This window comes from Streptomyces sp. ISL-96, assembly GCF_018614035.1.
In the GTDB taxonomy this organism is placed as follows: Bacteria; Actinomycetota; Actinomycetes; order Streptomycetales; family Streptomycetaceae; genus Streptomyces.
In genome coordinates this window covers 1-57671 of the sequence record NZ_JAGGPA010000019.1, presented here as the reverse complement: position 1 = coordinate 57671, position 57671 = coordinate 1, and the positions used below count along the sequence as shown (strand labels likewise).

43 protein-coding genes and 1 pseudogene (1 of these 44 running past the window's edge) are annotated in these 57671 nt (G+C 70.8%); 21 read left to right on the top strand and 23 right to left on the bottom strand.

The genetic code is table 11. From position 1 onward, the window contains the following. Positions 1-2071 carry the 5' portion of a PIG-L family deacetylase gene (locus tag J7E96_RS38150; RefSeq protein ID WP_215130731.1) on the bottom strand. It extends 251 nt beyond the left edge of the window, so 2071 of the gene's 2322 nt are visible here — the first part of the coding sequence; its start codon is at positions 2069-2071; its stop codon lies off the left edge, out of view. 338 nt (positions 2072-2409) lie between these two features. Here J7E96_RS38150 and J7E96_RS13015 point away from each other — a divergent pair, with 338 nt between their 5' ends. Continuing rightward, positions 2410-5409, top strand: coding sequence for a bifunctional [glutamine synthetase] adenylyltransferase/[glutamine synthetase]-adenylyl-L-tyrosine phosphorylase (locus tag J7E96_RS13015; RefSeq protein ID WP_215130729.1), 3000 nt, complete (start codon positions 2410-2412; stop codon positions 5407-5409). Positions 5410-5545: 136 nt separating this feature from the next. Here the strand turns inward: J7E96_RS13015 and J7E96_RS13010 are convergent, their stop codons facing one another. Continuing rightward, a complete protein-coding gene (locus J7E96_RS13010) occupies positions 5546-6163 on the bottom strand; it encodes a TetR/AcrR family transcriptional regulator (RefSeq protein ID WP_215130727.1) in 618 nt (205 codons plus the stop codon). 156 nt (positions 6164-6319) lie between these two features. On the opposite strand from J7E96_RS13010, the gene J7E96_RS13005 reads away from it, so the two are divergent. Together J7E96_RS13005 and J7E96_RS13000 are read left to right on the top strand one after the other, a co-directional pair. Beyond that, positions 6320-7786: an APC family permease gene (locus J7E96_RS13005; RefSeq protein ID WP_215130725.1), complete on the top strand. Its 1467-nt coding sequence runs from the start codon at positions 6320-6322 to the stop codon at positions 7784-7786. 15 nt (positions 7787-7801) lie between these two features. Beyond that, the gene (locus tag J7E96_RS13000) at positions 7802-9379 is read left to right on the top strand and encodes an amidohydrolase (RefSeq protein WP_215130723.1); all 1578 of its coding nucleotides are present in this window, start codon (positions 7802-7804) and stop codon (positions 9377-9379) included. 34 nt (positions 9380-9413) lie between these two features. On the opposite strand, the gene J7E96_RS12995 is transcribed toward J7E96_RS13000, so the two are convergent. The 3 genes from J7E96_RS12995 to J7E96_RS12985 all read right to left on the bottom strand — a co-directional run bounded on the left by J7E96_RS12995 (position 9414) and on the right by J7E96_RS12985 (position 13086). After that, the gene (locus J7E96_RS12995; protein ID WP_215130721.1) at positions 9414-10310 is read right to left on the bottom strand and encodes a phosphatase PAP2 family protein; all 897 of its coding nucleotides are present in this window, start codon (positions 10308-10310) and stop codon (positions 9414-9416) included. Between the two features lie 105 nt (positions 10311-10415). Then, positions 10416-11435: a LacI family DNA-binding transcriptional regulator gene (locus tag J7E96_RS12990; protein ID WP_215130719.1), complete on the bottom strand. Its 1020-nt coding sequence runs from the start codon at positions 11433-11435 to the stop codon at positions 10416-10418. Positions 11436-11460: 25 nt separating this feature from the next. Next, positions 11461-13086 carry a glycoside hydrolase family 13 protein gene (locus J7E96_RS12985; RefSeq protein ID WP_215130717.1) on the bottom strand — a complete coding sequence of 542 codons (1626 nt, stop codon included), beginning with the start codon at positions 13084-13086 and terminating at the stop codon, positions 11461-11463. 309 nt (positions 13087-13395) lie between these two features. Between J7E96_RS12985 and J7E96_RS12980 the strand changes: the two genes are divergently transcribed. The 8 genes and pseudogenes from J7E96_RS12980 (at position 13396) to J7E96_RS12945 (ending at position 27643) form a co-directional block, all read left to right on the top strand. Continuing rightward, the gene (locus J7E96_RS12980) at positions 13396-14670 is read left to right on the top strand and encodes an extracellular solute-binding protein (RefSeq protein WP_215130715.1); all 1275 of its coding nucleotides are present in this window, start codon (positions 13396-13398) and stop codon (positions 14668-14670) included. A 19-nt stretch (positions 14671-14689) separates the two neighbouring features. Next, a complete protein-coding gene (locus tag J7E96_RS12975) occupies positions 14690-15700 on the top strand; it encodes a carbohydrate ABC transporter permease (RefSeq protein ID WP_215130713.1) in 1011 nt (336 codons plus the stop codon). Then, on the top strand, positions 15694-16566 hold the full coding sequence (locus J7E96_RS12970; protein ID WP_251069837.1) for a carbohydrate ABC transporter permease: 873 nt from the start codon (positions 15694-15696) through the stop codon (positions 16564-16566). Before J7E96_RS12975 ends, J7E96_RS12970 begins: the two co-directional genes overlap by 7 nt. 90 nt (positions 16567-16656) lie before the next feature. After that, positions 16657-18336: a glycoside hydrolase family 13 protein gene (locus J7E96_RS12965; protein WP_215130756.1), complete on the top strand. Its 1680-nt coding sequence runs from the start codon at positions 16657-16659 to the stop codon at positions 18334-18336. Then, on the top strand, positions 18321-19358 hold the full coding sequence (locus J7E96_RS12960) for a LacI family DNA-binding transcriptional regulator (protein ID WP_215130709.1): 1038 nt from the start codon (positions 18321-18323) through the stop codon (positions 19356-19358). The genes J7E96_RS12965 and J7E96_RS12960 overlap by 16 nt, the downstream gene beginning before the upstream one ends. Positions 19359-19753: 395 nt before the next feature. Beyond that, positions 19754-21142 (top strand): annotated as a pseudogene (locus J7E96_RS12955) (alpha-amylase family protein); the annotation flags it as partial. A 362-nt stretch (positions 21143-21504) separates the two neighbouring features. Continuing rightward, complete coding sequence (pulA, locus tag J7E96_RS12950; protein ID WP_215130707.1) at positions 21505-26829, top strand: pullulanase-type alpha-1,6-glucosidase; 5325 nt, start codon at positions 21505-21507, stop codon at positions 26827-26829. Positions 26830-26980: 151 nt separating this feature from the next. Further along, entirely contained in the window at positions 26981-27643 is a 663-nt protein-coding gene (locus tag J7E96_RS12945; RefSeq protein WP_215130705.1) for a class I SAM-dependent methyltransferase, read from the top strand. A 96-nt stretch (positions 27644-27739) separates the two neighbouring features. Here J7E96_RS12945 and J7E96_RS12940 read toward each other — a convergent pair whose 3' ends face one another. After that, positions 27740-28165, bottom strand: coding sequence for a hypothetical protein (locus J7E96_RS12940; RefSeq protein ID WP_215130703.1), 426 nt, complete (start codon positions 28163-28165; stop codon positions 27740-27742). A 13-nt stretch (positions 28166-28178) separates the two neighbouring features. Further along, positions 28179-29333: an amidase domain-containing protein gene (locus J7E96_RS12935; protein ID WP_251069827.1), complete on the bottom strand. Its 1155-nt coding sequence runs from the start codon at positions 29331-29333 to the stop codon at positions 28179-28181. 195 nt (positions 29334-29528) lie between these two features. Between J7E96_RS12935 and J7E96_RS12930 the strand changes: the two genes are divergently transcribed. After that, on the top strand, positions 29529-30215 hold the full coding sequence (locus tag J7E96_RS12930) for a DUF4230 domain-containing protein (protein ID WP_215130698.1): 687 nt from the start codon (positions 29529-29531) through the stop codon (positions 30213-30215). Here the strand turns inward: J7E96_RS12930 and J7E96_RS12925 are convergent. The 5 genes from J7E96_RS12925 to J7E96_RS12905 all read right to left on the bottom strand — a co-directional run bounded on the left by J7E96_RS12925 (position 30194) and on the right by J7E96_RS12905 (position 38382). Then, on the bottom strand, positions 30194-30922 hold the full coding sequence (locus tag J7E96_RS12925) for a TetR/AcrR family transcriptional regulator (RefSeq protein ID WP_215130696.1): 729 nt from the start codon (positions 30920-30922) through the stop codon (positions 30194-30196). The two genes, J7E96_RS12930 and J7E96_RS12925, sit on opposite strands and share 22 nt — an antisense overlap. A gap of 26 nt (positions 30923-30948) precedes the next feature. Beyond that, positions 30949-32028, bottom strand: a complete 1080-nt coding sequence (locus J7E96_RS12920; RefSeq protein ID WP_215130694.1) for a PDR/VanB family oxidoreductase — start codon at positions 32026-32028, stop codon at positions 30949-30951. Position 32029: 1 nt separating this feature from the next. Beyond that, positions 32030-32953, bottom strand: a complete 924-nt coding sequence (locus J7E96_RS12915; protein WP_215130692.1) for a metal-dependent hydrolase — start codon at positions 32951-32953, stop codon at positions 32030-32032. 241 nt (positions 32954-33194) lie between these two features. Then, the gene (locus J7E96_RS12910; RefSeq protein ID WP_374196663.1) at positions 33195-35174 is read right to left on the bottom strand and encodes a hypothetical protein; all 1980 of its coding nucleotides are present in this window, start codon (positions 35172-35174) and stop codon (positions 33195-33197) included. Between the two features lie 94 nt (positions 35175-35268). Further along, positions 35269-38382 (bottom strand): alpha-N-acetylglucosaminidase, encoded by a 3114-nt coding sequence (locus J7E96_RS12905; RefSeq protein WP_215130690.1) that lies wholly within the window; start codon positions 38380-38382, stop codon positions 35269-35271. A gap of 141 nt (positions 38383-38523) precedes the next feature. On the opposite strand from J7E96_RS12905, the gene J7E96_RS12900 reads away from it, so the two are divergent. After that, complete coding sequence (locus J7E96_RS12900) at positions 38524-38979, top strand: hypothetical protein (protein ID WP_215130688.1); 456 nt, start codon at positions 38524-38526, stop codon at positions 38977-38979. 51 nt (positions 38980-39030) lie between these two features. Here J7E96_RS12900 and J7E96_RS12895 read toward each other — a convergent pair whose 3' ends face one another. From J7E96_RS12895 to J7E96_RS12885, 3 genes are all read right to left on the bottom strand, one after another. Beyond that, on the bottom strand, positions 39031-40587 hold the full coding sequence (locus J7E96_RS12895) for a DUF1996 domain-containing protein (RefSeq protein ID WP_215130686.1): 1557 nt from the start codon (positions 40585-40587) through the stop codon (positions 39031-39033). A 93-nt stretch (positions 40588-40680) separates the two neighbouring features. Next, positions 40681-41097 carry a glyoxalase superfamily protein gene (locus tag J7E96_RS12890; RefSeq protein ID WP_251069834.1) on the bottom strand — a complete coding sequence of 139 codons (417 nt, stop codon included), beginning with the start codon at positions 41095-41097 and terminating at the stop codon, positions 40681-40683. 29 nt (positions 41098-41126) lie between these two features. Further along, positions 41127-41621 (bottom strand): carboxymuconolactone decarboxylase family protein, encoded by a 495-nt coding sequence (locus J7E96_RS12885; protein WP_215130753.1) that lies wholly within the window; start codon positions 41619-41621, stop codon positions 41127-41129. Positions 41622-41757: 136 nt separating this feature from the next. Here J7E96_RS12885 and J7E96_RS12880 point away from each other — a divergent pair, with 136 nt between their 5' ends. Beyond that, positions 41758-42216 carry a MarR family winged helix-turn-helix transcriptional regulator gene (locus J7E96_RS12880; RefSeq protein WP_215130684.1) on the top strand — a complete coding sequence of 153 codons (459 nt, stop codon included), beginning with the start codon at positions 41758-41760 and terminating at the stop codon, positions 42214-42216. Positions 42217-42371: 155 nt separating this feature from the next. Here J7E96_RS12880 and J7E96_RS12875 read toward each other — a convergent pair whose 3' ends face one another. Next, the gene (locus J7E96_RS12875) at positions 42372-43031 is read right to left on the bottom strand and encodes a response regulator transcription factor (RefSeq protein ID WP_215130682.1); all 660 of its coding nucleotides are present in this window, start codon (positions 43029-43031) and stop codon (positions 42372-42374) included. Continuing rightward, a complete protein-coding gene (locus J7E96_RS12870; protein WP_215130752.1) occupies positions 43016-44284 on the bottom strand; it encodes a sensor domain-containing protein in 1269 nt (422 codons plus the stop codon). Before J7E96_RS12870 ends, J7E96_RS12875 begins: the two co-directional genes overlap by 16 nt. Before the next feature lie 181 nt (positions 44285-44465). On the opposite strand from J7E96_RS12870, the gene J7E96_RS12865 reads away from it, so the two are divergent. The 3 genes from J7E96_RS12865 to J7E96_RS12855 all read left to right on the top strand — a co-directional run bounded on the left by J7E96_RS12865 (position 44466) and on the right by J7E96_RS12855 (position 48035). After that, positions 44466-45092, top strand: a complete 627-nt coding sequence (locus J7E96_RS12865; RefSeq protein ID WP_215130680.1) for a hypothetical protein — start codon at positions 44466-44468, stop codon at positions 45090-45092. 111 nt (positions 45093-45203) lie between these two features. Next, the gene (locus tag J7E96_RS12860) at positions 45204-46658 is read left to right on the top strand and encodes a PepSY domain-containing protein (protein WP_215130678.1); all 1455 of its coding nucleotides are present in this window, start codon (positions 45204-45206) and stop codon (positions 46656-46658) included. 288 nt (positions 46659-46946) lie between these two features. Next, positions 46947-48035 (top strand): mechanosensitive ion channel family protein, encoded by a 1089-nt coding sequence (locus J7E96_RS12855; protein ID WP_215130676.1) that lies wholly within the window; start codon positions 46947-46949, stop codon positions 48033-48035. A gap of 30 nt (positions 48036-48065) precedes the next feature. On the opposite strand, the gene J7E96_RS12850 is transcribed toward J7E96_RS12855, so the two are convergent. The 3 genes from J7E96_RS12850 to J7E96_RS12840 form a co-directional block, all read right to left on the bottom strand. Beyond that, a complete protein-coding gene (locus J7E96_RS12850) occupies positions 48066-48644 on the bottom strand; it encodes a winged helix-turn-helix domain-containing protein (RefSeq protein ID WP_215130674.1) in 579 nt (192 codons plus the stop codon). A gap of 324 nt (positions 48645-48968) precedes the next feature. Next, the gene (glnII, locus tag J7E96_RS12845) at positions 48969-50000 is read right to left on the bottom strand and encodes a glutamine synthetase (RefSeq protein WP_215130672.1); all 1032 of its coding nucleotides are present in this window, start codon (positions 49998-50000) and stop codon (positions 48969-48971) included. A gap of 137 nt (positions 50001-50137) precedes the next feature. Continuing rightward, positions 50138-51142 carry a PHB depolymerase family esterase gene (locus J7E96_RS12840; RefSeq protein WP_215130670.1) on the bottom strand — a complete coding sequence of 335 codons (1005 nt, stop codon included), beginning with the start codon at positions 51140-51142 and terminating at the stop codon, positions 50138-50140. Positions 51143-51229: 87 nt separating this feature from the next. On the opposite strand from J7E96_RS12840, the gene J7E96_RS12835 reads away from it, so the two are divergent. From J7E96_RS12835 to J7E96_RS12825, 3 genes are read left to right on the top strand one after another with little or no spacing between them, the layout of a single operon-like run. Beyond that, the gene (locus J7E96_RS12835) at positions 51230-52219 is read left to right on the top strand and encodes a LysR family transcriptional regulator (protein ID WP_215130668.1); all 990 of its coding nucleotides are present in this window, start codon (positions 51230-51232) and stop codon (positions 52217-52219) included. Continuing rightward, complete coding sequence (locus J7E96_RS12830; protein ID WP_308295924.1) at positions 52216-53112, top strand: serine hydrolase; 897 nt, start codon at positions 52216-52218, stop codon at positions 53110-53112. Before J7E96_RS12835 ends, J7E96_RS12830 begins: the two co-directional genes overlap by 4 nt. A 22-nt stretch (positions 53113-53134) precedes the next feature. After that, a complete protein-coding gene (locus J7E96_RS12825) occupies positions 53135-54055 on the top strand; it encodes a Gfo/Idh/MocA family protein (protein ID WP_215130666.1) in 921 nt (306 codons plus the stop codon). Between the two features lie 74 nt (positions 54056-54129). Here J7E96_RS12825 and J7E96_RS12820 read toward each other — a convergent pair whose 3' ends face one another. Beyond that, positions 54130-54774 carry a septal ring lytic transglycosylase RlpA family protein gene (locus tag J7E96_RS12820; protein WP_215130664.1) on the bottom strand — a complete coding sequence of 215 codons (645 nt, stop codon included), beginning with the start codon at positions 54772-54774 and terminating at the stop codon, positions 54130-54132. Between the two features lie 118 nt (positions 54775-54892). Beyond that, entirely contained in the window at positions 54893-56308 is a 1416-nt protein-coding gene (locus J7E96_RS12815; protein WP_215130662.1) for a PLP-dependent aminotransferase family protein, read from the bottom strand. Between the two features lie 47 nt (positions 56309-56355). Between J7E96_RS12815 and J7E96_RS12810 the strand changes: the two genes are divergently transcribed. Continuing rightward, positions 56356-56874 (top strand): carboxymuconolactone decarboxylase family protein, encoded by a 519-nt coding sequence (locus J7E96_RS12810; protein ID WP_215130660.1) that lies wholly within the window; start codon positions 56356-56358, stop codon positions 56872-56874. A 4-nt stretch (positions 56875-56878) separates the two neighbouring features. Here J7E96_RS12810 and J7E96_RS12805 read toward each other — a convergent pair. Next, positions 56879-57671 (bottom strand): hypothetical protein (locus J7E96_RS12805; protein WP_215130658.1); only part of this gene is annotated, 793 nt, incomplete at its 5' end.

Below are 57671 nucleotides of genomic sequence, written 5' to 3'. Positions count from 1 at the left end.
GGGCGGCCAGCAGCGTCTCCGTGGCGCTCACCGGGCCGAAGCCGGCCCGGCCGCCCAGGTCGGTGACTTCGGCAGCGGGAGCCGCGGCGGTCACCGCGCCGCCGGGTGGCCCGGCGGCGAACCGGGCGGAGAGGACGGCGCCGGAGCCCGGCTTGCGGAAGTACAGGCGTACGCCGTCGCCGTCCGGGTGGGCGGTCGGCGGCACCGGGGTCGCGGGCAGCGCGGTGGGAACCGGGCCGCGCATCGGGGCGCTGGGCGCGTCCTGGGTCCAGACGACGGTCGAGGTGAGGGTCTGCGCGAAGACGTAGGCGCGGCCCGCGCTGTCGAGGGCCGCTGTCGGGTCGCCGAACAGCTGTCGGCCGCCCAGCGCCCGCCACGGGGTCCAGCTTCCGCCGGGGAGCTGCGTACGCGAGCTGAGTGCGTGGCCGCCGTCGCGGAGGTAGACCGTCGCCAGGCCCTCGCGGTCGACCGTCACGGCCGGGGCGCTGATGTCCAGGGAATCGGGCGCCTGGGCGGACTGCGGCATACCGAGTGACTGCCAGAGGCCGAAAGGACCGCCCACGGTGCGCTGCACGGCGGTGACGACATCGCGGCGGTAGCCGACCGGGCCCTCAAAGGAGGTGCGGGTGCCGAAGAGGGCTATTCGGCCGTCGGGCAGCTTCTCGGATGTGATGCCGCTGTCCAGGCCGGTTCCGCCGAGCAGCGTCGGACCGGTCCATGCGGGCTGGGAGGCGCCATTGGACGCCGGCCGGGACGCGCGATCGGACGCGGGGTGGGCTGCGGGCTGGGCTGCGGCCCCGGCGCTGGTGCCGGCCCCGGCCCCGGTGCCGGTGCTGGTCCCGGATCCCGAACCGGTCCCGGCCTGCTTGCCCGGCTCGCGGTGCCAGACCGCGAGGCGCGTGTCCAGTACCGAGAACGCCCACAGCTCGCCCTCGCGCGCGCCGCTCTGGAGCCACGAGGTGCTGTTGTTGCGCGAGTGGCGGATGCCGTACACCCAGCCGGGGCCCGTCGGCCGCCCCGCCACCTTGCGGTCGCCGCAGCCGGCCTCCGCGTCGCAGTAGTTGTCCGGGTACTCGGTCCAGGCGTACGTCTTCAGCGTGTCCAGCTTCTCCCGCACCGCCTCCGGGCCCAGGACGTGCGGCAGGCTGCCGTTGAGGTAGCCCAGGTAGTTCTGGACGGTGAAGTGCGGGCGGTCGCCGCTCTTGCCGTACTCGGTGAGCGCCAGCTGGGCGAACCTGGCGCCGTACATGTGGTCCTGGTGGTCGGGCAGCATGCGCGGCGTGGACTCACGGCCGTTCGTCGGGTCGAGCATCCGTACGAACGTCGGCTGGAAGCGCTTCAGCAGCCCGGAGATGGTCTGGACGACCTGCTCCTTGGTGTACGAGAAGTTCTCCGTCACCGGGGTGTCCGACGACAGCTCCGACTCCAGCGCGGCCACCTGGCCGTCCCACAGCCCGTGCAGGCTGTGCGGCCGGTTCGCGGCGCTGGCGCCCGCCTCGTGCAGCTGGAGCCAGACCAGGCTCACCTCGGGGCGCGCCTTCAGCGTGTCGAGCTCGGCCCAGCCGCCGCCGTCGGTACGGATCGCGGAGCGCTGCCAGGGGCTGGTGCGGTCGCCGGTGGCCATCTCGGCGTACGCGGCACGTATGCCGTTCTGCCGGGCCTCGGCGTACCGCTCCTTGTCGGGCGCGGGGAGCGGGACGCCTTCGTTCGCGCCGCCGCGGAAGGAGTTGACGCCGTCCGCCTCGCCCGCCGTCAGGTAGACGGAGGTCAGGCGCTTGCCGGTGCGTATGGACTGGCTGAGGTCGGGGTTCATGAAGAACAGGTCGTCGTCCGGGTGGGAGACGATCTGCACCACGGACTCCGCGCCTGCGCGGACCGGCACGGCCGCCACCGCCGCGTCCGGCTTTTCGGCCGTCACCGTCGTGGCCGCCGCCCCGGAACCGGAGTCCGCGAGCGGACCAGCGGGACCGGCGAGCTGGATGCCCGTCACCGTCAGCAGCAGGGTCGCGAGGACGACGCTGGGCAGGCTGCGGCGCGGCAGGCGGAACGTACTACGGGCCCTGGGCGGCATAGGAACGGTGCTTTCGGTGTGCGGCGGTGTGTGGTGGTGCTGCGTACGAGATGTGGTGCGCCCAGGACGGCGCTGATCATCGCGCTGACTGTGGAGCAGAAGTGAAGAGGGTTTCACGTGGGATCCGGTTCATCGGCTCCCGGAACCCGTGATGTTGCGGATCTCACTGGGCTTCTCCGTCACATCCGTCACATCCGTCGTATTCGTCACAGCTCTCCCGGCAGCCGGGCCGCGGGCCGTCCCGCTGCTCCTGCGGATAGGCTCGGGAGCCGGACCTTGACCGGACGGTTGTACGGACAGGTGTACGGACCGTGGGATCGGCCGGAGCGGGAGGCAGAATGTCGGCGCCGGGGCGCAGGAGCAGCACCTTCACTCGGCTGCTGAGGCACGGTTTCACCGATCCGTCCGCCGCCGAGCGGCTGCTCGGCGCGCCTGAGCTGGCCGCCGTACGCAACGACCCGGTGCTCCTCGACGCGCTCGGCGCGACCGCCGATCCCGATCTGGCGCTCCTCGGGCTCGTACGGCTCGCAGAGGCCCAGGGCGAAGACGAGCGGCGCGTCTTCCTCGACACCCTCGTCACCGCCAAGCCGCTGCGCGACCGGCTGCTCGGTGTGCTCGGCGCGTCCGAGGCGCTCGGTGATCATCTGGCGCGGCATCCGCGCGACTGGCACGCGCTCGTCACGTACGAGGCGGCGGATCTTCATCCCGGAGTCGCGGAGTTCGAGCGGGGTCTCGCCGAGGCCACCGACCCGGTGTCGCTGCGGGTCGCGTACCGGCGGTGCCTGCTGTCGATCGCGGCGCGCGATGTGTGCGGTACGACGGATGTCGCGCAGGCGGCCGCCGAGCTGGCCGACCTGGCGACGGCGACCCTGCGCGCCGCGCTCACCATCGCCCGCAAGGCCGCTCCGGAGGACGCCGCGGTGTGCCGGCTCGCGGTCGTCGCGATGGGCAAGTGCGGCGGGCACGAGCTGAACTACGTCTCCGACGTGGACGTGATCTTCGTGGCGGAGCCGGTGGAGGGGGCGGCGCAGGGAGCCGAGGAGGACCACGCGCTGCGCGCCGCGACCCGGCTCGCCTCCCACCTCATGCGGATCTGCTCCGAGACGAACATCGAGGGCACGATCTGGCCGGTCGACGCGAACCTGAGGCCCGAGGGGCGCAATGGGCCGCTGGTACGGACGCTGTCCAGCCACCTCGCGTACTACCAGCGGTGGGCCAAGACGTGGGAGTTCCAGGCGCTGCTCAAGGCGCGGGCGGTGGCCGGTGACCTGGCGCTGGGCGAGGCGTACGTCAAGGCCGTGTCGCCGCTCGTGTGGCAGGCCGCCGAGCGGGACAACTTCGTGTCCGACGTACAGAAGATGCGCCGCCGCGTCGTCGACAACATCCCGGCCGCGCAGATCGACCGCGAGCTGAAGCTGGGGCCGGGCGGGCTGCGCGACGTCGAGTTCGCGGTGCAGCTGTTGCAGCTGGTGCATGGGAGGAGTGACGCGACCCTGCACCAGGGCTCGACGCTCGGCGCGCTGAAGGCGCTGTCGGCCGGCGGGTACGTGGGGCGGGCGGACGCCGTGCAGCTCGACGAGGCGTACCGCTTCCTGCGCGCCATGGAGCACCGCATCCAGCTGTACCGGCTGCGCCGCACGCACCTCGTGCCGCAGGACGAGGCCGATCTGCGGCGGCTCGGGCGCTCGCTCGGGCTGCGCACGGAACCCGTCCGGCAGCTCGACCGGGCATGGAAGCGGCACGCCGCGGTGGTGCGCCGGCTGCACGAGAAGATCTTCTACCGGCCACTGCTCGACGCGGTCGCGCAGCTCGCGCCCGGCGAGATCCGGCTCAGCCCGAAGGCGGCCGGACAGCGCCTGGAGGCCCTGGGGTACGCCGATCCGGCCGCCGCGCTGCGGCATCTGGAGGCGCTGTCGTCCGGCGTGACGCGCAAGGCGGCCATCCAGCGGACGCTGCTGCCGGTGCTGCTGGGGTGGTTCGCGGACTCCGCCGACCCGGATGCCGGCCTGCTCGGGTTCCGGAAGGTGTCCGACGCGCTGGGCAAGACGCCGTGGTACCTGCGGCTGCTGCGGGACGAGGGGGCGGCGGCGGAGAATCTGGCGCGGGTCCTGTCGGCCGGGCGGCTCGCCCCCGATCTGCTGCTGCGGGCTCCGGAGGCGGTGGCGCTGCTCGGCGACCCCGAAGGGCTGAAGCCGCGCGGGCGGGCGCATCTGGAGCAGGAGGTGCTGGCCGCTGTCGGGCGTGCGGACGGCGCGGAGGCGGCGGTGGCGGCGGCGCGCGGGGTGCGGCGGCGGGAGCTGTTCCGTACCGCCGCGGGCGACATCATCGGATCGTACGGAACCGAGGAGAGCCCGGCGGAACCGGACCCGGGCGCACTCGTCGACCGCGTCGGCAACGCCCTGACCGACCTGAACGCCGCCACACTGGCGGGCGCCCTGCGGGCCGTGGTGCGGGAGCGGTGGGGGGACAGGCTGCCGACGCGGTTCGCGGTGATCGGGATGGGGCGCTTCGGCGGCCACGAGCTGGGCTACGGCTCCGACGCGGACGTGCTTTTCGTGCACGAGCCGTGGGACGGCGTGGGCGAGCAGGAGGCGGCGCAGGCGGCGAACACGGTCGTCGCGGAGATGCGGCGCCTGCTCCAACTCCCTACTTCTGACCCGCCGTTGCTGATCGACGCGGACCTGCGGCCGGAGGGCAAGAGCGGCCCGATGGTGCGTACGCTCGCCTCCTACGCGGCGTACTACCGGCGGTGGTCGCTGGTCTGGGAGAGCCAGGCGCTGCTGCGCGCGGAGCCGATGGCGGGGGACGCGGAGCTCGGCCGGCGGTTCGTCGAGCTGGTCGATCCGCTGCGGTATCCGCGGGCAGGGCTCGGCGAGGACGCGGTGCGCGACATCCGGCGGCTCAAGGCGCGCATGGAGTCCGAGCGGATGCCGCGCGGGGCGGATCCGACGCTGCACGCGAAGCTGGGGCGCGGCGGGCTGAGCGACGTCGAGTGGACGGTCCAGCTGCTGCAGATGCGGCACGGCGCGGCGGAGCCGGGCCTGCGGACCCCCCGCACGCGCGAGGCGCTGGCCGCCGCCCGGACGGCGGACCTCATCGCGGCGGACGACGCGGCGGTGCTCGACGAGGCGTGGGTACTGGCGACGCGGGTGCGCAACGCGGTGATGCTGGTGCGGGGGAGGGCGGGCGACACGTTTCCGTCGGACGGGCGTGAACTGGGGGCGGTGGCGCGGTACTTGGGGTACGAGGCGGGCCATGTCGGCGACATGCTCGACGACTACCGGCGCACGACGCGACGGGCGCGGGCGGTCGCCGAGGAGCTGTTCTACGGGGCCTGAGGGCTAACTCGCCCAGTGCGTACGGATGTGCGCGCGTCCAGGGCGGCGGTCCACTTCGGGCCCGCATCACAACCAATGCCCGCAAGATCTCCCACTTCCCAAGTAGTCGCACGGAAGTGGTGCGTAGCAGTTGCCTCTAGGCAGAGGCGCCGCCGCCCAACAGGCGACGGCAGTGCGCGATGAAGCCCTCCAGGGCCAAGTCGAACGCCGCGTGCGTGCGGTTCGGGCCCGCCGCCGCCAGGGCGAGGGCCAGGTCCGGTGTCGCCGTCTCGTCCGGGAGTTCCCACATCGTCTCCGGCGCCGCCATGTCCAGCGCGGAGCCCAGCACCAGGTTCTCCAGCGCGCTGATCACGGCCATCACGTCCGCCGTCCCGAAGCCCGCGTCCAGCAGCAGCCGTACCGCGCGCTCGTACTGGTCGAGAACCTTCGGCGCGCGCACCGGCGAGGTCATGAGCAGCGGGATCGCCCGCGGGTGGGCGGCGAACGCCGCGCGGTACGAGCGGGCCCAGGCGGCCAGCGCCGCGTCCCAAGGCTCCAGCTCCAGGGTCGAGGCGTCGATGGCGGAGGCGACCCGTATGCGCAGCAGCTCGACGATCCCGTCGCGGCCCTCCACATGGTGGTAGACCGACCCCGTCTGTACCCCCAGCCGCCGCGCGATCTGCGGGACGCTGAACTCGCCCTGCTCGTCGACGAGCTCCAGCGCCGTCGTGGCGATGCGCTCCCGGTCCAGGAGCGGTGTGCGCGGCCGGCCCATGTCGGTCCCCTCAATCTCAGGTCAATGTCAGGTCTTCCCGGATCCCCGTCGGGAGGCTACATTGCCCGAAACCGAAAACCGAAAGCCTTTAGGTTTTCGGTGTGACGGTCGTGTCGCCCCTGCCTCCCCGCCTGCCGCAGAAGGGCCTGTCCCCGCATGTCTGTGACCCCCAAGACCTCCCCGGAGAGAACCGGGCCAGCCGCCGAGCCGACGCCCACCCTCCGCCGCGCCACCCTCGGCCCCTCGGACATCGTCTTCTTCGTCGTCTCGGCCGCCGCCCCGCTCACCGTCATGGCCGGCGTCGCCCCCCTCGCCATCATGCTCGGCGGCGTCGGCGCCCTGGCCGGCTACCTGATGGCCGGCATCACGCTCGCCGTCTTCGCCGTCGGGTTCACCGCCATGACGCGGTACGTCCGGCACGGCGGCGGTTTCTACGCGTACATCACCCGGGGCCTCGGCCGCCCCGTCGGCATGGGCGCCGCGCTGCTCGCCATGATCGGCTACAACGGCATGGAGATCGGCGTCTACGGCCTGCTCGGCAGCGCCACCCAGGACACCGCCAAGTCCCTCTGGGGCATCGACATACCGTGGCTCCCCGTGTCCCTCGCCGGGCTCCTGCTGGTCTGGTACCTCGGCTACCGGTCCATCGACTTCGGCGCCAAGGTCCTCGGCGTACTGCTCCTCGCCGAGACCGGGATTCTGGTGCTGCTGGCGGGAGGCGTTCTCCTTGAGGGCGGCGCGCACGGGCTCTCCGCCGACTCCTTCACCCCCGGCAACATGGCCGGGCCCGGCATGGTCGCCGTACTCGCCATGGCCTTCGCCGCGTTCACCGGCTTCGAATCCACGGCCATCTACCGCCGCGAGGCCCGCGATCCCGGCCGTACGGTCCCGCGCGCCACCTACATCGCCGTCGGCTTCCTCGGCCTCTTCTACGCCTTCGTCGTCTGGACGGTCATCCAGGCGTACGGCTCCGCCAAGGTCGTCCAGGCCGCCACCGACGACGCCGGCGGGCTCTTCTTCACCGCCATCACCACGTACGTCGGCGGCTGGGCCGCGGATCTGATGCACATCCTCATCGTCTCCAGCGTCATCGCGTCCCTCCTCGCCTTCCACAACGCCATCAACCGGTACGGGCTCTCCCTCGCCGAGGAAGGCGTCCTGCCCGCCGCGATGGGCAAGGTCCACCACCGCCACCGCTCGCCCTACCTCGCCGGAGCCGCGCAGACCGCGCTGGGCCTGGTCGTCGTCCTCGGCTTCGCGCTGGCCGGGGCTGACCCGTACACGGAGCTGCTGCTGTGGGTGAACACCCCCGGCATGATCGGCCTGATGGCGCTGCAACTGCTCGCCGCGATCGCCGTGCCGTTCTTCTTCCGGCACATCAGCCACACCGAGAACATCTGGCGCACCACCATCGCCCCGGCCGTGGCCACCGTGCTGCTCACCGTCGCCCTCTACCTGGTGGCAACGAACGTCGAGCTCTTCACGGGCGCCACCCCGGCCATCAACATCACTCTCGTCGCGGTCGTGCCCGCCGTCTTCCTCATGGGCATCGCCATCGCCCTGCGCCTGCGCCGCAGCAGGCCCGAGGTGTACGCGGACTTCGCCGCCGAACCCACCGAGTAAAGGAAGCGCAAGAACGTGCCTGAAGCCGATCTCATCCTCACCGGGGCCCGCGTCCGCACCCTCGACCCCACCCGCCCCGAAGCGACCGCCGTCGCCGTACGGAACGGACTGATCGCCGCCGTCGGCGACGCGTCGGACGTACGGGACTGGCGCGGGCCCGGCACCGAAACCGTCGACCTCACCGGGGCGACCCTCACCCCCGGCCTCGTCGACAGCCACAGCCACCCCGTGTGGGGCCTGGAGATGTCCACCGGGCTCGATCTCTCCGCCGTACGCGACCTCGACGCGCTCCGCGCCGCCCTCGCGGGCGCCGAACGCGACGAGGGCGGCTGGATCGTCGCCTTCGGCCTCGACCACAATGCCTTCGGCGGCCGGCCCGTCGACCGCGCCCTCATCGAGGACGCGCTCGCCGGCGCCCCCACCTTCATCCGGCTGTACGACGGACACTCGGCCCTCGTCAACGGCGCCGCACTCCAGGCCGCCGGAATCACCGGGCCGCGTACTTTCGCGCAGCGTTCCGAGATCGTCTGCGACACCGACGGCCGTCCCACCGGGCACCTCATCGAGCACGCTGCCATGGACCTCGTGTACGCCGTGGCGCCCAGGCCGTCGTACACCGAGCGCCGCGCCCGCCTGGGGGAGCTGCTCTCCGCGATGGCCGCCACCGGCCTGACCGGAGCCCATGTCATGGACCTCGGCGGCGACTCCCTGGAGCTGCTCGCCGCGGTCGAGGAGACGGGCGACCTTCCCGTACGGCTCCTCCTCGCCCCGTGGTGCATGCCGGGCGCGGACGCCGCCGACCTCGACGGACTTGTCGCCCTGCAGAAGGAGTCAGGCCGCCTGTGGCGCGTCGGCGGCGTCAAGTTCTTCATGGACGGCACGGTCGAGGGCGGCACCGCGTGGCTGGAGCACGCGGACTGCCACGGCCAGGGGACGGAGGCGTTCTGGCCGGACCCGGCGGCGTACAGCGAGGCGGTGCGCCACCTCCACGCGGCGGGCGTACGCACGGCCACCCACGCCATCGGTGACGCGGCTGTGCGTCATGTCCTGGACACCGTGGAAGCGCTGGGTGCGAGCGGTCGTCTGCGCCACCGCATCGAGCACATCGAAACCCTCCCCGAGGACCAGATCGCCCGCTTCGCGGCGCTCGGTGTGATCGCCTCGATGCAGCCGCCGCACACCGCGTACACCCGCGCCGACCACACCGACGAATGGTCGAAGCGGCTCGGTGACGAGCGGGCGGTGCGTGCGTGGCGCTGCCGCGATCTGCGGGACGCGGGCGCGGTTCTGGCCCTTGGCTCGGACTGGCCCATCGCTCACTACGACGCCCGTCAGGTGCTGGCGACCGCCCGTGCGCCGCGCGGCGCGGCGGAGGCGGGGCGCTCGCTGAGCGGCCTGATGGCTCTGGAGGGCTGTACGACGCATGCGGCGGTGGCGGGCGGTGAACAGGGGGCATCGGGGCGTATCGCCGTTGGCCTCCGGGCCGATCTCACGGCCCTGGGCCTGGACCCCGTCGAGGCTCCGGCCGATGAGGTGGCGCAGGCGCCGGTACGTCTGACCGTAACCGGCGGCAGGATCACGCACCGGGGCTGAGGTTCCCCTACCCGCCCCTTCCCGAAGTCCTCGCCTACTGTGCCCGCACCGGCCACAGCCGGCGGCGGCCCGTCCGGGGGCGGGAGACGTCCTCCGCCACCACCTTCGGCAGGTGGTGCGGGAGCCGGCCGTACCAGGTGCGGCTGAGGGCGTAGCCGAAGCCCAGGCAGAGCATGCCGCCGACCGCGTCCAGCCAGAAGTGGTTGGCGGTGGCGACGATCACGACCAGCGTTGCCGTCGGGTAGAGGAGGCCGAGGACCTTCACCCACGGGATGGAGGCCAGGGCGAAGATCGTCACGCCGCACCACAGGGACCAGCCGATGTGCATGGAAGGCATCGCGGCGTACTGGTTCGACATGTTCTTGAAGTTGCCGGAAGCCATCGAGCCCCAGGTCTGGTGCACCAGGACCGTGTCGATGAAGTTGCGCCCGTTCATCAGGCGCGGCGGCGCCAGCGGGTACAGGTAGTAGCCGAGCAGGGCGATGCCCGTAGTCGCGAAGAGGACGAGGCGGGTCGCGGCGTAACGCCCGGGATGGCGGCGGAAAAGCCAGACCAGCACACCGACGGTGACGATGAAGTGCAGGGTCGCGTAGTAGTAGTTCATGGACACGATCAGCCATGTCACCGAGTTGACGGCCCGGTTGACCGTCTCCTCGACCGCGATTCCCAGACTCTGCTCCGCCCGCCAGATCCAGTCCGCGTTGCGCAGGGCCGCGCCCTTCTGCTCCGGCACGGCGTTGCGGATCAGCGAGTACGTCCAGTAACTGACCGCGATCAGCAGGATTTCGAACCAGATGCGCGGGTGGCGCGGCGCGCGCAACCTCTTGAGAGCAGCGGACCGTGCGGACGGCTGCTGCTCCTCGTCCTCCGCAATGGGTGAGGGATCGGTGGCCGTCCGGCCTTCCAGCGTCTTCACGGTCGCGTCACCCATGTGGAGAGAGTCTGCCAGATGCGCACCACCCTTCCGATCATCCTCCGATCGGGTGACGCATGCACGTGCTGCGTGCTATGGATTGCCGAGGATTGCTCGGGACTGCTAAGGACGCGGTCCCGAAGCGGTTGAACCGCGTACTACCAGTTCGGGCATGAAGACGAACTCGCTGTGCGGCGCCGGTGTGCCGCCGACCTCTTCGAGGAGCGTACGGACCGCGGCCTGGCCCATCGCCGTCACCGGCTGTCTGATGGTGGTCAACGGAGGGTCGGTGAACGCTATGAGCGGCGAATCGTCGAAACCGACCACCGACACCTCACGCGGTACGTCCAGACCGAGCCGGCGGGCGGCCCGGATCGCGCCCAGCGCCATCATGTCGCTGGCGCAGACGATCGCCGTGCATCCGCGCTCGATCAGGGCGGAGGCGGCGGCCTGGCCGCCCTCCAGGGTGTAGAGGGAGTGCTGGATCAGCTCCTCCGTCTCCTCGGGGGTGAGGCCCAGCCGCTCCTGCATGGCGGCGCGGAATCCCTCGATCTTGCGGAGTACGGGAACGAACCGCTTCGGGCCGACGGCCAGGCCGATCGCGGTGTGGCCCAGCGACGCCAGGTGCGTCACGGCCAGCCGCATCGCCGCCCGGTCGTCGGGGGAGATGAAGGGCGCCTGCACCTTCGGCGAGAAGCCGTTGACCAGGACGAAGGGAACACCCTGGGCGCGCAGCTGCTCGTAACGCTGCATGTCGGCCGTGGTGTCCGCGTGGAGCCCGGAGACGAAGATGATGCCGGAGACGCCCCGGTCCACCAGCATCTCGGTGAGCTCGTCCTCGGTGGAGCCGCCAGGGGTCTGGGTGGCGAGGACCGGGGTGTAGCCCTGACGCGTCAGGCCCTGGCCGATGACCTGGGCCAGGGCCGGGAAGATCGGGTTTTCGAGCTCGGGGGTTATGAGGCCGACCAGTCCCGCGCTGCGCCTGCGCAGGCGGACAGGACGCTCGTATCCGAGGACGTCGAGCGCGGCAAGTACGGATTCGCGGGTGGCCGCGGCAACCCCCGGTTTGCCGTTGAGCACGCGGCTGACCGTCGCTTCACTGACCCCCGCCTGGGCTGCGATGTCGGCAAGCCGTGCGGTCATGGGAGTGGACTGTACCGGGCGCATGTCAGATTGCCCACCAAGCGCAGGAATCGGGCGGGAGAGTGACCGTATCGCCGTCGATCGACGGGGTTGCGGATGCGATCAGCAGGCGGCCCGGGGTGGGGAGTTCGGCGGGGCGGCGTGTGGTGTTGAGGGTGCAGACGAAGCCGGGGCGGCTGAAGATCAGCAGGCCGTCGGGGTAGCCGCCGGGGGCCTGCTCCCAGTCCATCGGGCCGTCGCCCAGGCCCGGGAGTTCGCGGCGCAGCGCGAGGGCCGAGCGGTAGAGCTCCAGGGTGGACTGCGGGTCCCCGGTCTGGGCCTCTGCGGTCAGGATCTTCCAGGTGTCGGGCTGCGGCAGCCAGGACGGGGCGGCGCCCTCGGGGGAGAAGCCGTACGGCGGTGCGTCGCCCGACCACGGCATCGGCACCCTCGATCCGTCGCGCAGGCCGTCCTGGCCGTCGCTGCGGAAGAAGGACGGATCCTGGCGGACCTGGTCGGGCAGGTCGGTGACCTCGGGCAGACCCAGCTCCTCGCCCTGGTAGAGGTACGCCGAACCGGGCAGCGCCAGCATGAGCAGCGCGGCGGCGCGGGCCCGGCGAAGGCCCAGGGCGTCGTCCCCGCCGCCGTACCGGGTGAGGTGGCGGACCACGTCGTGGTTGGACAGGACCCAGGTGGTGGGGGCGCCGACGAGGGTGGTCGCGGCCAGCGACGTCTCGATCACCGCGCGCATCGCCTGGGCGTCCCACGGACAGTTCAGGAACTGGAAGTTGAACGCCTGGTGCAGCTCGTCGGGGCGTACGTACAGGGCGAGGCGCTCGGGGGTGGGGGCCCACGCCTCGGCGACGCCGATGCGCTCGCCGTCGTACGAGTCGAGCAGTCTGCGCCAGGAGCGGTGGATGTCGTGGACGCCGTCCTGGTCGAAGAACGGCAGGACCTGGGTGCCGATCATCTTGGCCTGCTCGCGGGCGCCGATGTCGGGCAGGCCCTCGGCCTTGACCATGCCGTGGGCGACATCGACGCGGAAGCCGTCCACGCCCAGGCCAAGCCAGAAGCGCAGGATCGAGTCGAATTCCTCGTGGACCTCGGGGCTGTGCCAGTTGAGGTCGGGCTGCTCGGGCGCGAAGAGGTGCAGGTACCAGTCGCCGTCGGGGGTGCGGGTCCAGGCCGGGCCGCCGAAGACCGACTCCCAGTCGTTGGGCGGGAGCTCGCCGTTCGCGCCCCGGCCGGGATGGAAGTGGTAGCGCTCGCGGGCCGGGCCGCCCTGCTGGTCGGCCAGTGCGGCGCGGAACCACGCGTGCCGGTCGGAGGTGTGGTTCGGGACGACGTCGACGATCACGCGCAGGTTCAAGTCGTGCGCCGTGTTGATCAGTTCGGCGGCGTCGTCGAGGGTGCCGAAGATCGGGTCCACGGTGCGGTAGTCGGCCACGTCGTAACCGCCGTCGGCCTGGGGCGAGGCGTAGAAGGGCGTCAGCCAGACCGCGTCGGCGCCCAGCGCGGCCACATGCGGCAGGCGTTCGCGGATGCCGCGCAGATCGCCGATGCCGTCGCCGTCGCTGTCGGCGAAGGAGCGCACGTACACCTGATAGATGACGGCGTCGCGCCACCAGCCGCGCTCCGGGGCCGTCCGGGTGGGTGCGAGCTCCTGCGTCATGAAGATCCCTCTCGTATACGGGGGCGGGCCGGTCCTGGGTCGGTCTACGGGATCAACGCTGGTGCACCTCGAAAGTAACAGGGCTGCAAGTCCTTGCGGTAGTGCTTGCAGATCGGGCAGCAAGGCCGTTAACCCCTGCGCGCACTGGCTGACAAGGGCTTCGACGGCAACTGTGAGGACACGCCGATGTAACGATCGGCTGCTCTTGCGGAAAATCATCGCAAGCTCTTTCGGTCTTCTTTCATCCTTGTTACGTTCCTCGACGACCCGGCGCCGCGACGGAGCGGTTCGGCAGTTGAAGGAGTTCAGATGCGACGTGGCATAACGGCCACCGCCCTGGTCGCGACCCTGGCGCTCGCGGCGACCGCATGCGGCACAGACGACGGTGGCACCGGTGACAAGAAGGCTTCGGGCAAGCTGTCCGGCACCGTCACCTGGTGGGACACCTCCACCGTCGGCAGTGAGGACAAGGTCTTCAAGAAGCTGGCGGAAGGCTTCGAGAAGAAGCACCCGGACGTCGACGTGAAGTACGTCAACGTGCCGTTCGGTGAGGCGCAGAACAAGTTCAAGAACGCCGCCCAGTCCGGCTCCGGCGCCCCCGACGTGATCCGCTCCGAGGTGGCCTGGACCCCCGAGTTCGCGGACCTCGGTTACCTGGCCCCGCTGGACGGCACGGCCGCGCTGAAGAACGACAAGGACTTCCTGGCGCAGGCCGCGGCCAGCACGAAGTACAACGGCAAGACGTACGCGGTGCCGCAGGTCATCGACTCGATGGGCCTCTTCTACAACGAGAAGATCTTCAAGGACGCCGGCGTCGAGGTGCCCAAGAGCATCGACGAGCTGAAGACCGTCTCGAAGAAGATCAAGGACAAGACCGGCAAGACCGGCCTCTACCTGCGCGGCGACGACGCGTACTGGTTCCTGTCCTTCCTCTACGGCGAGGGCGGCGACCTGGTCGACGCCAAGAGCAAGAGCGTCACGGTCGACAAGGAGCCCGGCGTCAAGGCGCTGAAGGTCGTCAAGGAGCTCGTCGACTCCGGCGCCGCGAAGACGGACGCCACCGACGGCTGGGAGAACATGCAGTCGGCGTTCAAGGACGGCAAGGTCGCCATGATGATCAACGGCCCGTGGGCCGTCGCCGACACGTACGCCGGCAAGGAGTTCAAGGACAAGGCCAACCTGGGCATCACCACGGTCCCGGCCGGCAGCAAGGGCCAGGGCGCCCCGCAGGGCGGCCACAACCTCGCCGTCTACGCGGGCTCCAAGAACCTGGAAGCCTCGTACGCCTTCAGCGAGTACATGACCTCCGCCGAGAGCCAGGGCCTGGTCGCCAAGGAGCTGAGCCTGCTCCCGACCCGTACCTCGGTCTACTCCCAGCCGGACGTCTCCGGCAACCAGATCGTCGGCTTCTTCAAGCCCGTCGTCGACAAGGCCGTCGAGCGCCCGTGGATCCCGGAGACCGGCAGCCTCTTCGCGCCGCTGGTGACCGAGTACACCAAGGTCCTCACCGGCCAGACCACCCCGGAGAAGGGCGCCAAGACCACCGGCGACCAGTACCGCAAGCTCCTCAAGGGCTGGAAGTAACAGGAAGGCAGGCCGACTGATGGCTGTCCACACCAGCCAGTCGGTGGCGAAGGCCGCGGGCGACGACGTCGCCCGCGGCCCCAGCCGCGGTGCTGGTAACACGCCGGGCAAGCTCCGGCGGTCGCTCTCGACCCACTGGTACGCCTGGACCATGGTCGCCCCCGTGGTGATCGTGATCGGCGTGATCATCGGGTACCCGCTGTTCCGCGGGATCTACCTGTCGATGACCGACGCCAACGAGCGCAACGTCGAGCGCAGCATCGGCGTCAACCACATGCCCGCGACCTACGAGTTCGTGGGCCTGGACAACTACGCCGACGCGCTCACCGGCGACCAGTTCCTCGGCACCCTCGGCTGGACACTGGTGTGGACGGTCTCCTGCGTCAGCGTCACGTTCCTGCTGGGCCTGGGCCTCGCGAACATCCTCAACCGCAGGATCGCGGGCCGGTCCTTCTACCGGATGATGCTGATCCTGCCGTGGGCCATCCCCGGCTTCGTCTCCGTCTTCGCCTGGCGCTTCCTCTACAACGAGGACCGCGGCTTCCTGAACCGCATCCTGGCCGGCGGCGGCATCGACGCGGTGCCGTGGCTGAACGACCCGACGATGGCGAAGATCTCGGTCATCGCCGTCAACGTGTGGCTCGGCGTGCCGTTCATGATGGTCGCCCTCCTCGGCGGCCTCCAGTCCATCGACAGCGCGCAGTACGAAGCCGCCGAGATGGACGGCGCCAACGCCTGGCAGCGCTTTCTCCACATCACCCTGCCGGGACTGCGCCCGGTCAGCTCCACCGTGATCCTGCTGAGCACGATCTGGACCTTCAACATGTTCCCGGTGATCTTCCTGCTGACGCGCGGCGGACCCGGCGAAGCCACCCAGATCCTGGTCACCCAGGCGTTCAAGTTCTCCTTCGAGATCAGCCCCCGCGACTTCGCGCAGTCCTCCACCTGGGGCGTACTGATCCTGATCCTCCTGATGTTCTTCGCCGCGGTCTACCGGCGAGTGCTCCGCAAGCAGGGAGATGTCTGGTGACCACTGCCCCCCTTACCTCCGCCACGCCGAACGCCCCGCTGCGGGGCCGGCGCTCCCCGCTGGCCTCGGTCGCCCTGCACGTCACGCTCGTCGTGGCGTCGGTGATCGCCGTGTTCCCCGTGCTGTGGGTGCTGCTGACCTCGCTCAAGCCCGCGGCGTACGCGACCAGCACCGACTTCATCAAAGACACGACGCTCGCCAACTACACGAACCTGCTGAACGACACCCCGTTCCTCACCTGGTTCGCCAACTCGCTGCTCGTCGCCGGCCTGACCACGGTCGTCGGTGTCTTCGTCGCCGCCACCACCGGCTACGCCGTCAGCCGCTTCCGCTTCCCCGGCAAGCGCGGCCTGATGTGGACCCTGCTCATCACCCAGATGTTCCCGGTCGCGGTCCTGATCGTGCCGATCTACAACATCATGTCGAGCATGGGCCTGCTCAACCAGCCGGTCGGCCTGGTGATCACCTACCTCACGATCGCCGTGCCGTTCTGCGCCTGGATGATGAAGGGCTTCTTCGACACCATCCCGCGCGAGATCGACGAATCGGGGCAGGTCGACGGCCTCACCCCGTTCGGCACCTTCTGGCGGCTCATCCTGCCGCTCGCCAAGCCCGGCATCGCGGTGACCGCCTTCTACTCCTTCGTCACCGCCTGGGGCGAAGTGGCGTACGCCTCCGCCTTCATGGTCGGCGACGAGAACCTGACCCTCGCGGGCGGCCTCCAGAAGTTCGTCAACCAGTACGGCGCCCAGTGGGGCCCGATGGCCGCCGCCTCCGTGCTCATCGCCATCCCGGCCGCGCTGGTGTTCCTTTTCGCCCAGCGCCACCTGGTGACGGGTGTGTCCGCCGGGGCCGTAAAGGGCTGACCGCCTTCTCCTTCTCCGTATACGTCGGCGGCGCCGGGGCCCGCACACCGGACCCGGCGCCGCTCCCACCCCATGACTTCCAGGGACGACATGACCCAGCACCTCGCTGCTCCCACCGCCCCCACCAGTGGCCCCAGCACTGAAGACCGGCACACCGGCTGGTGGCGTGACGCGGTGATCTACCAGGTCTATCCGCGCAGTTTCGCCGACGGCAACGGCGACGGCATGGGCGACCTCGAAGGAGTACGCCGCCGCCTCCCGTACCTCCGGGACCTCGGCGTCGACGCCGTCTGGCTCAGCCCCTTCTACGCGTCGCCGCAGGCCGACGCCGGCTACGACGTCGCCGACTACCGGGCCATCGACCCCATGTTCGGCACCCTCCTCGACGCCGACGCCCTGATACGCGACGCCCACGACCTGGGCCTGCGCATCATCGTCGACCTGGTGCCCAACCACTCCTCCGACCAGCACGAGTGGTTCAAGCGCGCACTCAAGGAGGGCCCGGGCTCCGCCCTGCGCGACCGCTACCACTTCAGGCCGGGCAAGGGGGAAGCCGGTGAACTCCCCCCGAACGACTGGGAGTCCATCTTCGGCGGCCCCGCCTGGACGCGCACCGCCAACCCCGACGGCACGCCCGGAGACTGGTACCTGCACCTCTTCGCGCCCGAGCAACCCGACTTCAACTGGGAACACCCGGCCGTCGCCGACGAGTTCCGCTCCATCCTCCGCTTCTGGCTCGACATGGGCGTGGACGGATTCCGTATCGACGTGGCGCACGGCCTGGTCAAGGCGGAAGGCCTTCCCGACCTCGGCAGCCACGACCAGCTGAAGCTGCTCGGCAATGACGTGATGCCCTTCTTCGACCAGGACGGCGTCCACGAGATCTACCGCTCCTGGCGGCAGATCCTCGACGAGTACCCCGGCGAGCGCATCGGCGTGGCCGAGGCGTGGACGCCGACGGTGGAGCGTACGGCCAACTACGTGCGCCCCGACGAGCTGCACCAGGCCTTCAACTTCCAGTACCTGGGCACCGACTGGGACGCCGCCGCGCTGCGCGAGGTCATCGACGTATCACTCGCCGCGATGCGCCCGGTCGACGCGCCCGCGACCTGGGTCCTGTCCAACCACGACGTGACCCGCCACGCGACCCGGTTCGCCAACCCGCCGGGCCTCGGCACCCAGATCCGTACCCCCGGCGACCGCGAGCTCGGCCTGCGCCGGGCCCGCGCGGCGACGCTGCTGATGCTGGCGCTGCCCGGATCGGCGTACATTTACCAGGGCGAGGAGCTCGGCCTGCCCGACGTCACCGACCTGCCCGACGCGGCCCGCCAGGACCCGTCGTTCTTCCGCGCGGAGGGCCAGGACGGCTTCCGCGACGGGTGCAGGGTGCCGATCCCATGGACGGCCGGGGGGCCGTCCCACGGCTTCGGTACGGGCGGCAGCTGGCTGCCGCAGCCGGCCGGCTGGGGCGAGCTGAGCGTCGAGACGCAGAGCGGGGACCCGGCGTCGACCCTGGAGCTGTACCGCTCGGCACTGGCCGTACGCCGCGAACACCCCGGCCTTGGCGCGGGCACGGAGGTGGCCTGGCTGGACGCGCCCGAGGGCGTGGTGGCCCTCGCCCGCGAGGGCTTCGTCTGCACGGTCAACACCACGGGCACGGCGGTACGCATCCCCGCGCCCGGCCGCATCCTGCTCGCCAGCGGCGAAGTCACCTACACGGAAGGCGACTTCGACCTGCCGGCCGACACCACGGTGTGGTGGACGGTGTGACCGTTCCCGCGCCGCGGCTGGCGCACATCGCGGAGCACGCCTCCGTCAGTGAGGCCACCGTGAGCCGGGTACTCAACGGCAAGCCGGGCGTCGCCGACACCACGCGTCAGCGGGTGCTCGCGGCGCTCGACGTGCTCGGGTACGAACGCCCGGTGCGGCTGCGGCGGCGCAGCGCGGGTCTGATCGGGCTGGTCACGCCGGAGCTGACCAACCCGATCTTCCCGGCGTTCGCCCAGGTCGTCGAGCAGGTCCTGGCAGGGCACGGCTACACGCCGGTGCTCTGCACCCAACTGCCGGGCGGGGTCACCGAGGACGAGCTGGTCGAGCAGCTGGTGGAGCGGGACGTCGGCGGCATCGTCTTCCTGTCCGGGCTGCACGCCGACCTGTCGTCCGACCCCGCGCGCTACGAGCGGCTGGCGGCGCGCGGGGTCCCGTACGTCCTCATCAACGGCTACAACGAGGCGATCAGCGCGCCCTTCGTGTCACCGGACGACCATGCGGCGATGCGGATGGCGGTCACGCACCTCGCCGAACTCGGACACGAGCGGATCGGCCTCGCGGTCGGCCCGCAGCGGTACGTCCCCTCCCGCCGCAAACGGGAGGGTTTCGTCGACGCGCTCGGCAGCGCGCTGCGGACATCGCGGGCCGACGCGGAACTCCTCGTCCAGCACACGCTGTTCAGCGTCGAGGGCGGCCAGGCCGCGGCCGGCGCGCTGCTCGACGCGGGGTGCACGGGCATCGTCTGCGGCAGCGACATGATGGCGCTGGGCGTGGTGCGGGCGGTGCGCGAGCGCGGCCTGGACGTCCCGGACGACATCTCGGTGGTCGGCTTCGACGACTCGCAGCTGATCGCCTTCACCGACCCGCCGCTGACCACGGTGCGCCAGCCGGTGCAGGCGATGGCGACGGCGGCGGTCGGCGCGCTGCTGGAGGAGCTGGGCGGAAGCCCGGTGCAGCGTACGGAGTACGTGTTCCAGCCGGAGCTGGTGGTTCGGGGCTCCACGGCGCAGAGGCGCGCGTAGCGGAGCGGGCGGCAGGGGGAGTCCCCCGGCCTGCCCAGGTCGGGCCGCGGGGATTCAACGGTCCGGGGAAAGCCCCCTGTCGTACCCGACCCGGCCGGACGGGCGCGTGGGGCCCGGACGTGCCGGGACCCCCGGCCGGCCGAGCCGGAGTCGAGAAGAACGTAACAGCTGCGCAAGACCTTGCGAAAGAGATTGCAAGAAGAAATCTGGCAGATTTCCCGCAGGTTATCGGACTGTGTCGCAAGGGTTGACCGCGCTGATGAGGGCTCGTACGGTCTGCCGCGCAGCAACTTTTCAACTATTGCTGCAAGAACATTCAGGCCTTGAGGGCAAGGCGCGTTGCCGCGCGAGGCTGCACCGTCGCACCCGCACCTCCCCCCATGCAGGAGGAAACAATGGCTCGCAGACCTTTCTCTGCCGCACTCGCCCTCGCCCTCACCGCCGGAGCGGGGCTGCTCGTGGGTCCCACGGGCACCGCTCAGGCGGCCCCGCCCGGCGACAAGGACGTCACCGCCGTCCTCTTCGAGTGGAAGTTCGACTCGGTCGCCAAGGAGTGCACGCGGACCCTCGGACCGGCCGGCTACGGCTTCGTCCAGGTATCCCCGCCGCAGGAGCACATCCAGGGCAGCCAGTGGTGGACGTCGTACCAGCCCGTGAGCTACAAGATCGCGGGACGGCTCGGTGACCGCACCGCGTTCGCGAACATGGTCAGCGCCTGCCACGCGGCGGGCGTGAAGGTCGTGGCCGACAGCGTCATCAACCACCTGGCGGCCGGCAACGGGACCGGCACCGGCGGCTCGTCGTACGAGAAGTACAACTACCCCGGCACCTACTCGGGCGCGGACCTGGACGACTGCCGCTCCCAGATCACGAACTACGGCGACCGGGGCAACGTACAGAACTGCGAGCTCGTCGGGCTCGCCGATCTGGACACGGGCGAGGACTACGTGCGCGGCCGGATCGCGACGTACCTCAACGACCTGCTGTCGCTGGGCGTCGACGGCTTCCGGATCGACGCGGCCAAACACATGCCGGCGGCGGACCTCGCCGACATCAAGTCCCGGCTGAGCGATCCGGGCGTGTACTGGAAGCACGAAGCCATCCACGGCGCGGGCGAGGCGGTCTCGCCGAGCGAGTATCTGGGGTCGGGCGATGTGCAGGAGTTCCGGTACGCCCGTGACCTGAAGCGGGTCTTCAACAACGAGAACCTGGCCTACCTGAAGAACTACGGGGAGGGCTGGGGCTACATGGAGAGCGGGAAGTCCGCCGTCTTCGTGGACAACCACGACACGGAGCGCGGCGGCGACACCCTCAGCTACAAGGACGGCGCGAACTACACGCTGGCCAATGTCTTCATGCTGGCATGGCCGTACGGCTCGCCGGATGTCCACTCCGGCTACGAGTGGTCCGACAGGGACGCGGGTCCGCCCAACGGCGGGACGGTGAACGCGTGCTGGAGCGACGGGTGGAAGTGCCAGCACAACTGGCCGGAGATCAAGAACATGGTCGCCTTCCGGAACGCGGCGCGGGGCCAGAGCGTCACGAACTGGTGGGACAACGGCGGCGACCAGATCGCGTTCGGCCGTGGCGCCAAGGCGTACGTGGCGATCAACCACGAGGGCGGGTCGCTGACCCGCACCTTCCAGACGGGGCTGCCGGCCGGCTCGTACTGCGACGTCCAGTCGAACCGGGTGGTGACGGTCGACGGGGCGGGGCGGTTCACGGCGACGCTGGGGGCGAATACGGCGGTGGCACTGCATGTGAACGCGCGGACGTGCGGCGGCTGACGGCGTGATCCGGGTGCGGGCGCGGGCACGCGGCGGCGCGGGCTGCCTGCGGCGCTGTTCCCCTACCCGCCCCTTCCCGACCCTGGGGCGCTGCCCCAGCCCCCGGTCCTCAAGCGCCGGACGGGCTGGAGTGGCCCGGGGGCTGCTGGGGCTCCGCCCCAGGCCCCGCTCCTCAAGCGCCGGAGGGGCTGGATTTTTCCAGCCTGTCCGGCGCTTGAAGACACGCCCGTAGGGCGTCCGGGGGTCTGGGGGCTTGCCCCCAGTTTCGGGAAGGGGCGGGTAGGGGACAGCGCCGCAGGCGACCCGCACCACCGCGCACCCGCACCCGCACCACATACCAACCAAAGGAGAGCAAGTCCATGTCCAGCAGAGCCGGCGCAGCCCTCGCGGTCGCCCTCTTCGCGGCACTGATACCCGCGCCACCCGCAAGCGCCGCCGCGGCGAAGCCACCCGCCCCGCCATCCGACGCCAAGCTCGCCGCCGAGTCCCCCCGGCACGACCTCACCCGCGAGCAGTTCTACTTCGTGCTCCCCGACCGGTTCGCGAACGGTGACACGGCCAACGACCGCGGCGGACTCACCGGCTCCCGCCTCGAAACCGGCTACGACCCCACCGACAAGGGCTTCTACCAGGGCGGCGACCTCAAAGGCCTCAACCAGAAGCTCGACTACATCAAGAACCTCGGCACCACCTCCATCTGGCTGGCGCCGATCTTCAAGAACAAGCCCGTCCAGGGCACCGGCAAAGACGCCTCAGCCGGCTACCACGGCTACTGGATCACCGACTTCACCCAGGTCGACCCCCACTTCGGCACCAACGCCGACCTGGAGAAGCTGATCGACAAGGCCCACGCCAAGGGCATGAAGGTCTTCTTCGACGTCATCACCAACCACACCGCCGACACCGTCGACTACGCGGAGAAGAAGTACGGCTACCGCCCCAAGGGCGCGTACCCCTACCTCGACAAGTCGGGCAGGCCCTTCGACGACCGCGAGGGTATCCCCAAGACCGACGCCGACTCCTTCCCGTACACCCCGAAGCAGCCCCAGGCCGAGGAAAAGGTCCCGGCCTGGCTCAACGACCCGACGATGTACCACAACCGGGGTGACTCGACCTTCGCCGGCGAGAGCTCCGAGTACGGCGACTTCGCCGGACTCGACGACCTGTGGACCGAGCGGCCCGAGGTCGTCGACGGCATGGCGGACATCTACCAGAAGTGGGTCCGCGACTTCGACATCGACGGCTTCCGCATCGACACCGTCAAGCACGTCGACCTGGACTTCTGGACCGAGTGGGCGACCGCCCTCGACGCGTACGCCGCCAAGCGCGGCCGCGACGACTTCTTCATGTTCGGCGAGGTCTACTCCGCCGACACCGAGGTCACCTCGCCCTACGTGACCCGCGGCCGCCTCGACTCCACCCTCGACTTCCCCCTCCAGGACGCGACCCGCGCCTACGCCTCCCAGGGCGCGCCGGCCGGCAAGCTCGCCAAGGTCTTCGCTGAGGACTTCCGCTACACCACCGACAAGGCCAACGCCTACGAGCAGGTCTCCTTCACCGGCAACCACGACATGGGCCGCATCGGAACCTTCCTCAAGCAGGACAACCCCACAGCGGACGAAGCCGAACTCTTCAAGCGGGCCCGCCTCGCCAACGAGCTGATGTTCCTCTCGCGCGGCAACCCCGTCATCTACTACGGCGACGAGCAGGGCTTCACCGGCGCCGGCGGTGACAAGGACGCCCGCCAGACCCTCTTCGCGTCGAAGACCGCGGACTACCTGGACGACGACCAGCTCGGCACGGACCGCACGCACGCCTCCGACGCGTACGACACCACGCACCCCATCTACAGGTCGATCGCCGAGCTCGCGAAGCTGACGAAGGCCCACCCGGCCCTCCGCGACGGCGTACAGCAGGAGCTGCACGCGGAAGGCTCGGTCTACGCCTTCTCCCGTACGGACGCCAAGCACAAGTCCGAGTACGTCGTGGCGACGAACAACGGCGCCGAGGCGAAGACGGTCGACCTGAAAGTGGCCTCCGCGAACACCGACTTCCGTGCCCTGTACGGCGCTTCCGCCTCCGCCTCCGCTTCCGGGGCGGTACGCAGCGACGCCGACCGCAAGGTGAAGGTCACCGTGCCCGCGCTGTCGTCCGTCGTACTCCGGGCGGCCGAGCCCCTCCCCGCCCCGGCGGCCAAGCCGGCCATCACCCTCAAGGCCCCCGCCGCCGGCGCGACCGGCACCGTGGAGATCGGCGCGGACGTCGAAGGCGGGCAGCTCAACCGCGTCGTCTTCGCCGCCCAGACCGGCAACGGCAAGTGGCGCACGCTGGGCTCCGCCGACCACGCCCCGTACAAGGTCACCCAGTACCTGGACCGGAACGTGAAGGCCGGAACCGCCCTCCGCTACAAGGCAGTCGTAGTGGACAGCGCCGGACGCACCGCGAGCGCCCTCGCCTCGACGACGGCGGGTCAGGCCCCCGCGCCCGGCAAGCCGACGGCCGTCGAGCGCGACTACGCCGTCGTCCACTACAAGCGCCCCGACGGCGACTACGACGGCTGGAACCTCAAGTCCGGCGACAGCTCGGCCACCTTCACGGGGCGCGACGCGTACGGCGCCTTCGCGTGGATCAAGCTCGCCGAGGGTGCCTCGTCCCTCCCGTACACCGTCGAGAAGAGCGGCACGGCTGACGGCCCGCAGCGCACCATGGACCTGGGCCGTACCGGCGAAGTGTGGATCGAGCAGGGCAAGGACGGCCAGGCCACCAAGGCCCCGGACGGCGCCTACCCGCCCCAGGACAAGACCAAAGCCGTGCTCCACTACCAGCGCGCCGACGGCGACTACGACGGCTGGGGGCTGCACACCTGGACGGGCGCCAAGGATCCGACCGACTGGTCCAAGCCGCTGATGCCGGTGAAGAAGGACGCGTACGGCGTGACCTTCGAGGTGCCGCTCGCCGCAGGAGCCACTTCCCTCTCCTACATCCTCCACAAGGGTGACACCAAGGACCTCCCCAGCGACCAGTCCCTCGACCTCACGACGTACGGCCACGAGGTGTGGATGCTGGCAGGGCAGCCGAAGTACCTGCTGCCGCAGACCGGCGGCGCGGCCTCGCTCGACCTGACCAAGGCCGAGGCGCAGTGGATCGACAAGGACACCGTCGTCTGGAAGGTCAAGGCCACCGAGGCCACGAGCCAGCAGCTCGTGTACGCACAGGGCGGCGGCATCTCCGTCGTCGACGGGGCGCTCTCCGACGAGGGGCGCTGGCTACGCCTTTCCTCTTCGGCCCTCACCGACACGCAGAAGGCGAAGTACCCGCACCTCAAGGACTACCCGGCCTTCACCATCGACCCGCGCGACCGCGACAGGGTCCGCGAGTCCCTGCGCGGCCAGGTCATCGCCACCCAGCGCGCCGCAAACGGCGCCCTGCTCGCCGCCACCGGCGTCCAGCTGCCGGGCGTACTCGATGACACGTACAGCCAGGCAGCCACAAAGGCGTCACTCGGCCCGGTCTTCCGCAAGGGCAGCCCGACCCTCTCCCTCTGGGCCCCCACGGCCCAGAACGTCGCCCTGGAACTCGACGGCAAGACCGTCCCGATGAAGCGTGACGACACGACCGGCGTCTGGTCCGTCACCGGCACCAAGAGCTGGACGGGCAAGCCCTACCGCTACGCCGTGAAGGTCTGGGCGCCGAGCGTCCAGAAGGTCGTCACCAACAAGGTCACCGACCCCTACTCGACCGCGCTCACCGCCGACTCGGCCCGCAGCCTCGTCGTCGACCTCACCGACCCGAAGCTGGCTCCCAAGGGCTGGTCGACGCTCAAGAAGCCGGCGGCGACCCCACTGCGCGACGCACAGATCCAGGAGCTCCACGTCAGGGACTTCTCCGTCGCCGACCGCACCGCCAAGCACCCGGGGGAGTACCTGGCCTTCACCGACCGCGACTCGAAGGGCATGAAGCACCTCGACAAGCTGGCCAAGGCCGGCACGTCGTACGTCCACCTCCTCCCCGTCTTCGACATCGGCACCATCCCCGAGAAGAAGACCGACCAGCAGCGCCCCGCCTGCGACCTCTCCGTCTACGCACCCGACTCCGACGAGCAGCAGTCCTGCATCTCGAAGGCGGCGGCGAAGGACGCGTACAACTGGGGCTACGACCCGCTGCACTACACCGTCCCGGAGGGCTCGTACGCCAGTGACCCGGACGGAACCCGCCGCACCGTCGAGTTCCGCCAGATGGTCCAGGGCCTGAACGGCTCCGGCCTGCGCACGGTCATGGACGTGGTCTACAACCACACCGTGGCCTCCGGCCAGGCGGACAAGTCCGTACTCGACAAGATCGTGCCCGGCTACTATCAGCGGCTGCTCGCCGACGGCACGGTAGCCACGTCCACCTGCTGCGCCAACACCGCACCCGAGAACGCCATGATGGGCAAACTGGTCGTCGACTCGATCGTCACCTGGGCACGGGACTACAAGGTCGACGGCTTCCGCTTCGACCTCATGGGCCACCACCCGAAGGCGAACATCCTGGCCGTACGCAAGGCCCTCGACGAGCTGACGCCCGCCCGCGACGGCGTCGACGGCAAGAAGATCGTCCTGTACGGAGAAGGCTGGAACTTCGGCGAGATCGCCGACGACGCCCGCTTCGAGCAGGCCACCCAGAAGAACATGGCCGGCACGGGCATAGCGACCTTCTCCGACCGCGCGCGTGACGCGGTGCGCGGCGGCGGGCCCTTCGACGAGGACCCGGGCGTGCAGGGCTTCGCCTCCGGCCTCTACACCGACCCCAACTCAACGCCTGCCAACGGCACTCGGGCCGAACAGAAGGCCCGCCTCCTCCACTACCAGGACCTGATCAAGGTGGGCCTGACCGGGAACCTGGCGGCGTACACCTTCACCGACACAGCCGGCCGTACGGTCAAGGGCTCCGAGGTCGACTACAACGGCGCACCCGCCGGCTACGCGCAGGCCCCCGGCGACGCGCTCGCCTACGCCGACGCCCACGACAACGAAACCCTCTACGACGCGCTCGCCTTCAAACTGCCGAGCAGGACGTCGGCAGCGGACCGCTCCCGCATGCAGGTCCTGGCGATGGCCACGGCGGCACTCTCACAGGGCCCGGCACTCTCCCAGTCCGGCAGTGACCTCCTCCGCTCGAAGTCCCTGGACCGCAATTCCTACGACAGCGGCGACTGGTTCAACGCGATCCACTGGGACTGCGGCGACGGCAACGGCTTCGGCCGCGGCCTGCCGCCCGCAGCGGACAACAAGTCCAAGTGGCCGTACGCCAAGCCCCTGCTGACGACCCCGGCCGTGACACCGGACTGCCGAGACATCGAGGGCGCGTCGGCGGCGTACCAGGACCTGCTCAAAATCCGCACGACGGAGGAGACCTTCAGCCTCACGTCGGCGGACGAGGTGCAGCAGGCCGTCTCCTTCCCCCTCTCCGGCAAGGAGGAGACGGCCGGCGTCATCACCATGCGCGCCGGTGACCTGACCGTGGTCTTCAACGCGACCCCGTCCGAGCAGAAGCAGCGGATCACCGACCTCACGGACACGCCATACGCCTTGCACCCGGTGCAGGCGGCGGGCGCGGACGCGACGGTCAAGAAGTCGACGTACGACCCAACCACAGCCACCTTCACCGTCCCGGCCCGCACGGTCGCGGTCTTCACCCGCTAGCAACCGGGGCTCGGCCCCGAACCACGTTCCTCAATCACCGCAGCCGGACCGCGAAGGATCCGGTCCGGCTGCGGTTCGCGATCGCTGTACATCGTCCTGGAGATCGTGATTCTCCCGGCTCGCCTCAGCGCCGGGAACTACTGTCGCGAGCATGGTCGAACACGACGCCCTCAGTGCCACCCGCGAGGCCTACGACGCTGCCGCACCCGCCTATGCGCAGCTGTTCCGCGACGCGCTGCGTGACAGCCCCCTGGACCGCGCGATCTTGGGTGCCTTCGCCGAGGTCGTACGTGCGAGTGGGGACGGTCAGGTAGCGGACCTGGGGTGTGGGCCTGGCCATATCACCGCCTATCTGGACGAGCTGGGGCTGGCGGCGTTTGGTGTTGATGCCTCTCCTGCGATGATCGAGTTGGCTCGACAGGCCTATCCGGGTCTGCGGTTCGACGTGGGTTCGATGGCCGCGTTGAACATCGCTGACGGCGTGCTGGGCGGCGTACTCTCACGTTGGTCCATCATCCACACTCCGCCACAAGAACTCCCCGTCATCCTGGCGGAGTTCCACCGGGTGCTGGCACCTGGCGGCCACCTTCTGGTCGGCTTTTCGGCAAGCGGTGATCCGTCTCGCCCGACGCAGGTCTTCGATCACACAGTCGCGCCGGCCTATCGGTGGTTGCCTGATCACCTTGCCGCGATGCTGCGCGAGTCCGGGCTGGCCGAGGTGGCCCGGATGGTTCGTGAGCCTCAGCCCACCGACCGACGGCAGTTTCAGGAGGTTCAAATACTCGCCCGCAAAGCCCAGGCAGGGGCTGCCTGACCGAACACACGACCGCGTCCAACCACGCCTGGCTCGGCCGCCTGCTCGCGGTACGAGAAGACCCGCGCTCCCTCAGGAAGCGCGGGCCCGTGGCGGTCACCCCGGTGGGGTCGTGTCCGCCGCATTGGGCGGCTTCGTAACCACGCCGTCCAGCGGAGTCAGCAGCCAGTGCTCGTCCTCCCAGCTGACGGTCTCCACGACCTTGACTGGTCGTCTGTCCGCTCCGGCGGTTCCGGTCAGCCGGACCTTCCAGACGTCCGGGAAGTCGGAGGTGCGGTTCCAGGTGACGTCCCACTCCTGGCCGCCGTATGCCGCGATCCGGGCGTGCGCGTCCTCCTTGCCGTGCGGATGGTCGTCGAGGAGGCCGGCCAAGCCGTCCTCGTCCGCCTTGTTGAGGAGGTTCACGTACTCCCTGAGAAAGCGGTCCTGGTCCGCCAGGTCCGCCTTCTTCTCCGACCCGCCGCACGCGGAGAGCAGCCCCGCGCACAGCACGGCCGCGCACAGCGCGCCGAGGCGGGACACCCGGCGTGCGGGATCAGGTGCGGAAGGCGTAGTACGTCGCTCCCCGGTTGGACGCCACAATGCTCGCCACCGACTTTCGGTAGGTGTCGTTGGAGTGGTACGTGAGGTAGGGGACACCGCTCGAGCTCCGGTACGTGGTGATCATCGAGTGATCCTTGGACCCGTTGCTGCTGAAGTCCATCTGGAGGATGTCCCCGACGCCCATGTGGTACACATTCGACAGGTTGTACGTCCGCTTGCTGTGGAGCGCGAACGACGCCCAGTAGTTGACGCTCGTCCAGGACCAGGTCTGGTTGGACGAGTTGTACCACCAGTTCTTGTAGCTCTTGTACCAGCCGGTGTCGTTCTTCCACCCGCCGGCCCTCAGTGACTGACTGATGAAGTTGGTGCAGTCCCCGCCCACGCCGTTGAACGTGCGGTAGGACGGGTTGTAGTTCTTCCAGTACTTCTCCGCGTACTTCGCCATGGCGGTGTAGTTGTAGCCCGCCGTGGCGGAGAGCTTCGACTGGGGCTGGGCCGGCTTGGTGGTCCCGGCGGCCTCACCCGACGGTGCTGCCTCGCCGCCCTCGTCCACGACGACGGTGTCCGGCGCGTTGACCGCGGCGGGACCTCCCTCGTCGACAGACGCGATGCCCGTGAGCTGCCAGGTGCCGTCCGCGGCTGCGGTGAAGGTCAGTTTGTGCCGCGCCTGGAACCCCGTTGTGGGTGGCTCGTCACCGCGGATCTGCTTGTACGTGAGCACCGTGGTCTCGGTGGCCTCCGCCGTCGCGCGGTCACCGGTGACGTCCACCTTCTCAATGTCGACGTCGACATCCGCCGCGGTGTAGCCCTCGCGCAGTTCGGCCAGCCGTGCCTTGCGGTCGAGCAGCCCGGTGACGGCGCGGTCCTCGGCACGAGCCAGACGGCTGCTGATACGCACGTCACCGACCGCGGCTGTCGCCGCGCGGGCCGCAGGCCGCGCCCCGTCGAGCAGGGCCGAGGTGCGCTTGGTGAGCACGGCGTCGGCGAGGGCGGCGAAATCCCCCGCGACCTTCTCGTCGACCGTGCGTTCGGCCGAAGCGCCGTCGGTGTGCTCCGAGCCGTTGCCGACGGCGGCGTTCGCGCCGTGAACCGGCAGCAGTACGGCCGACAGTGCTACGGCGAGTGCGCCGACGGCGAGCGATTTCATTCTCGTAGTGGGTCTCATTCCTGTTTCCCCCTGATTCCGGGCGTGAGCCGCCCTGTTGGGCGACTGTCGCACACGGAGCACTCCTCTGGGCGGCATTTAGCCGGTTTAATATACGATTATTTCGGAATGATCTGTTCCGTCCCATCGCTCGTCAGCGCTGAGCGTCAACGCGGGTTCCGGGGGAATCCGTACCGTATGACTCGCACCGAGCAACAGGTCGACAAGGCCCCGCGCCGCACCCACCTTTCCTGGTGGGCCAAGGTGGTCGGCGTGTTCGCCGTGCTGGGGGTGCTGCTGCTCGTCGGCAGCAGGCTCAGTCTCCTGCCCGGCCTCGACGACGTCTTCGGCGAGGAGACGCACGACCGGTCCGGCCCGGCGCTTCTGAAGTCCATTCAGGACATGAGCCGTTACGAGGCGGCCTCCGGCAACTTCCAGGTGGTCGTCGACCTGGAGAAGGACGCCAAGTTCCTCCCCGACGCCCTCCGCGGGACGCGCACCCTGTACGTCGGCGCCGGCACCGTCGGCGCGTACGTCGACCTCGGCAAGGTGGGGGAGGGGCAGGTCACCGTGAACGAAGAGCGCACCGCCGCGACTCTGCGGCTGCCGCACGCGCGGCTCGGCAAACCGGCCCTGGACGCCGACCGTTCGTACGCCGTCTCCAAGGAGCGCGGCCTGCTCGACCGGCTCGGGGACTTCTTCTCCGACAACCCGGCCGACGAGCGCGCCGTCAACCGCCTCGCCGCCCGTCACATCGGCGAGGCCGCCAAGGAGAGCGAACTGGCCGCACGCGCCGAGAAGAACACCACCAGCATGCTCCAGGGCCTGCTGCACTCACTCGGCTTCACGGACGTCACCGTCCGCTACGGCGACGGCGTCCGCTGACCCGGTACGGTTCCCGACGCCGGAGCCAGGGCGGCCAGCCGCACGATGAGATCACCGAACAGTCCGTCGCCCGGCTCCAGCGCGAGGATGTCCAGCAGGATCCCCGCCATCTCCGCGTCGTACGCCGCACTCACCGCCGCCAGCGCCGCGAAGTCGTGCACCAGCTGCAACTCCAGCTCGGCACGCGGGATCTCCCGCCCGTCCAGCCAGATCAGCGCCGTCGACTCGGCGAGCGACACCCATGACCGTACGACCATGGCCAGCCTGGCCGGGGGATCGGTGATCCCGAGGTGCGCGAGGATCTGCTCGTACGCCGCCTGGCGCACCTCGTCGATCATGGCGTTCGTCGTCGACGAACCGACCGCCGGGCCGCCCCGCATCAGGGCGGAGAAGCCGGGACCGTGATCGTCGACGAAGTCGAAGAAGCGGCCCATGACCCGCAACAGCCGTACGCCCAGCGGCCCTTCGAGCGGCTCGACGAACCGCGCGGCGAGCTCGTCGGCCGCCCGCCGCAGCGCGGCCTCGTACAGGCTCTGCTTGCCGGGGAAGTAGTGATAGACGAGCGGCCGCGAGATGCCCGCGGCGGCCGCTATCTCGTCGATCGACACGTCTTCGGGCGAGCGGTGGCTGAACAGCTCCAGTGCGACGCTGATCAGCTGCTGCCTGCGTTCCTCGACGCCCATCCTTCGGCGCACCCCGGTCGTCATACGAGCAGCGTAACCGTCGCCGCTCGTTACAGGTCCAGCACCAGACGGTCACCGTGCGCCCGCGAGACGCAGATCAGCATGGAGTCGTCACGCTCGGAGTCCGTCAGGAGCTCGTCGCGGTGGTCGATCTCGCCCTCCAGGACACGCTGTTGGCACGTACCGCAGAAGCCCTGCTCACAGGAGTACGAGACGCCCGGGACCTCGGGGCGGACGGCGGCCAGGACCGTGCCGTCGGCGGGGACGGTCACGGTGCGGCCGGTGCGCCGGAGTTCGACTTCGAAGGCGCCGCCGGTCCCGCCGGAGGGGGCGCCGGGGGTGAAGCGCTCAAGGTGGAGGGTGCGGCCGGCCGGGAGGGCTTCGCCGACGGCGGCCATCAGGGGCTCGGGGCCGCAGCAGTAGACGGCCGTACCCTCGGCGGCGTCCGCGAGGGCAGCCCGCACGTCGGGGATGCCGTCAGTGTCCTCCGCGACGATCGTCACGCGCTCGGGGGCAGCGAGCTTCTCGATCTCGTCGATGTACGGCATCGAGGCGCGGCTGCGGCCGCCGTAGAGAAGCGTCCAGTCGGCGCCCGCGGCCTCGGCGGCGCGCAGCATCGGCAGGACGGGCGTGATGCCGATGCCGCCCGCGACGAAGACGTAGGACGGCGCTTCGACGAGGGGAAAACGGTTGCGCGGGCCGCGGATCTCCACCTCCGAGCCCTCGTGCAGCTGCTCGTGGACCTCGCGGGAGCCGCCCCTGCCGTCCTCGATGAGGCGGGTGGCGAGGGTGTACGTACTGCGGTCGGCCGGATCGCCGCACAGGGAGTACTGGCGTACCTGGCCGGAGGGCAGGACCAGGTCGACGTGCGCGCCGGGCGTCCAGGCGGGGAGGTCCGCCGTGTCCAGTGCCTCCAGGTGCAGCTCGACGACGCCGTCGGCCGGTGCGGTGCGGCCGGTGACGAGGAGGCGGAGGGAGGCGGGGGCGCGGGAGGCGGCTCGGGTGCCCGATATCGGGTTCTCCAGGGCCGGCATCGGCCACAGCGGGGAGCGCCTGATACGGCGGCGCAGGGCCCGCTGCGCCAGCACAGCGGCGCCCGTGGCGAGAACGATCGTGCGTACACGGGGCATGTCAGGAACCTCCGGTGGTGGCGGTCAGGCCGGTCCGGCCGGTGGCAGCCGGTGAGCTCGCGAGGTAGGCCACGGCCTGCGCGGTGCTGGCCTCCTGCGAGGGGTGGTACGTACGGCTGAGGTAGCGCGGGACGGAGCGGATGATGTCGCCGGTCGCGGGCAGTACGCCCTGCCGCCCGCCGCGCACCAGGTCCTTGAAGGTGGCCTTGCCTTCGAGGAGGGTCGGGTCGTTCTCCATGAAGAACCGCGAGCCGCGCTGCCAGAGGAAGACCAGCGCGGTGAACGCGGTCGCCCAGGTCCTGACCCGGCGCCGGTAGCTGCCGTCGACGTGCATGAAGAGTTCGAAGGCGACGGAACGGTGCTCGACCTCCTCCGCGCCGTGCCAGCGCAGCAGATCGAGCATGGTGGGGTCGGCGCCGCGCCGGTCCAGTTCGTCCGCGTTGAGCACCCAGTCGCCGAGGAACGCGGTGTAGTGCTCAATGGCCGCGATGATCGCGACCCGCTCCATCAGCCACCACTTGCGGGCCTTGCCGGGCGGCAGGGTGCGGTCACCGAGGAGCTTCTCGAAGAGCCAGTCGACCTGGGCGGTGTAGGGCGTCGGGTCGAGCCCGAGCTTCTTCAGGTGCGGCAGTACGTCGTCGTGGGCCTGGGAGTGCATGGCCTCCTGGCCGATGAAGCCGATGACGTCCTCGCGCAGGCGGTCGTCGTGGATGTACGGCAGCACCTGCTTGTAGACGTGTACGAACCAGCGCTCTCCGGCCGGGAGCAGCAGGTGCAGCACGTTGATGGTGTGCGTGGTGAAGGGGTCGCCCGGGACCCAGTGGAGGGGCGTGTCGTCCCACGCGAACGCGACCTTCCGGGCCTTGAGCGGGGTCCGCTCGGACGCGATCGCGGCGGGCGTGGGCCCCTGCGGCGTATTAGACATGGCGTCAATGTACTGACGGGTACGACCTTGCAACAGGGGCGTGCGGCGGGTTTCTTTGCCGGAGGGGCTGGCTTTGCGGGCCTGGCGGCAGAACTCAGCCCGTCCGGCGTTTGAGGACACGCCCGGAGGGCGTACGGGGTCTGGGGCTTGCCCCAGGTTCGGGAAGGGGCGGGTAGGGGAACAGCGCCGCAGGCAACCCGCACCCGCACCCCAGCCCGCACCGGAAGCACCCCCGCACCGCCTACCGCAGCGCCCCCACCCGCTCCCCGCTCTCCACCCGTCCGTCCAGGTCCGCCTGTGCGCCCGCCTTCGCCCGTACCGCCAGCAGGTTGCCGCGCGCCGTGGCCTCCACCCCGCCCGACGCCGTCACCGACGTGAACTGCCCGCTTCCCGCCGCCAGTACGTACCAGTTCCCGCCCCGCGACTTCCACAGCACACCCGCCAGCACCCGCGGATCCCGCCCCCCGCACGCCGGCGAATGCTCGGCGCGCGCAGCGATCGCGCCCGGCGCCCCCTGCCTCGCGGACGGCGCCTGGAACTGGGCCAGCACCCTGCTGCCCGTACCCCGCCACGTCTCCGCGCGGGTGCAGAGCCAGGCGGCGGTGCCGTTGCCCTCGGGGAGGGGCTGCTGGGCGTACCCCCACAAGTTCACGCTGCGCACGCCGTGCGAACGCACCGCCGGCAGGAGGCACGCCGTACGCGCCCACCGCGCCCGCTCCTGCGGCCCGCTCACATCGCGCGGCGCGGACGGCGGGCCCGACGTCAGCCGGGCCGGGGCCAGCTCACCGAGGTCGGTCATCAGGCGGGGGCCCGCGTCGTCGCGCAGTTCGAGCGCGTCCCAGGACCGGCAGTCGCGCGCCTGCGCCGGACTCGCGAGCGGATCCGTCACACCGTCCCGGTTGCGCTTCAGCGGCGCCGGGGCCCCGGCCGGGTCGAGCAGGTCCCGTACGGACGCCGTACGCACCCAGGGGGCCGTCAGGTAACGGACGTTGCCGTCCGTGCGCCCCACCACCAGCGCGTTCGCCGCCGCCGCGTCCGCGCCGTCCACCCGCGCGAAGTCGAGCGCCGCGCCCGCCGTGCCGTCGCGGGGCTCGGCGTACCGGACGACGCGCAGGCCGTCGTACAGCAGCACCACCCTCGCCCCGTCGACGTCACCCGCGAAGAGCAGCTGCGGCGGACCCATCGGGGGGCCCACCGGCGTGGCGGGCGTCGCGGAGGTCTGCACGGAGGGGCCCGGCCTGGCCCAGACGGCGAGAGCGCGGCGCAGCAGGGCGTTGTCGGAGGCGAGGTTGCCGCGGGCCGGCCAGGCGGAGAAGTCGGTACGGGAAGACCGCTTCCACACCTCGGCCGCGACCCGGACCGTATGCGACGGGTCCAGCGCACGCTCGGACGCAGGGTTACGCGCATACGCCGGCGCGGCCGCACCGTCGGGCCCCCACCCCTCGCCCGGCAGCCCGAGCAGCGCCCCGCACACCACCACGGCGGCCGCCGCGGCGAGCGCGGCCTTGGCGTGCTGCCTGCGCCGCATCAGATCCGTCGGCCTGGCCTGGAGGGAGCACGGGTCGAACTCGGCGGACCCCAGCAGCGCCGCCACGCTCGCCCCGCCCGGCGCCTCGACCCCGTCCGCCTCGGCCAGCGCCGCGTGCGGGTCGGCGGCCCCGGCGGCGGTGAGCAGCTGCGCCACCTCCGCGTCCTGCATACGCTCCAGGCCGCGCAGTACGTACGCCGCCCGGCCGGGGCCGCTGAGCGCCGAGAGCCGCTGGTCCAGGGCGAGTTCGTCGGCTCCGCCGGAGCGCGGGAACAGCCGCAGCCCCCACACCTGCGGCAGCAGCGGCGGCAGCTGCGCCCGCTTGGGCCACGCCTTGCGCCACAGCGGCAGCCCGGCTTCCAGCGCCTGGCGCAGCACGCGCTGCCGTACGTACGCGTACCCCGGATCGGCCGAGGCGCCACCGGGGCGGCGCGGCAGCGGAACGGGGACCCCGGGGGTGCGGCTGCGCGGCAGGGAGCGCTGCACGAGCGAATGGGCGGTCAGGACGCGGCGGTTGCGGCCGAGGTGCGGCGGCAGTACGAGATACGCCAGCCGTACCAGCCGCGGATAGTGCTCGACGAGCGCGGCCTCGGCCTGCTCGACGTCGATGGGGGCGACGGTGGGTTCCACGGGCTCGACGGGTTCGATGGGCTCGGGGACAGGGCGGCTGGGGACAACATCCTGTGGGCGCACGTTCAGCAAAACGAGCGAATCGTCGGATGGTCACCTCGCGGGGGTCGCCGCAGGCAACCTGCACGCGAACCCGCACCCCCGCCGCCCGAACTCCTCAGCCCGCGCCCCACCCACTGAACTCAACCGTCCCCCGCACCCCACTCCCCCCATGCGCCGCACTCATGAACATCCCCGCGTCCTGGCCGTCCGCCACCGCTCCCCGCACCGCCACCCTCCCGACCGTTCGCCACGTCGTGCCGTCGTCCGTCGAGCACGCCCCCGTGTACGACCCGCCCGCCCGCGAGAGCCGCAGCATCACCGGCGCCTTCACCCCGGTCAGGCGCTGGTAGGCGTCCAGCGTGCCGTCGCCGTTCGTGTCGTACGACAGCACCACGCCGTTCGCCGGAGTCACCGCGAGGTTGAGGAACCCGGGCGACCCCGGCGTCGCCAGGCTGTTGCGGACGGTGATCCCGGCGCGCGCCCACGCCCCCGTCACCTCCTGCGCGTCCACCCGCACGGTGACGCCGCCGCCGTCCCGCAGCGCCCCCTCCCGGTACAGCACGCCGAATTCCGCGGTCGCCTTCCACAGGTCCTGGCCGCCGCCGTCCACCCCGTACCGGTCTTCCAGCTGGCCGAAGACCGCCCCGTTGTTCGTGTACGTCCGCCAGCCCTCGGCCAGCGGCCCCGCGACGTACAGGTAGCCCCGCTGGACGGTGGTCACCCGGGCCTCGCCCTGCGGACCGTACGCCGTGCTCAGCTCGTACGGCAGCGGCTTCAAGGGGCCGGTGAGCGGCCCGGCGGGAGCCTTCGCGCGCCACGACACGCTGTTCGTGCCCGCCGCCGGCACCGACCGCAGCGACGCCGGGCCCTCCGCGACCGCCTCGACGCCCGTGAGCGCGAAGTCGACGCGGCCGGTCGCCCGCAGCCCGTTGACGTTGCGGAAGGCGGCGGTGAGCAGAGCCGAGCCGCCGGGCGGGAAGGCGGCCGGTTCGGCGGTGACGGTGACCGTGCCCTGGTAGGGCGCGCCGGCCAGCACGTCGTGGACGCGCCGGGCCGTGCGGTACGCATCGTTCGGCGGGCGCAGCGGATACGTCTTGCGCTCGCGCGTCCACGGCTCCTCGACGGCGTACCAGTCGAAGGACTTCGGCGCGCGGTTCGCGGCCAGCGCGTCCTCCAGTTCGTCCAGGTACGCCTGCCACTGCGGAAGGTGGAAGTCGCCGATGAGGCCCTGCCAGTCGCGGTTGGCGTAGTTGGCGAGGCGGCCGGCGTCGGCGGTGGGGCGGCCCGCCCAGGTGGTGACCAGGACGCGCGCTGTGCGTTCCAGCTGCTCCGACTCCGCCGGCGAGGACGCCAGGCGCTTCGCGTCCTCGATCCACGGTCCGAGAAGGAAAGCGCGGTGCGAACCCGTCATGTCCTCGCTCAGCCGCATCAGCTTCAGCCAGAGGGCGGAAAGGGCACGGAAGGCCGTCAGGTCGCCCCGGCCGTACGCCGCCTTCAGCTGCGGCAGCAGCTGCCAGGAGCGGTTGGCGAGTGCCTGGCGGCCGAGGTCGGTGAGGTCGTAGCGGTACGCGTCGGAGCGGCGCAGGGGTTCCCGTACGCCGAGCAGCGCGCCGAACGCCTTGTCGAAGTCCGCCGGGTCGAAGGCGGGCGCATGCGTCGAGTAGTGCGTGCCGGAGGCGGCGGACAGGCTCGGGCGGGACGCGAAGACGGAGTCGTGCGGGCGGCCGTCGCGGCTGGTGATGCGGTACGCCGTCTCGCGCAGCGCGGCGAAAGCGGCGCGGGCGTCCGCGTCCCGGCCCCCGTACCGCAGATCGGCGTACCCCTGGAACCACTCCTCGCGGTCCACCGCCTCCCTTCGCCACGCCAGCTCCGAGAACAGCTCCAGCGCGGCCGGGTCGCGCTCGGCGGCCTCCGGCATGTAGGCGGTGCCGGCGAGGGCGGAGCCGGGGCGGTCGCGCCAGGCGGTGAAGCGTTCCGTCCACATGTACGTCTTGGCGCCGATCGTCGTACGGCCGCCAAAGTTCGGGATGGTGCCGAAGGCGTAGGGGGCGCCGCCCCAGTCCTTCTCGCGGTCGGTGACGGTGTCCAGGTCGGACAGGCCGTCCACCACCAGGAGGTGGTTCTTGTCGAGCGCGTCGAGCAGGTCGCGGCGCGGGTTCGTCTGCCAGCCGAGGATCATCCAGGTGGCGCCGGGGCGGGAGGCGTGGAGAGCCGTCTCGACCGCTCGGGCCGCCTCGGGGACGGGCACGTCGCCCGCCGAGCCGCCCTCGTGGAGGAGGTCCATCTTGAAGTGCTCGACCGGGCCGAAGAGTTCGTGCTGGTGGTGATAGAAGGACGCGGCGACCTTCCGGAAGGACGCCGTGCGCGGGTCGAGCCAGTCGGGGCGGCGCAGGCCCATCCAGTCGCCCTGCGGGACAGTGCGGGCGCCGGGGTTGCGGCCCGCGAAACCGTCGGGGACGGTGCCGAAGTAGCCTGGGAGCACCGGCTCCATGCCGAGCTCGCGCATGCGGTCGGTGATGCGCCGGCCGAGGGCGGCCCGTTTCGCGATGAGCTCGGGGGACAGCGGGCCGCCGTACGCGCTCATGTTCTGCAGGAGCCACCACGGCTGGTGGGAGGGGGCGGGCAGCCAGGTGCGGGCCTCGGTGTCGGAGTAACCGAAGTCCTTGAGGAGACGGTGATAGACGGCCTCCTGGCCGGTCGTGACCAGCACCTCGTTGAAGCCGTGCAGGGCGAGTACGTCGATCATGCGCTCCCAGCGGGCCCAGTCGGCGTACGGCGCGGTGTAGCCGTCGTGGGTGTCGTTGAACGCGAAGCGGTGCCGGACGGTGGCCGAACGCTCCAGGGGCGTGCGGGGCGCGGGCAGCCGCTGCGGGAGGTCGAGCTGGGTGCCGGACCAGGAGATGTGCGCGCCGCAGACGTACTTCAGGTACCAGTGGACGCCGGTGAGCGCGGCGGCGGGGCCGGTGGCCGCGACCTCGATGCGGCCGGTGGTGCCGCCGACCCGGAAACGGTCGTTGCCGCCGGTGTTGTTGAGCGTGGCGAGGTGGAACTGGCCGGCGTGCTCCGGAAGCAGCCGCTCCAGCGCGGCGCGGGCGGGGGCGTGGGAGGGGGCGTGGGCGGCAGGGGGTTCCGGTGCGGCCATGGCTGGGAGGTGCCCGCCCACCGCGGCTCCGACGCCGATGGCTCCGGCGGCGCCCAGCAGCGTACGGCGCGGCAGACGGTCGGTCATCGGGGGTGCTCCTCGGTGGGACGGCGACGTCGACAGGGGCGTACCGGGCGCACGTTAATGACGGCGTGGGGGTGCGGCAATGGGGCGTGCGATGTGTTCGTATCCACCCCACCGTGTGGCCCAACGGGGCACGATGGGCAGATGCGCAACCAACGCCGACGTACAGCGAACGCCGCCTCAGCCATAGCCGTTCTCGCCCTGCTCACCGGGGGTTGCGGGGCGGGCGGTGACGAAGAGAAGCCGGTGCCGGAAACGGCCACGGGCAGCCTGGAGCAGCTCGCCAAGAAGGTGGAGTGCGAGCCGAACATCCAGACGGACGCGGAGGAGCTGCGTCAGGCGAACTGCAAGACCGGCGACGGCCGCTACGTGCTGGCCACCTTCGCGACCGACCGCGGACAGCGCGAGTGGATCAACGAGGCCAAGGACTACGGCGGGGCGTACCTGGTCGGCAGGAAGTGGGTCGCGGTGGGCGACCAGAAGGTGGTCACAGCGCTGCGCGGCCAGCTCGGTGGGACGGTGGAGACTGCCTCGCACCACTCTGGGGACAGTGGCGGTGGGGGGAACGAGGAGAAGCACTCCGGTCACCACGGGAGCTGACCGCGCAGGGGGAGAGGGCGGCCGGTGGGGGACGGCCGCCCTAGGCAGGGGTCAGGTGCAACGGCGTCCGTCGTTCACGCAGGACACCACCTTCTGCATCAGCCGGCTGTTGAAGACGTTGATGAAGTCGCCGTGGTCGGTTCCCGCCTTGTGAAGCTGCTCAGGGAACGAGTCGACCGCGAACCCGGGGCCCGGCGGGACGTCGTAGACGATCCGCTGCACGAGCTGCGGGATGGCCTGGAATCCGTTCGGGCACGCACCGTTCTCGTCCGCGAAGGCCACATGGGTGCGGTGATTGGCGCTGTCGGTGTTCTGGCCGTCCCAGCAGCTCTGGAAGTTGAACGTACGGACGACCTGGCTGCCTTCCGGGCAGATCGGGTATTTGTCCTTGAGCTGGCGGTCCTCGAATCCGGTGCAGCTCCAGGACGCGTTGGCATTGGCGTCACCATTGGTGAACGCCTTGGCGTCACCGGTGATGATCCGAAGGAATCGCGGCATCGCGGTGACCTTGCTGACGGGACTGCCGACGAATTTCAGCGAGACTTCGGTGGGAGTCTGAATCTCGCCGACGTTGCTGTCTTTTCCTCCGCCGTCGGCATTGGCGTCGTTCTCGTTCTGGCCGTTCTGGAGGCGCAGGACGGGCCAGTAATACGTCGACTTGTCGCCCTGGTTCTGGCAGGTGGTCTGACCGCGGGCCAGGTCGTCGTCGCTCGCGAAGGCGTCATTGGCCTGGTTGCCGACGTAATCGTGCATATGGTGCGCGCCGTTGCTCACACCCGGTGCGACGATGACATTGTCCGGGTTGAACTTCCCGTTCTCGTTCTTCCCGCAATTGGTGGTGAACTCGCCGCGGGAGGCGCCGCGCTGCTGCTGGGGCTGCTGGACGTTTGGCTGGACGGACTGGATGTCGACGAAGTCGGCGGCGTTGGGGCCGTTGCCGGCCTGCCCGCCGTTGCCGTTGCCCTGGCCGTTGTCCTGGCCGGCGTCGCCCTGACCATCGCCCTGACCACCATCCTGGTTGCCATCCTGACCAGCGTTGTCGTTGTTGTCACCCTGATCGCCACCGTTCTGGCCGTCGCCCTGCCCGTCCCCGCCCTGCCCGTCTTCCCCGCCGGCCCCTCCGTTGTCGTCGGCGCGCAAGGTACAGGGTGCGAGGCTTTCGAGCCCCTGGGGGCGTTCGGCCGCACGGTCGAAGGCGATGGCGATCCGGTCAATGGTGGCCAGCCGCTTGTCCTTCAGCGGTCCGAGAATGGCGTTCTGGGCCAAGTTCGGGTCCTGTGCGATCTGCTGCTGGGAATCGGCGAATCGCTTGTAGGCCTCCGTGATCTGGGAGTCGAGAGCCGCGAGCTCCCGGTCGACTTCCTGGCGCGCCGAATCGGGTACCGCTTCGGGCAGGTCGTTCGCCACCTCCGGACAGTCAATGGTCGACATTTGCTGACCGGCGATCCGAAGCTGACCGGACTGAGCCGGGTCCGGGTCGGACCAGCCTTCACCTGCGGATGCGTAGACATTCACCGCGAGCAGTCCACCCCCGCCCAGGATCAGAGCGGCCGAAGCGGCAATCGCCCGGTTCGCCAGCGTGGAACGTTTTCTTGATGCGCGTCGCATGGAACTCCTCTTAGCTTCGTGCCGGGTGAAGGTAAGGGGGGTCCCGGCAGGGGAGAAGCGCTCCGTTCCATACGGGCGCGGTTCGCGCCCTGTTCAGACCTCTTCCGGATTCGTAGTTATCTCCATTCGCAAACAGGGACGGACCGCGACGTACGGGATGACGTGAGGCGCGGTGTCGCTGTCAGCCGGCGTACCGACCCGGAGCCGGTTGCCGTCGCGGTCCCGCACCTCGACCTCGCGCGCCCACGGCTGGTCCTCCACGGTTACGCCGAACTCCGCGGCGACGGCGTCCACGTCACGCACGCGCAGGTAGACCAGCGTGCCGGGGCGGGCGTCCCCCTGGTGCTCCGAAAGAAACAGGCTCATTGGGCCGCGTGCCACCTCCACGAAGGCGGGGAAGCCCGGCTCGAAGCGGTGCTCCCACTGTTTGGCGAAGCCGAGGCGGGCGTACCAGGTGGCCGCCGCATCGGCGTCTTTGACGTGCAGGATCGGGATGACGTCCTCGTTCATGGTCATGAGGTCATCCTCCCCTCAGGCTCTCAGGCGAACGGCGCGAGCTGCTCGTCCAGGGGAGCGCCGGTCATCCGGTTGGCCAGGGTCGACATCGTGTAGGCGCCTATGCCCAGGACGACCTCCAGGGCGTTCTGCGGGGTGTAGCCGTGGGCTGTGAAGTCCCGCAGGGTGTCGTCGGAGACGGCGCCGGCGGTCGCGATGACGGCCAGCGTGAACTGCCGTACGGCTTCGAGACGTTCGTCGCTGAGTGGCTGCTGCTGGTGCTGCTGCTCGCGCAGCGACGTGATCAGGTCGGCGTCCGCGCCGAGCGCTGTCAGCTTGGCTGTGTGCATCGCGACGCAGACGTGACAGCCGTTGCGGGTCGCGATCGTCATGATCAGGACCTCGCGGGAGAGCGGGTCCAGGGTCGTCGACTCGAACATCGCGCTGATCTTCAGGAAGCCGTCGAGCAGGTGCGGGGAGTTGGCCATGCGGGCGACGGGGGCGGGCAGGTAGCCCAGGTGCTTGGTGGTCGCCTCCATGGAGCGGCGGGAGGCGGTGGGGGCGGTCTCGGTGGTGTGGTCCGGGAACAGCGGCGTGCCGGTCAAGAGGTCTCCCTGAGAGGTAAACTCGACAATGTGATTGACGAAAAAGTAAACCACGTTGACGAGTTCTGCAATGGCTGAGGGGTATGAGCTTCCGCTGCTGCTGTTCGCCGGATTCCGGTCGTTCATCGACGAGTTGCACGCCGAACTGGCCGAACAGGGCCACCCCGACGTCCGGCCCGCCCACGGCTTCGCCCTCCAGGCGGTCGGCCGCGACGGTGTGACCGCGGGGGAGCTGGGCAGGCGGCTCGGGGTCTCCAAGCAGGCCGCGGGCAAGACCGTCGAGCGGCTGGAGCGGCTCGGTTACGTCGAACGGGCCGACGATCCGGCCGACGGGCGGCGCAAGCTGGTGCGTCTTACGCCGCGGGGGGCCGACGTACTCATGCGGTCGGCCGTGATCTTCGACCGGTTGCGGGACCGGTGGGTCGAGAGGCTCGGCGCGGAGCGGGTGAGTGACCTGGAGGAGGCGCTGCGGGCCATGGTCCCGGCGGACGGCCTGCGCCTGGACGCGGCGAGCTGGTTCGGCTCCTAGCGGCCGCCTGCGGCGGGCTTGTTCCCCACCCCGCCCCTCCCCGAACTGGGGCAGCGCCCCAGCTGCCCCCGGCGAATTCAGCCCCTCCGGCGCTTGAGGAGCGGGGTTCGGGGCGGCGCCCCGTGACGTGGCGTGGCGCCGCCGTGGCCCCCGCTTCAGCGGTCCGGCCGGCCGCGGTCCAGGTAGGCCAGTACCGCCAGCACCCGGCGGTTGTCGTCGTCGGACACCGGGAGGCCGAGCTTGCCGAAGATGTTCGACGTGTGCTTGGCCACCGCCCGCTCGGTGACGAAGAGCCGGCCCGCGATGGCCGCGTTCGACCTGCCCTGCGCCATCAGCTCCATGACCTCCCGCTCGCGCGGTGTCAGCCCGCCCATCGGCTCGTCCTGGGCGCGGCGGGAGAGGAGCTGGGAGATGACCTGGGGATCCATCGCCGTGCCGCCGGCCGCCACCCGCCGTACCGCGTCGATGAACTGCTCGGCGTCGAAGACCCGGTCCTTGAGCAGGTAGCCGATGCCACCATTGCCGTCGGCCAGCAGCTCACGGGCGTACAACTGCTCCACGTGCTGGGACAGGACCAGCACCGGCAGGCCGGGCCGCACCCGGCGCGCCTCCAGCGCGCACTGGAGGCCCTCGTCGGTGTGGGACGGCGGCAGTCGTACGTCGACGACCGCGACGTCCGGGTTCAGCTCGGCCAGGGCCCGGGAGAGTTCGGGACCGGTCTCCACGGCCGCCAGGATCTCGAAGTCGAAGGCTTCGAGCATCCGGACCAGGCCGTCGCGGAGCAGGAAGAGATCTTCGGCTAGAACAACTCGCAAGGGATCTCCATGGTCACCATGGTGGGACCGCCCGTGGGACTGCTGACGGCCAGGACGCCGTCGAATGTACCGAGCCGGCGTTCGATTCCGCTCAGCCCGGAGCCCGGGCCGGCCGCGGCCCCGCCCCGCCCGTTGTCGGTGACGGAGATCCGCAGCATGCCGTCGGCGTGGTGAATATCGGCGTAGACGCGGTCCGCCCCGGAGTGCTTGACAGCGTTCGTGAAGACCTCACTGACCGCGAAGTACGCCGCCGACTCGACCGGCGCGTCCGCGCGGCGCGGCAGGTCCACCGTCACCTGCGTCTCGATGGGCAGGCGCAGCGCCAACGCCCGTACAGCGTCGCCCAGTCCACGCTCCGCGAGCACCGGCGGGTGGATCCCGCGCACCAGGTCACGCAGCTCGCTCAAGGCCTCGGCGGAGGACTCCCGCGCCATCGCGAGGAGCTTCTTCGCCTGGGCCGGGTCCTTCTCGACGAGCGCCTCGATGGTGCCGAGGTTCATGCCCATGGCGACCAGCCTGGCCTGCGCGCCGTCGTGCAGATCCCGCTCGATACGCCGCAGTTCGGCGGCCGAGGTGTCGACGGCGTCGTGCCGTGTCTCGGTGAGGTGGTCGACGCGCTGGGCGAGCGTCATCTCGGGGGTGGGGCCGAGCAGCGACTTGGTGAGGGTGAAGTGGGCGCGCAGCAGCGCGGGGTTGTAGCGGACGCCCGCATGGAAGATGACGAGGCCGAAGGCGACGGCCAGCAGCGCGGTCCCCTGGCTGTCGACGCGGACAGGCCCGTACCAGTACGCGTCGCCGCCGGCCGCGAACACCCGCCACAGCCCCGCCGCCAGCACCAGGCTCTCCACCGGGTACAGGATCAGCACCGCGGGCAGAAGGGCGCTGACGCTGCCGACCGTCATGTCCACCAGCAGCCACAGGAAGTCCCGCCAGGTCGCCGGGTCCTTGAGCATCAGCACGCACCGCTCGACCTGCCCGACGAAGCCGCCGCGCAGGTCTGTGGGCAGCGGGCGGTACGGGACGGGAATGCGTACGTCCGACCACTGGGCGGCGAGCAGGCGCCGCCGACTGGCGTAGCCACGGAGCGCGGTCAGCGCGGCAGGGGTGGTGAAGAGGCCGACGCCGATCACGATGAGGAGGACGGAGACGATCGTGAACGTGAACAGGATGACGGATCCCGTGAGCGACACAACCATCAGTGCCAGTCCTCGAATCCCGGCAAGGAACGCGTTGCGTATTTTGGTCGCCATCATGGTGTCCAGCCTCTCCTCGGCGGCCCGTCCGCCGCGCACGTGCACAGTTTCGCCTGTGCCGCCCGCCAAGGTCATGGGGCCCGGCACCCCGGCCGGGGTGTACCCAGCACCACCACCCGAGTCCCGCACCTGTGCACCTATGTGCCCATGAAGACCCCCGGGATGGCAGCATGAGCGGACCATGACGGACGCCCGGTCGCCCCTGCGCGCACTACGAGCCGCACTCTTCGCGGCGGTGTGCGTCATTACAGCCGCTGTGGGGCATTCGTTCATGTCCGGGCATGAAGTCCCGCTTTCGGGGCTGCTCGCGGCCTTCGCGGTGACGGGCGGTCTCGCCTGGACCGCCGGTCACCGGCGACGCGGGGTCTTCGCCGTCGGCGGTGGCCTCCTCGCCGTACAGGGCGTACTGCACCTCATCTTCGGTACGGCGCAGGAGCCGGGCTCCGCCCACCACCAGATGCCCGTCGCGCACGAGCCGGCCGTCGCCGTATCGGGCGACGGCTCGTCGTCGCTCGCGATGACGGCCGCTCACCTCGCCGCGGCGCTCGTCTGCGGCCTGTGGCTGGCACGCGGCGAGGCCGCCCTCTTTGGGCTCGCGCGCGCGATCGGCGCGCTGGCCTTCACCCCGCTGCGGCTGCTGCTCGCCGTCGTACGGGCCACCGGACTGCCGGAGCCGGTACGCCCCAGGGGGCCCCGCACCACGCGCCGCCACGGCCACGGCGTCGTCCTCGCGCACGCGCTGTCGCGGCGCGGGCCACCGCGGGTGACCGCAACCCGCGCCACGGCCCCCGCACCCCTCACTGTCTGACCGCTGTCCGACCGTCGTCCGACCGCTGTCCGACCGCGTGACCAGGGGGCCGCTCCCCATGCCCCGTGCATGGCCCACCCAAGTCACCAGTCGACAACTCCGAGGACAGTCATGGCCATTGACGACCCCGTACAGCCCGCACAGGAAGCGGAGGCCGCCGGTCCGGCCCCCGCCGCCGGCGAACGCGGAACCTGGAGCGCCCTGCGCCCCCTCGTCCTGCGCGTCCACTTCTACGCGGGCCTGCTGATAGCCCCGCTGCTGCTGGTCGCCGCCGCCAGCGGGTTGCTCTACGCACTCTCCTTCCAGGCGGAGAAATTCCTCTACAGCAATGAACTGCAAGTCCCGGCGGGCGAACGCTCCCTCCCCCTCGCCGACCAGCTCGCCGCCGCCCGCGACGCCCACCCCAAGGGCACAGTGACCGCCGTCTGGCCCTCCGCCGAGGACGGCGCGACGACCAGGGTGCTGATGACCACACCCGAGGTCGAGGAGGGCAAGTCGCTCGCCGTCTTCGTCGATCCGTACACCGCCGAGGTACGGGGCCAACTGACCAGCTTCGGCAGCTCCGGCGCCCTGCCGCTGCGCACCTGGCTCGACGAACTCCACCGCGACCTGCACCTCGGCGACCTCGGCCGCCACTACAGCGAACTCGCCGCCAGCTGGCTGTGGGTGGTCGCACTCGGCGGCCTGCTGCTGTGGCTCGGACGCAGGCGCACCGCCAAGCGTGACCTGATCGTCCCCGAACGCGGGGCGAAGGGCCGCCGCAAGACGCTCTCCTGGCACGGCACGGTCGGCATGTGGGCCGTGCTCGGACTCGTGCTGCTCTCGGCGACCGGCCTCACCTGGTCCCGGTACGCCGGTGAGAACATCGGCGCCGTACAGGACCAGCTCGGCGGCGCCACCCCGGTGGTCTCCGCCGCACTCACCGAGGGCGCCGGCGGGAGCGGCGACGCACACGAGGGTCACGGCGGGGGCGACGGCGCAGGCTCCCACGAGGGCATGGCCGGCATGGACGTTGGCATCGACAACGCGCTCGCGGCCGCCCGCCAGGCCGGCATCGACGGCAAGATGTCGGTGATCCTGCCCAGCGAAGGCAGCGGTTACGTCGTCAAGGAGACCGACACCCAGTTCCCCGTCCACCTGGACTCCGTCGCCGTCGACCCCGCCGACGGCATGGTCATCGACGAACTGCGCTTCGCCGACTACCCGCTGCTCGCCAAGCTCACCCGCTTCGGCATCGACGCCCACACCGGCGTCTTCCTCGGTCTCGCCAACCAACTCGCCCTGGCAGCACTCGCGTTCGCCCTGATCATGCTGATCGTCTGGGGCTACCGCATGTGGTGGCTGCGCAGGCCGACGAAGGATCGCAGGCTGAGCGCCGGCCGCCCGATGCCGCGCGGCGCCTGGCGCAAGGTGCCGGTCACGTCCCTGTTGCCGCTGGTGGCGCTCATCGCGCTGGCGGGCTGGTTCGTACCGATGCTGGGCATCAGCCTGCTGGTGTTCCTTGCGGTGGACGTGGTGCTGGGGCTGGTGGCCAGGGTCCGCGCCCGTACGGGTACGGCTGCCTGACTCCGGGGGAAGGCCCGTTCGTACCTACCGGTCCAGGTCCGGTACGAACGGGCCTTCCCGTATCGGCGCGCGCATGCCCGCAGCGCGCATTCCGCGCCCGGCAGGGCCGCCTGACCGGTTGTCAGTCCTTGTGGTCGACGAAGAGCCCAGGTGGGGGCACCTGCGACCGGACCGGCCGCATGCGGCAGGATGACGACCGCGTCAGACCACACCCGTACCCCCGTACACCCGTACGGCCGTATGTCCTGACGCGACCGCGCATCCCTCGGACCACGGGAGTAATCACTGATGTACCGGGCCCTCACACTGCACGACGTGATCGTCGCCGGAATCGCGGCGGCCGTCGGCATCGCGGCAGGTCTGCTCCTGAGAGCGCTTCTGCGGTGGCTGCGAGAACGGGCCAGCCGGACGCGGTGGAACGGAGACGACGTCATCGTCGACGCCCTGCGAACCCTGGTCCCGTGGGCGGCGATGGCCGCCGGCGCGGCGGCTGCCGCGGCGGCGTTGCCACTGACCCCGACGACCGTGCGCAACGTCAACATGGCGCTGACCGCCATGCTCATCCTGGCCGGAACCCTCACGGCGGCCCGGGTGATCGCCGGTCTGGTGCAGTCGGTGGCACAGTCCAGGTCGGGAGTGGCCGGTTCGGCCACCATATTCGTCAACATCACGCGTGTCGTGGTCCTGGCCATGGGCTTCCTCGTCGTACTGCAGACCCTGGGCGTCTCCATCGCGCCGCTGCTCACGGCGCTGGGCGTGGGCGGTCTGGCGGTCGCTCTCGCGCTGCAGGACACCCTGGCCAACCTCTTCGCGGGCGTGCACATCCTCGCCGCGAAGACGGTGCAGCCGGGGGACTACATCCGCCTCAGCAGCGGCGAAGAGGGCTATGTCGTCGACATCAACTGGCGCAACACGGTGGTCCGTGACCTGTCGAACAACCTGGTGATCATCCCCAACGCGCAGCTCGCCGGCACCAACATGACCAACTTCAGCCAGCCGGAACAGCAGCTGTCGATCATGGTCCAGGTGGGAGTCGGTTACGACAGCGACCTGGAGCACGTCGAGCGCGTCACGACCGAGGTCGTGGAGAGCGTGATGACCGACATCACCGGCGCCGTCCCCGACCATGAACCCGCTGTTCGTTTCCACACGTTCGGAGACTCCAGGATCAGCTTTACGGTGATCCTCGGCGTCGGCGAGTTCAGCGACCAGTACCGGATCAAGCACGAGTTCATCAAGCGCCTGCACCAGCGCTACCGGGCCGAGGGCATCGCGGTGCCCGCCCCCAAGCGGACCGTGACTGTGCAGCAGGGCGGGCCGCCGATGCCGAAGGTGATCCCGCACCAGCGCGAGGCGACGACCGAGCCGGCGTTGTAACGCCCGCCCGGCCCGCCCGGCACCGGCCTGTCAGCGCCCGGGAACGCTGTACTTGTATCCGACCCGCCGCACCGTCTGGATCGTGCCGCGGTGCTCCGCGCCGAGCTTGCGGCGGAGCCGGGCGATGTGGACATCGACGGTCCTGCCGTCGCCCACATGCCCGTAGCCCCAGACGGTCGTCACCAACTGGTCCCGCGTGTGCACTCGGTTGGGATGCGCCACCAGGTGTGCGAGGAGCTCGAATTCGAGGTACGTGAGATCGAGCGTCCGCCCGTCCACGGTGGCGGCGCGCTGGGCACCGTCGATGCGCACCGGCCCGTCGGCCGAAGACTCGTCCTCCCCGGCCGCCGTCGGCGGCGCGACGGCGGGCTGCTGATCGGCCGGTACGAGCACGAGGTAGCCGGTCATCGGCGGCCGGCCCGGGAGCGTGGGCAGCGTGTGCGGCGGAGCGGGCAGCCAAGTGGCGCCGGGCGGAAGGAAGTCGGCCACATCGAGTGCCCTGCCGTTACGCACGGCCTCGTCCCGGTCGACGGCTCGCAGCCGGTGGCGGCCGAGGGGGGCGGGGGACTGCGAGGGTGCGGCAGCGGAGAAGGTACGGGTGTTCGCCATGAGAGGTCAGCTCTTTCGCGCGAGGGATTCGTCGAGGAGGTACGGGACGTACCGCTTCGTGCGCGCTGGACCGAAGACCGGTGTGAACGGCTTTAGAGGGCCCGCGCGTTCGTCGCGCGACAACACACCCGGTCGAAGTCGTGATGCTGACGGGAAGGCCAGAACGGCTCCAGGTCGCTGCGACCTGTCGCGGTGTGTTCCTGATGGAGGCTGGCCATGAGGCCTATTGAAGCAGACGTCCGCCCGCCACGGCACGCGAAGGGGGCGCCCGCCGGATCGGCGGACGCCCCCAGTTGCCTGTGGCGTCGCGGGCGGTGCTGCGGATCAGACCTGGCCGGCCTTCTCCATCGCGGTGCAGCAGGTGTCGACGATCAGGCGCGTCACGACGTACGGGTCGACGTTCGCGTTCGGACGGCGGTCCTCGATGTAGCCCTTCCGGTCCTGCCCGACCTGCCACGGGATACGGACCGAGGCGCCGCGGTCGGAGACGCCGTAGCTGTACTCGTTCCACGGGGCGGTCTCGTGCAGACCGGTGAGACGGTCGTCGATGCCCGCGCCGTAGTTCTTGACGTGGTCCATCGGCTTCGAGCCCTCGCCGAGCGACTCGCACGCGGTGATGATCGCGTCGTAACCCTCGCGCATCGCACGCGTCGAGAAGTTGGTGTGCGCGCCCGCGCCGTTCCAGTCGCCCTTGACCGGCTTCGGGTCGAGGGTCGCGGAGACGTTGAAGTCCTCGGCGGTGCGGTAGAGCAGCCAGCGGGCGACCCACAGCTGGTCGGCGACCTCCAGCGGCGCCAGCGGGCCGACCTGGAACTCCCACTGGCCGGGCATGACCTCGGCGTTGATGCCGGAGATGCCGAGACCGGCGGCGAGGCAGTGGTCGAGGTGCTTCTCGACGATCTCGCGGCCGAAGATCTCGTCGGCGCCGACGCCGCAGTAGTAACCGCCCTGCGCGGCCGGGAAGCCGTTGACCGGGAAGCCGAGCGGCCGCGAGCCGTCGAAGAAGGTGTACTCCTGCTCGATGCCGAAGATCGGCTCCTGGTCCGCGAACTGCTCGGCGACCGGACGCAGCAGCGCACGCGTGTTGGACTCGTGCGGCGTGAGGTCGATGTTCAGGACCTCGCACATGACGAGTACGTTGTCACCGCCGCGGATCGGGTCCGGGCAGGAGAACACGGGCTTCAGCACGCGGTCGGACGCGTGGCCCACGGCCTGGTTCGTGCTGGATCCGTCGAAACCCCAGATCGGCAGCTCGTCGAGGCCCGCGGCCGAACCCGGCAGTATCTTCGTCTTCGAGCGAAGCTTGGCGGTCGGCTCGGTGCCGTCGATCCAGATGTACTCGGCCTTGAAGGTCACGGACGCCATCCTTTGTGGTGCTGCGGCTGCTGCGGTACTGCGGCTTGTGAGGGCAGCTTCGCAAGCGCTGATTTCCCGTCCGTTGCCCGATTGTGAACCCCGTGTTACTCAGGTTTCTTCCGTATCACGAGTGCACATCAGGAGCGCTTGCCGGTGACGAAGGCCAGGATGGCCGCGGTGGCATCCGGCGCCTTGCTGGTGGGGCCGAAGGCCGGGTTGCCGCGGACGGACGAGCCGGGCCAGGTGTGGCCGCCGCCGTGTACGACGATCAGCTCGACATCACCGCGGGGCGACGGGGAGTCCCAGACGGTGCGGGTATAGCCGGTCTTCTTCTCGGTGACGGGGGAGGGCGTTCCCTTCTTGCCCGCGGCTGATGCCGCCGCTGCCGCGAAGGCCTCCGCGCTCGCCCTCGCCGAAAGGGTCGGCGTGGACGGCTCGGCACCCGGAGCGGGCGTGCCCGGCTTGGGCATCCCGGTGATCGGGCGTACGGGGTCCTTGTCGCCGTAGATGAGCAGTGCGGGCACGGCGTCGGTGGGCCGGACCTCGGCGGGCTTCGTGGGCAGCTGGCCCGCTACGGTACCGGCCGCGGCGACGAGGTCGGGCCGCTGGGCGGCCATGCGCAGGGCCATGGAACCACCGTTGGAGAAGCCGACGACGTACACGCGCCGGGGGTCGGCCTGCCCGCTGCCGACCAGCTTCTTGATGAGGGCGGCGGTGAACCGTACGTCCGTGTCGGGGTCGGGGCGCTTGGCTGTGGGGGCGCCGCCGTCGCCCCAGCCCTTGTTGAGGCCCTCGGGGTAGGCGACCAGGAGGCCGCGGCGGTCGGCGGCCTTGTCGAGACCGCTGAGCCGGCGTACTTCCTCGGCGGTCTGGCGCCGGCCGTGGAAGGCGATCACCAGCGGCTTGCGCCCGTCGCCGCTCTTGGCGGGCCGGTGCAGCAGGTAGTCGCGGGAGGTGCCGTCGACCTCCAGCCGCGCCCGGGTGTCGGTGGGCGGGGCGGCGGCCGAGGTGGGGGAAGAGGAGGGGCGAGGCGTGGTGTCCGCCGGTGTGGTGGAACAGCCGGTGAGGGCGGTCGTGACTGCCAGTAACAGGGCGAGGGAGGCGCCCCGAATGTGTGAGTTGCGTGAGGTACGTGAGGTCATGTCGCCGATCAGAGCAGGTCTGAGGTCGCCATGTCCAAGATCTGTATCGCCAACGGATCGATATGTGTTTCGATATCATCGCTGCTCATGGACCTCCTTCGGCACGTGCGCTGCTTTGTGGCTGTTGCGGAAGAGTCACACTTCGGGCGGGCGGCAGCCCGGCTGAACATGGCCCAGCCGCCCCTGTCCCAGCGCATCCAGCGCCTTGAACGGGAGCTGGGAGTAAGGCTGTTCGACCGCAGCAGCCGCCAGGTGACGATCACCAAGGCCGGCGCCCTCCTGCTCGACGACGCCCGCGCGCTGCTGGCCCGCGCCGACGCCCTGGCCGCCACGGCGGCACGTTTTCGGGACGGCGAGAGTGGGGTCCTGCGGGCCGCTCTGCCGCCCGACATTTCCAGCCGCACAGTCGCCGCGATCCTCCGCGCCTTCCAGGAGCGGCAGTCCGGCGTCGAACTGGAGCTGCGCGAACTGTCCACCACCGAGCAGCTCGCCGAACTCGCCGCCCACACCCTCGATGTCGGCCTCATCCATCACCCGTGCGACATCGCGGGCCTGGAACTGGGCCAGGTCCTGCGCCGCCCGCTCGGCGTACTCCTGCCGCGCGACGCACCCGCGGCCGCCCTCGGGGTCGTACCGCTGGCCGCTCTGACCGGGTACGACCTGATCCTCTTCCCGCGTGCTCACGCCCCCGCCCTCCACGACGACCTGCTGACCACCTGCGCCCGTAACGGCTTCACACCCCAGGCCGTCCGCCACGGCCACGGCGAACGCTTCACCCGTGGCCTCGTCCTCTCGGGCAGCGCTGTCGCCTTCACCCCCGAGGACGACCAGGCGGCCGGCCCGGCCCGCCCGGCCCGGGGGACCGGCGGAACTGACGCGGACACGGTCTGGCGCCCGCTGGCCGGCGCCCCGTTGGCGTGGCGGCACTCCCTGGCCTGGCCGAGCGGGCGCGGGGACGTCACCGTACGGGCCTTCAACGACATCGCCATGGACGCCCTGTGGAACACTGCCGGGGTGAGTGCCGACCTGCCGCAGCGCTCGCTCCACCTGCGCCCGGCAGCGGAGTACTGGCTGTGAACACCACCCGAGCACCCGACGCCCGCATCCGCGCGGCCTTCGACGAAGCCGGCGTCACCGGGTACTTGCACGCCGTCGACGTCGACTCGGACATGCAGGATTCCAGGACGCAGATTTCCGTCGGCGCGGACACCCTGGTCGCCACCTCCAGCGTGCACAAGCTGTGCCTGCTCGTCACCCTCTACCGGCAGGCGGCGGACGGTCTGCTCGATCTCACCGAACAGATCGAGTCCCCCGGTGACGCCCGCACAGGCGGCCCCACGGGCCTGGCCGCGATGCTCGACCCGGTACGCATGTCCATGCGCGACCTCGCCTATCTGATGATGTCGGTCAGTGACAACGCCGCCGCCGACCTCCTCTTCCAGCGCGTGGGCCTCGCCGCCGTCAACGACGCGATGACCACACTCGGCCTCACCCGTACCCTCGCCACCCAGACGGTGGGCGAACTCTTCGCCACCATCGCCGAAGACACCGGACAGGCCGGCGTCCGGGCCCTGGCCGATCCCCAGGTCGTCGCCCGGCTGCGCGCCCTCGACCCCACCCGCACCAACCGCGGCACCCCGCGCGACATGACGCGCCTGCTCACCGCCATCTGGCGCGACCGGGCCTGCCCGCCCGAGTACTGCGCCGCCCTGCGCCGGATCCTCGGACTCCAGGTGTGGCCGCACCGGCTGGCCTCCGGCTTCCCGTTCGACGACGTACACGTATCCGGCAAGACCGGCAGCCTGCCGACCGTGCGCAACGAGATCGGCGTCGTCGAGTACCCGGACGGCGGCCGTTACGCCGTCGCCGTCTTCACCCGCGCGGCAAGCACCGCCGCGACGCTCCCGGCGGCCGACGCCGTCATCGGCACCGCGGCCCGGATCGCCGTCGAGGCCCTGCGCGCCCCCTGAAGCCCCAGGCACACTTACGGATATGACCGACCCGTCGACCACACCGCGTATGCCACGCATCGGACTGCTCGGCACCGGCCCCTGGGCGGCTGCCACCCAGGCACCGGCGCTCGCAGCGCACCCCGACGCCGAGTTCGCGGGCGTGTGGGGGCGCAGGCCGGAGGCGGCCGCCGTGCTCGCCGCCGCCCACGGCACCACGGCGTACGCCGACGCCGACGACCTCTTTGCCGCATGCGACGCCGTCGCGATCGCGCTGCCGCCCGACGTCCAGGCCCCTTTGGCGGTACGGGCGGCGGCCGCCGGATGTCACCTGCTGCTGGACAAGCCGCTCGCGACGACGGTGGCGGGGGCGCGCGAGGTCGTCGAGGCGACGCGGAAGGCGGGCGTATCGTCGGTGGTCTTCTGCACGCTGCGCTTCGCGACGGGCACGACGGAGTGGATCGCCGAACAGGCGGTGGTGGACGGCTGGTTCACGGCGCACGCGCGCTGGCTGGGCGCACTGTTCTCGCCCGGCGCGGACAGCGTGTACGCCCGATCCCCCTGGCGCGGCGAGAAGGGCGCGCTGTGGGACGTGGGACCGCACGCCCTGTCCGTACTCCTGCCGGTGCTGGGCGACGTTACGTCGGTGAACGCGGCGCCGGGCCCGGGGGACACCGTCCACCTCGTACTGCGGCACACCTCGCAGGCGTCGAGCACGGTCACGCTGAGCCTGAGCGCCCCGGCGGGCGCGGCGGGCGCGACGGTGGAGCTGCGTGGCACGGCGGGCGTGGCGGAGCTGCCGCCGTGGGGCGGCGGGCTCGAATCCTTCGCCGCGGCCATCGACGCACTGCTGCACGCCGTACGCACCGGAGAGCCGCATCCCTGCGACGCGGGGTTCGCCCTACGGCTGACGGAAATCCTCGCCGCCGCGGAGACGCAACTATCCAGCCCGTCCGGCGTTTGAGGACCGGGGTCTGGGGCGGAGCCCCAGTTTCGGGAAGGGGCGGGGTAGGGGAAAGAAAAGCCCCCGCCCGCGCCCTACCCCACGCGCTCGATCCGCGCGTTCCGGATCAGGAACTTCCCAGGCTCCCGCACCTGCTCGAACGCCGCGTTGTTCAGCAGGGCACAGCTCCCAGAGGCGGAAGTCACCTCAACAGTCGTCGACTTGGAGTTGTCGAGGTTCGTGACCTTGAGCTGCGTACCGACAGGGAACTCCCCGCTGGAAGCGGCAGGCGCCCCGCCTTCCCCGGACAGTGTGACAGTGGACCCGGCACAGACCACTTCGCCGACCGCCCCCGCACCCGCGCCACCCTCCTCCGGAGGGGCAGCCTCGTCCACCGGCGGGGCACTCACGTCCACCGGCGGGGCGCTCCCGTCCGCCGGCGGGGCGCTCCCGTCCGCCGGCGGAGCCCCCGCGTCACACCCGGCCGCCGCCTGCTGACGCTTGATCTGCTCGATGACCGCCTCCCGGTTGGCGATCCGCGCATCCGACTGCGCATCAGGATTGGCCCGCTGCCCGGCGATGAACTGCTCGTTGTTGCTCAGCGCGGTGGCCAGTCCGTCGCAGGCCACCGAGGCCTGACTCGTACCGGTCATCACCACGGCGGTGCCCGCGACCAGCGCGGTGGCGCCCGCCAGCAGGGCGAGCTTCTTCTTGCGACTGAGGGTTTTCTTGCGCGACACGTGCGACTCCTGTCCGCGGCCGAGTGCCGTGTGCACCACGGCCGCATGGGTTTCCGTGTGCCGTTACGTACGAGTAGCAACCCCGTCCGTCTCAACCACCCCAGCAACAACTTCCGCATCAGGCAGGCGGCAGCGCCCGGCACAACGCATCCAGCGCACCCGCGTACGCGTGCTCGGCCGGCGTCGAATACCCCACGACGAGCCCGTCACCCCCACTCCCACCCCCAATGTCCGGATGCCGGTAGTCGGACAGCCCCTCCACCGCCAGCCCCTGCCACGCCGCCGCTTTCACCACCGCCCGCTCGGTGCCGGCCGGCAGCTCCAGCACGGCGTGCAGACCGGCCGCGATCCCCGTCACGCGCACCTGCGGCGCACGCTCCGCCAGCACCTCCACCAGCCGGTCGCGCCTGCGCCGATGGCGCTGCCGCATCCGGCGCACATGACGGTCGTACGCCCCCGACGCGACGAAGTCGGCCAGCGTCAGCTGCTCCGTCGCGCTCGACCACTGTTCCCGCTCGCCTTTCGCCGCCACGATTCCACTCACCAGCCGCTCCGGCAGCACCATCCACCCGATCCGCAGCGTGGGTGAGAGGCTCTTGCTGACCGATCCGATCAGGACCACATGGTCCGGATCGAGTCCCTGCACCGCGCCCACCGGCTGCCGGTCGTAGCGGAATTCGCCGTCGTAGTCGTCCTCCAGGACCAGCCCGCCCGTCGCCCGCGCCCAGTCCACGACGGCCGCCCGCCGCTCAGGACCCAGCGGCCCGCCGGTCGGGAACTGGTGCGCGGGAGTGAGCAGTACGGTCCCGGTCCCACGCCCGGCCAGTTCACCCACCCGCGCCCCGTCCTCGTCGACCCCGACCGGCACGGTACGTACCCCCTCCTGCGCCAGCAGCGCGCGATGGAACGGCAGCCCGTACGCCTCCACCGCCCACGCCCCGCCCACCACCCGCGCCAGCAGCCGCAGCGCGTGCGCGGCCCCCGAGCACAACACGATCCGATCGGCGTCCGTCCGTACCCCGCGCACCCGCGCCAAGTACTCAGCGAGCGCCTGCCGCAGTTCCGCCCGGCCCTGCGGATCGCCGGGCCCGAAAGCGTCGTTGGGCGCGGCGCTCAGTGCCCGGCGGGCGGACGCGAGCCAGGCGGTGCGCGGGAAGGCGGAGGGGTCCGGTCGGCCCTGGACCAGGTCGTACGTCGGACGGGCGGCCCGCGTGGGCGTGCGGGCCCGCTGTGCCGGCGCGGCCGGAGCCGCCCGCTGCGCGACGCGGGTCCCGGACCCCTGCCTGGCCGTCAGCCAGCCCTCCGCGACGAGTTCGGCGTACGCGTCGGCGACCGTATTGCGGGCGAGCCCGAGGTCGGCGGCGAGGGAACGGTACGGCGGCAACCGCGTCCCCGGCGCGAGCCGCCCGCTCCGAATCGCCTCACGCAGCGCCCGCATGAGCACGGTGCGCCGACTGCCGGAGCCCGCCTTCTCCAATTCCAGATGCAGATCGCTGCCGAGCTCCTCCGCGGAATTGACCCACGATTCTGCCACTGAAATGCACCCCTTCGACGGTCGCCTGCGTCCATAGAGTCGTACACATGACGACGACAGAGATCAAGCAGACGCCCGCTGCCTCCGCCTCCTCCACCGCCCTCGCCTCCGCCCCCACTCGCCTCAACTTCGCCAAGGCCGCCCCCAAGGCGTTCAGGGCCGTGATCGGCCTCGACGCCGCCGCCCGCGAGGGACTCGACCCGACGCTCGTGGAGCTGGTGCAGATCCGCTCCTCGCACCTCAACCACTGCGCGTACTGCCTGCACATGCACACCTCCGACGCCCGCAAGGCGGGCGAGAGCGAGGAGCGGCTGCACATGGTCGCGGTGTGGAAGGAAGCCGCGCACTTCTTCACGGAGAAGGAGCAGGCGGCTCTGGCCCTCACGGACGCGGTGACGCTGATCGCGGACGGCGGCTTGCCGGACGACGTGTACGCACGTGCGTCGTCCCACTTCGACGACAAGGAACTGGCCCAGCTCCTGGCCCTGATCTTCACGATCAACACCTGGAACCGCATCGCGCTGGCCACCGCGAAGACGGCGGGCGAGGACGAACGAGTGTCGTGACCACTCAGGGAGTTCCCGGCGCCTTCCCGTCCTCGTGCGCCACGACGTTCTTGTTGACGTACGTCAGGAGCTGAGTGGCCTGTTCGGTCAGCTCCGCCTCGCGCGTCTCGGAGCCGTCCGCCCACTGCGCGTTGGAGAAGACCACCGACCGGACCGTCATCAGCCGCCTGAACACCCCCGGGGATCCGGGCGGTACGGTCGGCAGACCGGCCTCGGGCGGCGGATCGAGCGAGACGACCTGGTAGGTGACCGGGTCCATCGAGACCATCGCGAAGACCGACGCCGCGTCCTCGGCCCGCTTGAGGCTCAGTACGCCGACGGTCACCTGCGAGCGCCGCTCGGCATCGGTGAACAGGGCGGAAGTCAGCTGCAGGCACCCACTGCCCTGGGCTATGAGCCCGGCGAGTTCCTGCGACATGCCGCGCTCGCACTCGGTGGTGGTGCCCACGTCGATGCGGCGGTAGACGGTGCCGTCGGCGAGCCGCACGGTCTTCGCGGGGAAGGCCTGGGTGGGGCGTACGACGGGACGCGCGAGCAGCGAGGGCAGCGAGGGCAGCGCGGCGGGCGCGTCGGGGGGCAGCGCGGCGCTGACGGAGGGGACCGGGACGGCCGGGGCGGCTGTGCGCGAGGACGGCGCGTCCTTGGTACGGGCCGAATCGACGAGGGAGCCGGCCCCCTGGGCCGCGACGTACAGCACCGCACCCACCGCCACAGCGGAGACCACCCCGACCACGGCCACCGCGCTGCCGGCGATGAGCCACGTGCGGCGCTTCGACCGGGGGGCCGGGGGCGGGGGC

Excerpts from the sequence above, each read along its gene's own strand:
- pulA (WP_215130707.1), top strand. The coding sequence starts at position 21,505 with ATGTCCAGCAGAGCCGGCGCAGCCCTCGCGGTCGCCCTCTTCGCGGCA.
- J7E96_RS12850 (WP_215130674.1), bottom strand. The coding sequence starts at position 48,644 with ATGGCGAACACCCGTACCTTCTCCGCTGCCGCACCCTCGCAGTCCCCC.
- J7E96_RS12840 (WP_215130670.1), bottom strand. The coding sequence starts at position 51,142 with ATGACCTCACGTACCTCACGCAACTCACACATTCGGGGCGCCTCCCTC.
- J7E96_RS12920 (WP_215130694.1), bottom strand. The coding sequence starts at position 32,028 with ATGCCCCGTGTACGCACGATCGTTCTCGCCACGGGCGCCGCTGTGCTG.
- J7E96_RS12880 (WP_215130684.1), top strand. The coding sequence starts at position 41,758 with ATGGCTGAGGGGTATGAGCTTCCGCTGCTGCTGTTCGCCGGATTCCGG.
- J7E96_RS12870 (WP_215130752.1), bottom strand. The coding sequence starts at position 44,284 with ATGATGGCGACCAAAATACGCAACGCGTTCCTTGCCGGGATTCGAGGA.
- J7E96_RS13015 (WP_215130729.1), top strand. The coding sequence starts at position 2,410 with ATGTCGGCGCCGGGGCGCAGGAGCAGCACCTTCACTCGGCTGCTGAGG.
- J7E96_RS12885 (WP_215130753.1), bottom strand. The coding sequence starts at position 41,621 with ATGGAGGCGACCACCAAGCACCTGGGCTACCTGCCCGCCCCCGTCGCC.
- J7E96_RS12945 (WP_215130705.1), top strand. The coding sequence starts at position 26,981 with ATGGTCGAACACGACGCCCTCAGTGCCACCCGCGAGGCCTACGACGCT.
- J7E96_RS13005 (WP_215130725.1), top strand. The coding sequence starts at position 6,320 with ATGTCTGTGACCCCCAAGACCTCCCCGGAGAGAACCGGGCCAGCCGCC.
- J7E96_RS12865 (WP_215130680.1), top strand. The coding sequence starts at position 44,466 with ATGACGGACGCCCGGTCGCCCCTGCGCGCACTACGAGCCGCACTCTTC.
- J7E96_RS12995 (WP_215130721.1), bottom strand. The coding sequence starts at position 10,310 with ATGGGTGACGCGACCGTGAAGACGCTGGAAGGCCGGACGGCCACCGAT.
- J7E96_RS12890 (WP_251069834.1), bottom strand. The coding sequence starts at position 41,097 with ATGAACGAGGACGTCATCCCGATCCTGCACGTCAAAGACGCCGATGCG.
- J7E96_RS12985 (WP_215130717.1), bottom strand. The coding sequence starts at position 13,086 with ATGACGCAGGAGCTCGCACCCACCCGGACGGCCCCGGAGCGCGGCTGG.
- J7E96_RS12855 (WP_215130676.1), top strand. The coding sequence starts at position 46,947 with ATGTACCGGGCCCTCACACTGCACGACGTGATCGTCGCCGGAATCGCG.
- J7E96_RS12990 (WP_215130719.1), bottom strand. The coding sequence starts at position 11,435 with ATGACCGCACGGCTTGCCGACATCGCAGCCCAGGCGGGGGTCAGTGAA.
- J7E96_RS12810 (WP_215130660.1), top strand. The coding sequence starts at position 56,356 with ATGACGACGACAGAGATCAAGCAGACGCCCGCTGCCTCCGCCTCCTCC.
- J7E96_RS12930 (WP_215130698.1), top strand. The coding sequence starts at position 29,529 with ATGACTCGCACCGAGCAACAGGTCGACAAGGCCCCGCGCCGCACCCAC.
- J7E96_RS12935 (WP_251069827.1), bottom strand. The coding sequence starts at position 29,333 with ATGAAATCGCTCGCCGTCGGCGCACTCGCCGTAGCACTGTCGGCCGTA.
- J7E96_RS12925 (WP_215130696.1), bottom strand. The coding sequence starts at position 30,922 with ATGACGACCGGGGTGCGCCGAAGGATGGGCGTCGAGGAACGCAGGCAG.
- J7E96_RS12895 (WP_215130686.1), bottom strand. The coding sequence starts at position 40,587 with ATGCGACGCGCATCAAGAAAACGTTCCACGCTGGCGAACCGGGCGATT.
- J7E96_RS13010 (WP_215130727.1), bottom strand. The coding sequence starts at position 6,163 with ATGGGCCGGCCGCGCACACCGCTCCTGGACCGGGAGCGCATCGCCACG.
- J7E96_RS12915 (WP_215130692.1), bottom strand. The coding sequence starts at position 32,953 with ATGTCTAATACGCCGCAGGGGCCCACGCCCGCCGCGATCGCGTCCGAG.
- J7E96_RS12980 (WP_215130715.1), top strand. The coding sequence starts at position 13,396 with ATGCGACGTGGCATAACGGCCACCGCCCTGGTCGCGACCCTGGCGCTC.
- J7E96_RS12905 (WP_215130690.1), bottom strand. The coding sequence starts at position 38,382 with ATGACCGACCGTCTGCCGCGCCGTACGCTGCTGGGCGCCGCCGGAGCC.
- J7E96_RS12975 (WP_215130713.1), top strand. The coding sequence starts at position 14,690 with ATGGCTGTCCACACCAGCCAGTCGGTGGCGAAGGCCGCGGGCGACGAC.
- J7E96_RS12825 (WP_215130666.1), top strand. The coding sequence starts at position 53,135 with ATGACCGACCCGTCGACCACACCGCGTATGCCACGCATCGGACTGCTC.
- J7E96_RS12835 (WP_215130668.1), top strand. The coding sequence starts at position 51,230 with ATGGACCTCCTTCGGCACGTGCGCTGCTTTGTGGCTGTTGCGGAAGAG.
- J7E96_RS12900 (WP_215130688.1), top strand. The coding sequence starts at position 38,524 with ATGCGCAACCAACGCCGACGTACAGCGAACGCCGCCTCAGCCATAGCC.
- J7E96_RS12860 (WP_215130678.1), top strand. The coding sequence starts at position 45,204 with ATGGCCATTGACGACCCCGTACAGCCCGCACAGGAAGCGGAGGCCGCC.
- J7E96_RS12965 (WP_215130756.1), top strand. The coding sequence starts at position 16,657 with ATGACCCAGCACCTCGCTGCTCCCACCGCCCCCACCAGTGGCCCCAGC.